The 50,622-nt window shown below is 51.6% G+C and carries 36 protein-coding genes; all 36 read left to right on the top strand.

The genetic code is table 11. From position 1 onward, the window contains the following. Window positions 1-653, top strand: a 653-nt coding sequence (locus tag FHT67_RS29745) for an NADH-quinone oxidoreductase subunit C (RefSeq protein WP_243867409.1), incomplete at its 5' end; no start/stop codon positions are given. A gap of 7 nt (window positions 654-660) precedes the next feature. Continuing rightward, window positions 661-1,761 carry an NADH-quinone oxidoreductase subunit D gene (locus FHT67_RS22230; protein ID WP_132308788.1) on the top strand — a complete coding sequence of 367 codons (1,101 nt, stop codon included), beginning with the start codon at window positions 661-663 and terminating at the stop codon, window positions 1,759-1,761. Then, the gene (gene nuoH, locus FHT67_RS22225; RefSeq protein ID WP_132308790.1) at window positions 1,761-2,774 is read left to right on the top strand and encodes an NADH-quinone oxidoreductase subunit NuoH; all 1,014 of its coding nucleotides are present in this window, start codon (window positions 1,761-1,763) and stop codon (window positions 2,772-2,774) included. The genes FHT67_RS22230 and nuoH overlap by 1 nt, the downstream gene beginning before the upstream one ends. A gap of 37 nt (window positions 2,775-2,811) precedes the next feature. After that, on the top strand, window positions 2,812-3,261 hold the full coding sequence (nuoI, locus tag FHT67_RS22220; protein ID WP_132308792.1) for an NADH-quinone oxidoreductase subunit NuoI: 450 nt from the start codon (window positions 2,812-2,814) through the stop codon (window positions 3,259-3,261). A gap of 1 nt (window position 3,262) precedes the next feature. Continuing rightward, on the top strand, window positions 3,263-3,778 hold the full coding sequence (locus FHT67_RS22215; protein WP_167201373.1) for an NADH-quinone oxidoreductase subunit J: 516 nt from the start codon (window positions 3,263-3,265) through the stop codon (window positions 3,776-3,778). Between the two features lies 1 nt (window position 3,779). Beyond that, window positions 3,780-4,082: an NADH-quinone oxidoreductase subunit NuoK gene (gene nuoK / locus FHT67_RS22210; RefSeq protein WP_132308796.1), complete on the top strand. Its 303-nt coding sequence runs from the start codon at window positions 3,780-3,782 to the stop codon at window positions 4,080-4,082. A gap of 8 nt (window positions 4,083-4,090) precedes the next feature. Beyond that, window positions 4,091-5,968: an NADH-quinone oxidoreductase subunit L gene (gene nuoL / locus FHT67_RS22205; protein ID WP_167201372.1), complete on the top strand. Its 1,878-nt coding sequence runs from the start codon at window positions 4,091-4,093 to the stop codon at window positions 5,966-5,968. After that, entirely contained in the window at window positions 5,969-7,600 is a 1,632-nt protein-coding gene (locus tag FHT67_RS22200; RefSeq protein ID WP_167201371.1) for a complex I subunit 4 family protein, read from the top strand. A gap of 3 nt (window positions 7,601-7,603) precedes the next feature. Next, a complete protein-coding gene (locus tag FHT67_RS22195) occupies window positions 7,604-9,169 on the top strand; it encodes an NADH-quinone oxidoreductase subunit N (protein WP_167201370.1) in 1,566 nt (521 codons plus the stop codon). A gap of 827 nt (window positions 9,170-9,996) precedes the next feature. Further along, window positions 9,997-12,876 carry a S8 family serine peptidase gene (locus tag FHT67_RS22190; protein WP_167201369.1) on the top strand — a complete coding sequence of 960 codons (2,880 nt, stop codon included), beginning with the start codon at window positions 9,997-9,999 and terminating at the stop codon, window positions 12,874-12,876. Between the two features lie 43 nt (window positions 12,877-12,919). After that, window positions 12,920-13,183: a DUF1146 domain-containing protein gene (locus FHT67_RS22185; protein WP_132308806.1), complete on the top strand. Its 264-nt coding sequence runs from the start codon at window positions 12,920-12,922 to the stop codon at window positions 13,181-13,183. Window positions 13,184-13,497: 314 nt separating this feature from the next. Beyond that, on the top strand, window positions 13,498-14,868 hold the full coding sequence (gene murA, locus FHT67_RS22180; RefSeq protein ID WP_132308808.1) for a UDP-N-acetylglucosamine 1-carboxyvinyltransferase: 1,371 nt from the start codon (window positions 13,498-13,500) through the stop codon (window positions 14,866-14,868). A gap of 184 nt (window positions 14,869-15,052) precedes the next feature. After that, window positions 15,053-16,750, top strand: coding sequence for an efflux RND transporter periplasmic adaptor subunit (locus FHT67_RS22175; protein ID WP_167201368.1), 1,698 nt, complete (start codon window positions 15,053-15,055; stop codon window positions 16,748-16,750). Continuing rightward, window positions 16,747-17,502, top strand: coding sequence for an ABC transporter ATP-binding protein (locus FHT67_RS22170; protein ID WP_132308812.1), 756 nt, complete (start codon window positions 16,747-16,749; stop codon window positions 17,500-17,502). Before FHT67_RS22175 ends, FHT67_RS22170 begins: the two co-directional genes overlap by 4 nt. After that, the gene (locus FHT67_RS22165) at window positions 17,444-18,634 is read left to right on the top strand and encodes an ABC transporter permease (RefSeq protein ID WP_132308814.1); all 1,191 of its coding nucleotides are present in this window, start codon (window positions 17,444-17,446) and stop codon (window positions 18,632-18,634) included. The genes FHT67_RS22170 and FHT67_RS22165 overlap by 59 nt, the downstream gene beginning before the upstream one ends. A gap of 138 nt (window positions 18,635-18,772) precedes the next feature. Beyond that, window positions 18,773-19,924, top strand: coding sequence for a stage II sporulation protein D (spoIID, locus tag FHT67_RS22160; RefSeq protein WP_167201367.1), 1,152 nt, complete (start codon window positions 18,773-18,775; stop codon window positions 19,922-19,924). Window positions 19,925-19,996: 72 nt separating this feature from the next. Next, window positions 19,997-20,746, top strand: a complete 750-nt coding sequence (locus FHT67_RS22155) for a M23 family metallopeptidase (RefSeq protein WP_132308818.1) — start codon at window positions 19,997-19,999, stop codon at window positions 20,744-20,746. Window positions 20,747-20,902: 156 nt separating this feature from the next. After that, window positions 20,903-21,190, top strand: a complete 288-nt coding sequence (gene spoIIID, locus FHT67_RS22150; protein ID WP_015847336.1) for a sporulation transcriptional regulator SpoIIID — start codon at window positions 20,903-20,905, stop codon at window positions 21,188-21,190. A 138-nt stretch (window positions 21,191-21,328) separates the two neighbouring features. Further along, window positions 21,329-22,330, top strand: coding sequence for a rod shape-determining protein MreB (gene mreB / locus FHT67_RS22145; RefSeq protein ID WP_132308820.1), 1,002 nt, complete (start codon window positions 21,329-21,331; stop codon window positions 22,328-22,330). 166 nt (window positions 22,331-22,496) lie between these two features. Next, a complete protein-coding gene (locus FHT67_RS22140; protein ID WP_132308822.1) occupies window positions 22,497-23,363 on the top strand; it encodes a flagellar hook-basal body protein in 867 nt (288 codons plus the stop codon). A gap of 86 nt (window positions 23,364-23,449) precedes the next feature. Beyond that, on the top strand, window positions 23,450-24,277 hold the full coding sequence (locus FHT67_RS22135) for a flagellar hook-basal body protein (RefSeq protein WP_167201366.1): 828 nt from the start codon (window positions 23,450-23,452) through the stop codon (window positions 24,275-24,277). A gap of 13 nt (window positions 24,278-24,290) precedes the next feature. Continuing rightward, entirely contained in the window at window positions 24,291-24,587 is a 297-nt protein-coding gene (locus FHT67_RS22130; RefSeq protein ID WP_132308826.1) for a DNA-directed RNA polymerase subunit beta, read from the top strand. A gap of 179 nt (window positions 24,588-24,766) precedes the next feature. Further along, window positions 24,767-25,309, top strand: coding sequence for a CDP-alcohol phosphatidyltransferase family protein (locus FHT67_RS22125; RefSeq protein WP_207918158.1), 543 nt, complete (start codon window positions 24,767-24,769; stop codon window positions 25,307-25,309). A gap of 169 nt (window positions 25,310-25,478) precedes the next feature. Beyond that, window positions 25,479-25,907: a 3-hydroxyacyl-ACP dehydratase FabZ gene (gene fabZ, locus FHT67_RS22120; RefSeq protein ID WP_015847330.1), complete on the top strand. Its 429-nt coding sequence runs from the start codon at window positions 25,479-25,481 to the stop codon at window positions 25,905-25,907. Between the two features lie 129 nt (window positions 25,908-26,036). Next, entirely contained in the window at window positions 26,037-27,749 is a 1,713-nt protein-coding gene (locus FHT67_RS22115; RefSeq protein WP_279591586.1) for a phospho-sugar mutase, read from the top strand. Window positions 27,750-27,816: 67 nt separating this feature from the next. Next, window positions 27,817-29,919, top strand: coding sequence for a DUF5693 family protein (locus FHT67_RS22110; protein WP_132308832.1), 2,103 nt, complete (start codon window positions 27,817-27,819; stop codon window positions 29,917-29,919). Further along, entirely contained in the window at window positions 29,883-31,037 is a 1,155-nt protein-coding gene (gene csaB, locus FHT67_RS22105) for a polysaccharide pyruvyl transferase CsaB (protein WP_167201365.1), read from the top strand. The genes FHT67_RS22110 and csaB overlap by 37 nt, the downstream gene beginning before the upstream one ends. A 58-nt stretch (window positions 31,038-31,095) precedes the next feature. Then, a complete protein-coding gene (locus FHT67_RS22100; protein WP_167201583.1) occupies window positions 31,096-31,806 on the top strand; it encodes a WecB/TagA/CpsF family glycosyltransferase in 711 nt (236 codons plus the stop codon). A 105-nt stretch (window positions 31,807-31,911) separates the two neighbouring features. Next, entirely contained in the window at window positions 31,912-33,048 is a 1,137-nt protein-coding gene (locus FHT67_RS22095; RefSeq protein WP_132308836.1) for a glycosyltransferase family 4 protein, read from the top strand. Between the two features lie 438 nt (window positions 33,049-33,486). After that, on the top strand, window positions 33,487-37,605 hold the full coding sequence (locus FHT67_RS22090) for an S-layer homology domain-containing protein (RefSeq protein WP_167201364.1): 4,119 nt from the start codon (window positions 33,487-33,489) through the stop codon (window positions 37,603-37,605). A 505-nt stretch (window positions 37,606-38,110) separates the two neighbouring features. Continuing rightward, window positions 38,111-40,708, top strand: coding sequence for an S-layer homology domain-containing protein (locus FHT67_RS22085; protein WP_167201363.1), 2,598 nt, complete (start codon window positions 38,111-38,113; stop codon window positions 40,706-40,708). Window positions 40,709-41,053: 345 nt separating this feature from the next. After that, window positions 41,054-42,988, top strand: a complete 1,935-nt coding sequence (locus FHT67_RS22080) for a hypothetical protein (protein WP_208403443.1) — start codon at window positions 41,054-41,056, stop codon at window positions 42,986-42,988. A 110-nt stretch (window positions 42,989-43,098) separates the two neighbouring features. Continuing rightward, window positions 43,099-43,596, top strand: a complete 498-nt coding sequence (locus FHT67_RS22075; protein ID WP_167201361.1) for a hypothetical protein — start codon at window positions 43,099-43,101, stop codon at window positions 43,594-43,596. 114 nt (window positions 43,597-43,710) lie between these two features. Continuing rightward, entirely contained in the window at window positions 43,711-43,986 is a 276-nt protein-coding gene (locus FHT67_RS22070; protein WP_167201360.1) for an alpha/beta-type small acid-soluble spore protein, read from the top strand. 270 nt (window positions 43,987-44,256) lie between these two features. Continuing rightward, entirely contained in the window at window positions 44,257-45,465 is a 1,209-nt protein-coding gene (gene metK, locus FHT67_RS22065; protein ID WP_015847319.1) for a methionine adenosyltransferase, read from the top strand. A 178-nt stretch (window positions 45,466-45,643) separates the two neighbouring features. Beyond that, window positions 45,644-50,074, top strand: a complete 4,431-nt coding sequence (locus tag FHT67_RS22060; RefSeq protein WP_167201359.1) for an Ig-like domain-containing protein — start codon at window positions 45,644-45,646, stop codon at window positions 50,072-50,074. Window positions 50,075-50,622: the final 548 nt, after the last annotated feature.

Genomic DNA, 50,622 nt, shown 5'->3' with positions numbered 1-50,622 from the left:
CGGAAGCCGCGAATGCGGGCGGAGCGGCGCCGGAGGGCGCGGCGGATGCGGAGCGGGAAGCGAAGCTGAAGGCGGCGGCGGAAGCCCGCGCGGTGAGAGCGGCGGCGAAGGAAGCCGCGAATGCGGGCGGAGCAGCGCCGGATACGGCTGAGCCGGCGCCACCGCCGGAGCCGTCGCCGAAGCAGCCGGAGCTGGATGCGGCAGCGAGACTGATTCGCAGCCTCGTGCATGAAGAGGCGCTGGAGGATGCTTATATTAACGAGATGAGCCGGCATATGCCGACGATTATCGTGAAGAATGAGCATTGGGCTGCGACGGCCGAGCTGCTGAAGCGGCATGAAGAGCTTCATTTTACCTATTTGCGGAATGTCTCCGGCGTCGATTACGAGACGCATCTGGAGGTTGTCTATCACCTGGTTCATCTCGAAAGCCGGCGCGAGCTGGCGGTAAAGGTGAAGGCGGACCGCAGCGACCCTGCCATCGCTTCGGTGACGCCCGTCTGGGCCACCGCGAATTGGAACGAACGCGAAATCTATGATCTGTTAGGAGTAACATTCCCGGGCCATCCAGATCTGCGCCGCATTATGATGTCCGACGACTGGGTCGGCCATCCGCTGCGCAAAGATTATGAGCCGCTCGATTCGGAGGTGTAGCTGCAGCGTGATTCGTACCGAAGAACTTCTATTAAATGTCGGTCCCCAGCATCCCAGCACGCATGGCGTATTCCGTATCGTTGTCAAACTCGACGGCGAAGTCATCACGGAAGCAACCCCGGTAATGGGGTATTTGCACCGCGGTACCGAGAAGCTGGCCGAGCAATTGAATTATACGCAAATTATTCCTTATACCGACCGGATGGATTATGTGTCTGCTATGACCAATAACTATGTGCTGGTTCATGCCGTCGAGACGATGATGGGGCTTGAAGTCCCGGAGCGCGCGGAGTTTATGCGACTTATTGTCATGGAGCTGCAGCGGGTTGCGAGCCACCTTGTCTGGTGGGGCACTTATCTGCTCGACATCGGGGCGATGAGCCCGTTCCTGTACGCCTTCCGTGATCGCGAGATCATTATTAATTTATTTAATGAACTGTGCGGAGCCCGTTTGACTTACAATTATATGAGGGTTGGCGGAGTGAAATGGGATGCGCCGCCGGGCTGGCTGGATAAAGTGCGGGATTTCATTCCGTACATGCACGGCAAGCTGCGGGAATACGACAAGCTGGTAAGCGGCAACGAGATTTTCCTCGCCCGGATCAAAGGCATTGGACGATATGACGCGGAAACGGCGATCGACTATGGTCTGTCCGGCGCCAACCTGCGCTGTACCGGCGTAGACTGGGATTTGCGCAAAGCGGAGCCGTACAGTTTGTATAACCGCTTCGAATTCGATGTGCCGCTTGGCAAAAACGGAGATTGCTACGATCGTTACGTCATCCGGCTGGAGGAGATTAAGCAGAGCCTCCGCATTCTCGAGCAAGCGCTTGAGCAAATGCCGTCCGGCGGAGAGACGATGGGCAAGGTACCCCGCGTTATCCGTCCTCCGGCGGGAGAAGTGTATGTCCGTATTGAATCACCCCGCGGGGAGATCGGCTGTCATATCGTCTCGAAAGGAAAAGCAGAGCCTTACCGCCTGAAGTTCCGGCGGCCGTCCTTTGTGAATCTGCAGATTTTGCCCAAGCTGCTGGTGGGAGAGACGATGACGAACCTGATTACGATCCTCGGCGGCGTCGACATTGTAGTCGGGGAGGTTGATTGCTGATGGGTGCATGGCTGCATGACTCGATGACCTGGGGCAATGCGGTTATTATTTTTCTATGGGGCGCGGTGTTTCTGTTCGTTGTGCTGGGCTTTGTTACCTACGCGATTTATTTCGAACGGAAGGTTATCGGGTGGATGCAGCTTCGGATCGGCCCGAACCGGGTTGGTCCGCTAGGCCTTCTGCAGACGGTGGCCGATATATTCAAGCTTCTCATTAAGGAAGACACGATTCCGCGCAAAGCCGACCGCCTCCTGTTTATTCTTGCCCCCATACTTTGCTACGTGCCGGCTTTTACGGTGCTCGCGGTCATCCCTTATACGGAAAAGCTATATTTTGCCGATCTGAACGTCGGCTTGCTCTATTACGCCGCCTTATCGGGCATCTCGACCCTGGCCATTGTGCTTGGGGGCTGGGCTTCGAACAATAAATACGCGCTTCTTGGCGGCATGCGCTCGGCAGCGCAAATGATCAGCTACGAGGTTCCGCTCGTGATCTCCGTCGTTGGCGTCATCCTGCTCAGCGGCAGTCTTAATCTGAGGGATATCGTGGCGGCGCAGTCCGGCGGGTGGTTCTGGGACTGGAACTTCATTCCGCAAATTATCGGCTTTGTTGTGTTCATGATTGCGGCGGTATCCGAGCTGAACCGTACGCCGTTTGACCTCCCCGAGGCCGAGTCGGAGCTTGTAGCCGGCTATCATGTGGAATACAGCGGCTTCCGTTTTGCGTTCTTTATGCTGTCGGAGTATGTCTACGTCTATGCGATTGCGGCTTTGACGACCGTGCTGTTCCTCGGCGGGTGGCACGCGCCGGCGCCGTTTCTTGATTTTGTGCCGGGAATCATCTGGTTCCTGCTCAAATTCGCGTTTATCGTGTTCTTCTTATTCTGGATCCGGGCGAGCTTCCCGCGTATCCGGGTTGATCAGCTGATGGGGCTGGGCTGGAAGGTGCTGCTGCCGGTATCGCTGCTGAACGTATTTCTGACGGCGGGTTATCTGGAGCTGTTCGTAAAATAAAGGGTTGCTTCGCAATTCTTTTTAGGAGGATCTAGCCATGAATGGACTTGTGCAAGGGCTTGGCGTGACGCTCAAATCAATGGTATCGAAAAAAGTGACGACTTCTTATCCCGACGAGCCGATTCTTATGCCGGACCGGTTTCGCGGCATTCAGCATTTTATTCCGGACCTCTGTATCGTCTGCAACCAGTGCGCAAGAATCTGTCCGACCGACTGCATCACGCTGACGGGCAAGCCGAACCCCGATCCGGCCAAAAAGGGCAAGGTCATCGACACGTTTGACATCAATTTCGAAATATGCATCTTATGCGATTTATGCACCGAGGTTTGCCCGACGGAAGCGATTGTGATGACCAATCATTTCGAGCTGTCCGCGTACAGCCGGGATGATCTGTTCAAGGATGTCGAGTGGCTGACCGACAATAACACGCTGGTCCGTCAGGATAACAACAACATCGGAGCTCCTGCGAAAGGAGGCGCCAAATAAGTTGTTCAACATTGATTTTAATGGCGAGTTCGCCGCTTTTTTTATCTTCTCGGCGATTATGATCATCGGAGCCGTCCTTATGGTCAGCCTTCAGAAGGTCGTGCATATGGTCATCTCCATGGCTGCTGTGTTTTTGGGCCTGGCCGGCATGTTTGTCCTGCTGGACGCGGAGTTCGTGGCTTTTGTCCATGTGCTGATCTATGCGGGGGCCGTGTCCATTCTGATGATATTCGGCATTATGATGACCAATCATCAGAATAAACAGGCCGATCCGGTCAAGCCTCTCCATGAGACGCTTGCCGCTATAGCTGCGCTTTGCTTGTTCGGGATCCTGTTCTATGCCATACGGACGACGGATTTTCCCGATGCCCAGCCGCTGCAGGCGGCGGGGGATAATACGTCGAGCATTGGCCAGCTGCTGTATACGGGATACGTCGTGCCGTTCGAGCTGTTGTCCGTGCTGCTGACGGTTGCCTTTATCGGGGCGATTGCTATTGCGAAAAAGGGGGCGGATTAACATGCTTCCATCCTATCTGACGATGGCTGCGATCCTGTTTTGCATCGGGCTGTACGGAGCCCTGGTGAAACGGAATGCCGTAATTGTTCTGTTATCGATTGAACTTATGCTGAATGCGGTCAATTTGAATTTGGTCGCGTTCTCCAAATACGGGGTTGTTCCGTCCCTAACCGGCCAAGTATTCGCTTTGTTCACTATTACGGTGGCGGCAGCGGAGGCTGCCGTTGGGGTGGCGGTGCTGATCGCCCTGTTCCGCGCGAGAGGTACCGTTCACGTGGATGAATTCGACGAGATGAAGAGGTGATGTGACCCGTGGATCAATTAACGAAAGCAGCGTGGCTCATTCCGCTCTTCCCGTTTGCCGCCTTTCTTCTGCTGACGGCCCTCGGCAGGAGCTACCGGATTGCGGGCGTGCTGATCGGTTCGATTGGCTCGCTTGCGTCGCTGGTCATGTCCCTGCTTGTTTTTATCGAGAGACTAGGGCCAGACGCGGTTGATTACAGCGGCGACAGCTACAAATGGATTGGTCTTGGCGAGTATACGCTCAAGATCGGTTTCGAAATCACGAATCTGAATGCTCTTATGCTGGTTATCGTGACGGTAGTCAGCTTCCTCGTAAACGTGTATTCGGCCGGCTATATGAAAAAGGATGAACGGATCACCGTCTTCTACGGCTATGTCGCGCTCTTTACCTTTGCGATGCTGGGGCTGGTGCTGTCCGACAATATGCTGGTTTTCTATATGTTCTGGGAGCTTGTTGGCGTCTGCTCCTTCCTGCTGGTTGGCTTCTGGTATGCGAAGCCGGCAGCCCGGGCAGCGGCGAAAAAAGCGTTTATCGTGACCAGAATCGGCGACGCGGGGCTGCTGCTTGGCATTATCGTGCTGTTCTGGTATATGCCGGGCCATGCGCTTGATTTCAGCAGTATACATAACGTGTTTACCGAAGGGCAGTCCGGCACGATTACGATGACCATAACAACCTCGATTGCTCTGCTTCTGTTCATGGGGGTTATCGGCAAGTCAGGCCAATTCCCGCTGCATGTGTGGCTTCCGGACGCGATGGAGGGGCCAACGCCGATCAGCGCCTTGATCCATGCGGCGACGATGGTGGCGGCCGGCGTATTTCTCCTCGCGAGAACGTTTGATATCTTCGAGGCTTCCGCGGCCGCGATGCATACGGTCGCTTACTTCGGAGGATTTACGGCGATCTTCGCCGCAACCGTAGCGCTCGCGCAAAACGACATTAAACGGATTCTAGCCTACTCAACCATCAGCCAGCTCGGCTACATGGTTATGGCGATGGGGCTTGGCTCGATGACGGGCGGTATTTTCCACCTGTTCACGCATGCTTTCTTCAAGGCGCTATTGTTCCTCGCGGCCGGCAGCGTGATTCATGCGGTACATACCCAGAACATACACGAGATGGGCGGCCTTGGCTCCAAAATGCGAATCACGGCATGGACCTTTGCGATTGGGGCGTTGTCCTTATCCGGCATCCCGCCGTTCTCGGGCTTCTGGTCCAAGGATGCGATTCTGGCATCCGCGCTCGACGAAAATCCGTTCCTGTTTGCCGTCGGGCTGGCGGCGGCCTTTTGTACGGCTCTCTATATGTCGCGGTTATACTTTATCGTTTTTATGGGCAAATCCCGTCATCAGCAGCAGGCCGAGGTAAAGGAATCCTCAAAGGTAATGACGATACCGCTGGTGGTGCTGGCCGTTATTTCGATTGGAGCGGGCTTTATCGACACGCCTTGGAACGGTTGGCTGGGCAGCTGGCTGACGGACGGGGCGGAGGAGGCTCATGCAAGCGGCGCTGCGATTGTTGCTTCCATAGCCGTCGGGGTACTTGGCATTTATGTAGGCTGGCTCATGTACGGGAAAGGCAGCATCGAGCGCGGCGCGACAGCATCCAAAATGCCGTGGCTCGTTAATCTGCTGAAGCGGCAATATTACGTTAACGAATTTTACAACGCCGTCATTGTCAAATCGGTACGCGCCTTGGGAAAAGGCTTGAATGCTTTTGACGAATACGTGGTCGGCGGCGCAGTCCGGCTGGTTGGTTTTACCGCCGGAGCGGGCGGACGGGCGCTGACCAGGCTGAACAACGGCCAGACGCAAACGTACGGCTTGACCGCCGTTATTGGTCTTATCATAATTATCGCCGCAATTGTTGGAAGGAGGTTTTGGTAAATGGCGGACCTGACCGATCTTCCGATTCTATCGATTATTCTCGCAGCCCCGCTTATCGGGCTTCTGGTTGTTCTTCTGCTGCCGAAGCACCGTAACCGGTGGCTGCAAACCGCAGCTATCGTGTTCACGTTGATCCCGCTGCTGCTGTCGCTTCTGTTATATGCCGATTACGACAAGCATCAGGGCGGCAACAACTTTGAGGAGACGGCTGCATGGGTAGAGGTTCCGTTAAACAAAGAGACGCAAGCCTCGAACGGGGTAACGAGCTATACGCTTTCGTTCCAGTATGACGTGGGCATCGACGGGTTGTCCTTGCCGCTTGTTATTCTTACGGCGCTGATCACGGCGATGGCGGCTTTTGCTTCCGTTCATGTAAAAAAGCGATGGAAGGCGTTCTATGCCTGGTTCCTGCTCCTGGAGACGGGCGTGCTTGGCGTATTTATGGCGCGGGATTTATTCCTGTTCTTTATTTTCTTCGAAATTACGCTTATCGCGATGTACTTCCTGATCGGCATCTGGGGTTACTTCAACCGGGAGCGGGCCGCGAATCAATTCGTTATCTATAACGGCCTTGGATCGGCTATCATGCTTATTGCCTTTATTCTTCTCGTTAATACGGCCGGCTTTCATATCGATCAAGATACGTCATCCTTTATTTACAGTGGCAGTTACGCGGATATTCTCCGCAATTTGTCCGATCCTTCGGCATGGGTGAACCTTGCTCCGGATCAGGCGGGCGGGATGAACCCGTTCCATATGTCGGCTTCGATGCACACGGTTATTTTCCTCCTGCTGGTGGTGGCGTTTGGCATCAAGCTCCCGATTCTGCCGTTCCACACCTGGATGCTCAAGGTTCACAGCGAGGCGCATCCGGCAATCGTCATGATTCACTCCGGCGTACTGCTCAAGATGGGGGCATACGGACTTATCCGGTTCGGCATTGTGCTATTCCCCGAGCAGGCGAAGGATTGGGCGGTCGTGCTGGCTTCTCTTGGTCTCGCCAATCTCCTGTACGGGGCGCTTGTCGCTTTCCGGCAGACGGATTTCAAGCTGGTTCTGGCGTATTCCTCGATCAGCCATATGGGGATCGTTCTGCTAGGCCTTGCGGCTTTTAACGAGATTGGCCTGCAGGGGGCGATGTTCCAGCTTGTCTCGCATGGATTGATCTCAGCGCTCCTCTTCCTGATTGTCGGCAGCCTATACGAGAGAACGAAGACGACAACCTTATCCGAGCTTGGCGGGCTGGCACGGTCGATGCCGTTTATCTCGGGTATCCTGTTAGCCGGAGGTCTTGCCTCCTTGGGCCTGCCGGGTCTGTCGGGCTTTGTAGGCGAGTTCCTGTCGCTGCTTGGGCTGTTCGACAGCCAGCCTTGGATTGCCGGCTTCTCGGTCATCGGCGTTATTCTGACCGCCGTATATATCCTGAGGGCTGTGCTCAAAACAACCTTTGGCCCTATTGAAGAGCGGTATCTCGCGGTCAAAGACGCAAGGTTGATCGAAGCCCTGCCGATGATTGTGCTGCTGGCGTTTATCCTGCTGCTGGGCTGTTATCCGTCCGTGCTGACGGATACGTTCCAATACAGCGTTGACGGTCTGTTCAAGCCGTTATTTTCGTTAAGGATGGGGGGATAAGCGATGACCGAATTTATACCGCTGACATGGCAGGATACGCTGTATCTCGCTCCGGAGCTTATCCTTGCGGCAATGTTCCTTATCCTTATCGTAACGGACTTGATTCTTCCAGGTCGGACGAACCGCGCGGTTATCGGCTGGTTGTCCTTGGCGGGCTTGCTGCTGTCGCTTGCAGCCGTCATCTGGCGGGTGATCGATATGAATCCGTCCGGCGTATCGGCTGCGGAGGCAGCGGAAGCCGGTCAGGCCATATCGCTTCTCGGAGCCAGCTATCGGGTAGATGATTTCGGCAATCTGTTAAAGATTGTTTTTCTGATCGGAACGTCATTGGTGGTACTGTTGGGACTTGGCGCCACGCAAAGGGACGACGCGGTAACGGACAAAGCCGAATTCTACTATTTGCTGCTTCCCGCGGCGGCTGGGGCCATGATTATGGCCTCCTCCGGCAATCTCGTGACCTTGTACATAGGGCTTGAGCTGCTCAGCATTACGACTTATGTGCTTGTCGGCTTGCGGAAGCGTTCGTCGCTATCGGCCGAGGCAGCTTTCAAGTACGTGGTTACGGGCGGAATCGCCTCGGCCTTTGTCCTGTTCGGGATGTCCTATCTTTACGGCGTGACCGGCTCGGTAAGCCTGGCGGATTTCCCGACGGCGCTGCCGCAGGCCTTCGCGGATTATAAGGCGTTGGTCTACGTCGGGTTCTTCTTCCTGATTGCGGGCTTCGGAATCAAAATCGCAGCCGCTCCGTTCCATGTCTGGGCAGCGGATGTGTATCAAGGGGCGCCTACGCCGGTTTCGGCTTTCCTGGCGGTTATTGCGAAGGGTGCAGCGCTTGCGGCGGTATTCCGCTTCTTGTACAGCAGCGCGTTCTTCCTCTCGGGCGGTCCCGGGAAGCAAGCGGGTGACGATGTCTTCTTCGCCCTGCTGGTCATTGCCGCTGCCGCGATGATAGCCGGCACGTTCTCCGCTCTCCGGCAAAAGCAGGTGAAACGGCTGCTGGCCTTATCCGGCGTAGCGAATGCCGGGTACTTGCTTGTTCCGATTGCGATTTCGGTGACGATCATCCACAGCAATAACTTTTCGGAGTTTGTGTTTTATCTGGTAGCTTACCTGCTCATGAACGTAGGGGCATTTGCCGTTGTAACGGTTATCGCGAGCGCTGCGGGGCATGAAGAGCTGAAAGGCTTCTCGGGCCTCTATTACCGGGCGCCGTGGACAGCCGCGGCTATGCTGATCTTTATTCTGTCGCTGTCGGGCTTGCCGGTGACGGCCGGATTTTTCGGCAAGCTGTTCATCCTGCTCGGAGCGGCCAGCGTAAAGGCTTACTGGCTGGTTGCCATCATGGCGGTCAGCACCGTCGTTTCCTACTACTTCTACTTCGGAATTATCCGCCAGATGTTCATGCGGTCGAACGGCGAGGAAGAGGAGCCGGTTCATGTGCCGGCCGTCACGGGAGTCGTCATCTGGATCTGCGCGGCTGCAACGGTTGCCCTTGGCGTATTGCCGGGTCCGTTGATGAAATGGATAGACGCAGTGTTTACGATTCAGGCGGATTTGTTTGTGAAATAGCAATGAGGGGCCCAGCGGCTGGAGTGCCGCTGGGCTTTTTTTGCGTTGAGCTGTTGCTCCGCAGCTGGCGGTTATGAAACTGGGCTCTTCGCTTATGAAGCGGCATGCTCGAGTGGAATAAGACCCTACGGGTCTTTTATCGAGCTGGCAGATGGGGAGTTGAGAGAGATAAGACCTTGGCCGAGCCTTATCTCAAAGGCAAGGCCCCAAGGGACCTATCTCAAAGGGACAAGGTCCCCAAAGGACTTTAAGAGGCAGGGGGCGGAGCAGCTTAGTAGGGAGTTAAGGTCCCTTGGCGGAAGAGGCGGGAATGATGCGGAAAGGCGTGGGCTAGAGGGATTAAGGTCCCTGAGGGACCTTAAGAGGCAAGAAGCAGCTAGTTAGTTGAGGGTTAAGGTCCCTCAGGGACCTTAAGTAAAGCTGGAGAGGCGGGAATGATGCGGAAAGGCGTGGGGTTGGAGGGTTAAGGTCCCTCAGGGACCTTAAGTGAAGTTGAAGAGGCGGAAATGGTGCAGGAAGGCGTGGGGTTGTAGGGGTTAAGGTCCCTCAGGGACCTTAAGTAGAATAGAGTAAGAGGTAATGTGGCGGTTCGCCGAAAATGCGAGTTTAAGAGTGGAACGCCGAGATCATGCTTGCCGAGGAATGAATCATTTTATCAGTCTCTTTACAGGTAATTATCTTTTGCTAGAGACAGGAGAACGGGGACCGGAAATCGAATGGTACTAGAAGATAAATAGAGACTATTAAACGGTCAATAGAGAAACGTGTGGCAAGAGCATGCGTATAATTTGAGACGGAGACAAATATACCGATAAAGGCAGAAACAGATGAGAAGAGATGCTCTCGGCAGCGTATTGAAAAGATCCCTCCCCGCGCTTCTCCTCGCGGGGATTCTCGCCTGCGGGGCGGCAATGCCCGCCGCCCCTGCAGGCCTTGCCCCGGCTGGGGCCGCTGCGGCGGGCAAAGCCGCCGCCGGCGCCCCCGCCGGGGCAAAAGAGGAGCCGCAAAGCTGGCTCCTCAAATGGCGCGAACCCGCGCAGGCGCATGAGCTGCGCGGGACGCGTGTGCTCCGCCGCCAGAGCAGCGAGGCGGCGGAGGTCTGGCTCGTCCAGCCCGCGGACAGCGGGGCGGACGCCAGCGACTGGACCGCCCGGCTGCTAAGCGAGCCGGGCGTGGAATACGTGCACCCGAATGAGCGGGTGCACGTCCTCGCCGCGGAGTCTGCCGCGGCGGATGATCCTGAAATCGGCAAGCAGACCTACCTGAAACAGATCGGCGCGCCGGAAGCCTGGAAAACCGTGCGGACGCAGACCGATCTGACGATTGCGATTGTCGATACGGGGATCGATCTGGATCACCCGGACCTGAAGAGAAATCTGGTGCCGGGCACCAACTTTGTGCAACCGAACAAACCGCCGGATGACGATAACGGCCACGGAACCGCGGTGGCTGGCGTTATCGCGGCAGCGGGCAATAACGGCTTAGGGATAAGCGGCATTCTATGGGGTGCCAAGCTGATGCCGATTAAAGCGCTTGACTCCCAGGGAGACGGCACGGAACGCGATCTCGGGGAGGGCATCCTATACGCGGTCCGCAACGGTGCCCGGATTGTTGTCATGTCGGTCGGCCTTAACCGTTACTCGCCTTATATGCTGGACATCGTCAATTACGCCGAAAGCAAAGGCGTGCTGCTTGTCGCAGCCGCCGGCAACGACGGGTTGACCCACGGAGATAAAGCGCAGGTCAAATACCCCGCTGCTTATCCGACCGTCCTTGGCGTCAGCGGAGTGAAGCCGGACAATACGCCGGATCCCCGTTCGAATCCCGGACCAGAAATTGATCTTGCGGCATCCTGGAATGTATATACAACCGCAATAGGAGGACGCTATAAAAGAGAAGAAGGGACGTCCATGGCGGCACCGCAGGTTGCGGCAGCGGCTGCATTGGTCTGGGCCCGTTATCCTTCGCTTGAGCCCTACCAGGTCAGGGAGCTTCTCCGCCAGTCCGCCAAGGATATCGGTGCGTCAGGCCTGGACGACAAATCCGGCTACGGTCTGCTGCAGGTGGATAAAGCCGTTACGATGACGGCGAAGTCCGATCGTTTCGAGCCCAACGGCACCCGCGCTAGCGCCAGGCCGCTGCCGGCAGGCAAACAAGCAACGGCCCTGCTCTCCGGCGGCAGCGATCTGGACTGGTATACGTTCGACGCTCCCTATGACGGCATCGTTACGCTGGATTTCGAAGAGCTGACCCCAGGCGGCAGCGCAACGCCGGCTGTCCGTTTATCGCATTACGCCGGCGACGCGCTGAAGGCTTCCGCGGAGACCAAGCTGGGAAGCCGCGTGGTTGATTTTGCGGTGAAGAAAGGCAAGCAAGCCTTTCTGATTCAATATATGAACAAGGATATGGACCTGAAGCTGCCTTATCTGTTGACGGCAGCCTTCCGCATGGCCCCGGACAGCTACGAGCCTAACGACAAGCCGTACGAGGCGTCAACGCTTCAGCCGCGCAGCCAGAGCATCACCGGCTCCTTCGATCAGCTTGCCGACAGGGACTGGTATGCGGTGACCTTTACGCAAGGCGGCACGCTTAGTCTCCGGGTGACGACCAATACCGTGCGTATTGATCCCGAGCTTGCGGTTCAGCAGGCGGGCCAAGCGCTAATGTCTTACGACGACGAGCGGGAAGGCGAAGCCGAGCAGTCTCCCGTCCTGACCGTATCGCCGGGCAAATATTATATACGGGTGCACAATGCGATATCTTCCGAAGCGAGTCCCACCGTCGGGACCTATACGCTGAAGATGGACTACGTTCCGAAATACGCGGATCCTAATGAGCCGAACGACAAGTATTACGAGGCGCTGATGACGACCTCCGGCACGGAATACGTCGGGGTAATCGGCAGCGCAAGCGATGCGGACTGGTTCCAGATCCGCCTTGCGTCAACAAGCGTCGTAGACTTGAATTTGTTTAGCGTTCCGGCAGGCAAAATGATGAAGCTGGAAGCATACGATAAGAAGCAGAAGCTGGTCTTTACTCAATTGACCGGACGAAGCGGATCGCTTCAAGCCGCGAATAAGGTTATGCAGCCTGGCGTTTACTACATAAAACTAACGGCCAACGGCGCTTTCGACAAGCAGTATTACCGATTCAAGGTTAAGTTCGATCCGCTCGTGGCCGGCTTCCGGGATATCGCCGGCCATTGGTCGAGGGACGCCGTCGTGGAGATGAGCGAGCTCGGCATCGTAAGCGGCACCGGTCCTTACACTTTCGAACCAAACCGCCCGATTTCCCGAGCGGAAGCGGTGGCGATGGCGATCAAAGCCTATAAACCGGTCGTATACGGCATGCCTTCCGATGTCCGCTTCAAGGATCTGAATTACGATCATTGGGCTTACGGGGCAATCGCCAGAGCGGTTCAGAAGGGATGGATCAAAGGTTTCCCGGACGGAACCTTCCGTCCTGACCAGCCGGTAACAAGAGCCGAGATGGTGATGATTATCGGTTACGCGGATCAGGTAAAGCCCGTTGCGCCGCTGAGCAATCCGTTTAAGGATGTCTGGCGCGATCATTGGGCCGCGCCGATGCTGAACGCACTGAAGCTGAAGGGGGTTATCAGCGGAACGGAGGATAACGTATACGAGCCGGGCAAAAAAGCAAGCCGGGCGGAGTTTACAACGATTTTATACCGGGTATATAGACAATAACCATCGATCAGACATATTGATGTAGAAGGGGAATTAAAACCAGATGGGTATCGATCAAATGGTGAACGATGCGCAAACCGCAACCGGGACCATCGCGTTATTTTCAATCGTCGTTAATTTATTCAGTATTGTATTCGTTTGGTATATCCTGCAGGAGATCAAGCTGGACGTATTTTTTAAGTTCCCGCGAAGTCCGAAGGCAAGGATGTTTCAGGTTGTCATGGCGGTCGTTATCGGTCATGGCTTCGCCGGTTTTATACTCGATTATTGGAACTGGACGAAGCTCCTGCGGTATTTTGTCGAATAACAACGATCAAAAAAGACAACAATGGATACTACAGGACGGTATGAAAATGACACGAGACTACGAACAACTGTATATAAAGCCCCGGATTCGGATTGAAATGCTGCCCGCACGGCAACGGAGGGTGGTGCTTTCGACTCGGCACTAGCGGTTTTTTTAGTGCTTTTTGACGATCTTTCTGGTAATAATTTACCGCTTGTCGATTTGTGTAAATGAATGATAAGATGAAGGTTGGATAAAGCATGGAATTGTCATTTTCTTATACTAAAAATGGAACTAATGTTTGGAGAAATTCAGTTCGCGGAGGGAACTATAAGATGACCAAAATTATCGTCCGCGGAGGCCAGCGTCTATCGGGAACGGTCCGTGTCAGCGGTGCAAAAAATGCAGTACTTCCCATTTTGGCGGCCTCGTTATTAGCGGCGGAAGGAGACAGCGTCATCTGTGACGTTCCCCTCCTCGACGATGTAATGACCATTCAGAAAGTATTAGCTTCGTTAGGCGCAAAAATTACTTACAACAATGAGACGATGCAGATTTCTGCGGGGACGATTTCCTCCTTCGAGGCTCCATACGAGTTTGTTCGCAAGATGCGCGCATCCTTCCTCGTTATGGGTCCGCTGCTCGCCAGAATCGGCAAGGTTCGTATTTCGCTTCCGGGCGGCTGCGCGATTGGTACAAGACCAATTGACCAGCACCTGAAGGGCTTCGAAGCAATGGGAGCGGAGATTACGCTTGGACACGGCTTCATTGAAGCAAGTACTAAGACGCGTCTTAAAGGTGCGAAGATCTATCTGGATGTAGCCAGCGTCGGGGCAACGGAAAATATTATGATGGCCGCCGCTTTGGCGGAAGGCACAACAACGATCGAGAACGCGGCGAAGGAGCCCGAAATCGTTGATCTTGCCAATTATTTGAATGCCATGGGTGCCAAGGTTCGCGGTGCAGGTACGGGCGAGATCCGGATCGAAGGCGTTGACTGCATGCATGGCGTAACACATAACGTTATTCCCGACCGTGTGGAAGCAGGCACGTATATGATTGCTGCTGCAATCACGGGCGGAGACGTATTCGTGGAAAACGCGATTGGCGACCATTTGACGCCGGTCATCTCGAAGCTTCAGGAGATGGGCGTCGAAGTTACGGAATCGGATAACGGCATTCGTGTCCGTGCCCCTAAATCGCTCAAATCGGTGGATGTGAAAACATTGCCGCATCCGGGTTTCCCGACCGACATGCAGTCCCAGATGATGGCGCTCTTGCTTGTGTCGGAAGGAACCTCGGTTGTAACGGAGACGGTATTCGAGAACCGCTTCATGCATGTGGAGGAGTTCAAGAAGATGAGCGCGCAAATCAAGGTCGAGGGCCGTTCGGCATTCGTGACCGGAAACGTACCGCTCGTTGGCGCTAAAGTGTGCGCAACCGATCTTCGCGCCGGCGCTGCTCTGATCTGTGCGGGGCTTCGCGCAGACGGAGAGACGGAAGTATCCGGCATTTACCACGTAGACCGCGGATACGTAGACATTACAGGCAAGCTCGCCGCTCTTGGCGCGGATATCAGACGGGTTGAGCCTGAGGTTTCGGTTGCTGCCGTAGCCGCTGCTCCAGCGCCTGCCGCCGAGCTTGAGCCGGTTACCTCCTACAAGCGCGAGGCTGCTGTCTTGAAAGTACAGCCGACCTGGGCATAAAGGATAAGAATAGTAAAAAAGCTGTTTCCTCGCTAAGGAAGCAGCTTTTTTTGTGCATGTGTTCACTTTCACGATTAGCTCTATCAGCCTATGCCGATGTGCCGTTAGGCTTGTTCATGCTCCGTTCATTTTCCCGTGATATATTCGTCGGTAGATATGACCGATGGAGGGTGGAGTACAGTCAATGAAGAAGTGGACATTATGGCTTGGTATCATCATTATTCTTGCTGCCGCCGGCGGGGGCGCGTATTACTACTATTACATGCGCGACGATAAGGCAACAACCGAGACGCCGCTAGCGGTTACGGCAAGAGCAATCAAAGGCGATATTAAAACCTCGATTAGCGGTACGGGCTCGGTAGAGGCCAACTCGAGAGAGACGGTGACCGCAGGCAAGAGCGGCACCATCGCAACTCTTTCCTTCAAAGAAGGGGACAAAGTGAAGAAAGGGCAAGTGCTTGCCACTTTCGAGGACAACGATAATTACGATGATCAGATCGAATCGATCAACAAAAATATTACGAAAACGAAGGACCAGATCGCGGACAAGCAGGAAGAATACAAAGAAGCGATCGGTACCGAAAACGAGGAGCAGACGACAAAGTCCATCAAGGACGAGATTGATGATCTTCAATCCACGATTGATGACTATAACGACCAGCTTCAGGATATCTACGAAGATCAGGCGAAGGAAGTAAAACAGGTTATCGCTCCGATTGACGGCGAGGTGACAACCAGCGATATCAGCGTAGGCGACGAAGTGCAGTCCAACACCACGATCGCGGAGATAGTAGACTATACGCATCTTGAGTTTGTAACAAGCATTGACGAGCTTGATATTCCGCAGGTCAAGCTGAAACAAACTGCTCAAATTACGCTTAGCGCAATTACGGATCGTACCCTGGAGGCAACGGTATCGGAAATTGCGAAAGAGGGCACGTCTTCCAACGGGTCGGCATCCTACAGCGTAAGCTTGCTTCTGAATGACATTGACGGCGTTATGGTTGGTATGTCCGGCCAAGCGGATATCGTAACGGAGCAAAGCGCGGATGCCGTGCTAGTGCCGGTTAATGCGGTAGTTGAATTCGGCGGCAAATCCTATGTCCGCGTTCCTGGTACGGGAAGCGGAACAGGAACAGGCGCAGCGGGTTCGGGTACGGCGCCGAGCGGAACAACCGGACAGCAAGGCCAGCGCAGCCAAGGTGCGCAAGGCGCAACAAGCAATGAAGCGGCGGCTGCCGGCGGCTGGCAGGGCAGGGGCGGAGCTGGCGGCAACGGCGTAGGCAGCGGCAGATTCCAAGGCGCCGGCGGCGGAGCCGCAACGGCCGAAGGCGGTCAAGGCACGGGGCGCAACATTGCGGCTGCAGACGGCGGCAATCAGAGCGGAACGGGAACGACTCCGGGAGGAGCGGCTTCAGGCGGAGGTGCTGCACCTGGAGGAGCGGCGCAAGGGACTGCTCCGGGCAGCAATGCTCAAGGAGGCACCGGCGCAGCCGGAGGCAGAGGAGGCAGCAAGCAGGGCGGAAGTGGCGCCTCGAATGGCCAAGGCGGAAGAAACGGCATGGCGAGCCAATTGAGGGAAAGCATTACGCTTGGCGGCCAATTGAAGGAAGTAACGGTGGGGATCAGCAACGAAACTTACGTCGAAATCAAATCCGGTCTCGCCGAAGGCGATCAGGTGCTTATTCCGGTCGCAACGGGCGCCCAAGGAATGGGCTCGTCTGCAACTCAGCAGCAACAGCAGCAGTTCGGCGGTTTCGGAGGCGGCTTTGGCGGCAGCTTCCCGGCAGGCGGCTTTGGCGGAGGCGGCTTCGGAGGCGGAGGCGGAAACGTAAGAACCTCGACGCGGGGAGCAACTGGCGGCGGCGGTGGTACGCGATGACCGGGCAATCCTCCTTAATTGAAATGAATGAGATCGTCAAGTATTACAAGATGGCCGGAGAGAAAATGACGGTCCTTCACAATATCTCGCTGACGGTTAACCATGGCGATTTTCTGGCCATTGTTGGCCCGTCCGGCTCGGGCAAGTCGACGCTGATGAATATCATCGGCTGTCTGGACGTACCGAATGAAGGAAGCTACAAGCTCGACGGCATGGAGGTGCGCGGACAAAGCGACAATAGGCTGACGGAGATGCGGAACAAAAAAATCGGGTTTATCTTTCAGGGGTATCATCTGCTGCCCAGGCTGACGGCACTCGAGAATTGCGAGCTTCCGCTCATCTACCGGGGGTTGTCGGCGAAGGAAAGACGCAGCCGTGCGATGGAAGCGCTGGAGCGCGTTGGACTTGGCGAGAGAATGGGTCACCGCCAGAACGAGCTGTCCGGCGGTCAGCAGCAGCGCGTAGCGATTGCGCGCGCGCTCGCTACCAATCCGCCGCTCCTGCTGGCGGACGAGCCGACGGGCGCGCTGGATTCCAAGACGGGCATGGAAGTGCTCGGCATGATGGAGGAGCTTAACCGTGCCGGACAGACCATTGTGTTGATTACGCATGACATGGAGGTCGCTCAGCGTGCGAGCCGTACGGTAATCATCCGGGATGGGGTGCTGACGGAGCAGAAAAGGAGGGACAGCCATGAAGATATCGCAGGGCCTCATAATGGCGGTCAAAAGCGTCTTATCGAACAAGCTTAGAACCATCCTTTCCATGCTCGGCATTCTGATTGGGGTTGCGACCGTTATTGCGCTTGTGGCCATGGGCAGGGCTTCATCCAACGAAGTGGCAAGCCAGGTGTCGACGCTTGGCAGCCCGGATTCGCTCTCGGTTACGATTACGGGACGCGGCACGGTCACCTCGTTATCTGTGGACGAGGCGCTCAAGCTTGGCGATTTGAATAACGTCAGCGGGGTTGCTCCTATTACAAGCACAACCGGCTATGCCAAATACGGCCGGACTCAAGTGTCCGTAAGCGTGGAGGGCATTACGCCGGAATACGAGGAAGTCAAAGACTTCAGCGTGCAGGACGGCCGGTACATTGCGGCTCCCGACATCAATAACAAGACGAAGGTAGCTCTTATCGGTACGCAGACCGCCCAGGATTTGTTCGAGGATGAGAGAGTGGATCCGGAGGATGCGGTGGGGCGCAAGATTACGATTAACGGCTATATCTTCACGATTGTAGGCCTGCTGGAATCCAAGGGCGACTCGCTGACAGGTTCCAATGACGAGAAGATTCTTATTCCGATCTCGACGGCCCAGAAAATTTTTCAGGTGAGCGGCGTAACCACGATTAATATGAAGGTTACGGACACCAAGCAAATGAGTTCGGTTGTGAGCGAGGTAGAGGCCAGCCTGTACGAGAAGTTTCGCGGCAACGAGAATGCCTACCGGGTTCTTAACCAGGAAGAAGCGATGAAGACGCTGAACTCCGTTAATGAAACGATGAACCGGCAGTTGATTTACGTGGCGGCCATCTCGCTTGTCGTCGGCGGAATCGGGATTATGAATATTATGCTTGTCTCCGTAACCGAGCGTACCCGGGAGATTGGCATACGGAAATCTCTCGGAGCGAAGAAGAGAGATATCTTATTCCAGTTTCTCGTAGAAGCTGTCGTCATAAGCGGTCTCGGCGGACTTCTTGGTATCCTTATCGGCAATATAGCCTCTTATATCATAGGCCAGGTGATGAAAACGCCAACGGAGGTGCCGATGAATACGATGCTTATGTCCTTTGGCTTCTCGGCCTTCGTAGGTGTCGTGTTCGGTTATCTGCCGGCCAACAAGGCAGCAAGTCTGCGCCCTGTAGATGCGCTTCGCCATGATTAAAAACAATAGAATATACGTCGTGCTTGAACGAGAACCGCGGGTTCTATCCTATTAATCAGGCTCATAGAATAAATCCATCAAGGCCGGCTTTAAGAGAGTCCACTCTCTTAAAGCGGCTTATAGGCGGAGAGGAGATCTATGAGATACGTAATAGGCAGACCGAAACGGGCGATCAGGCGTCCCGGCAGCAAATGGCTGACTGTTGCATGCTGGGCAGCCTTCGGAATCGGAATCGCGATGAGTATGTCCGTATGGCTTGCGACTTCCGCATACCGGAACGCCGAAGCAAGCCGTACCGTACTTGACCGGTTCCAGGGAGAGAGCAGCGGCGTAACGTCTAGCAATAAGGCGTCTGCCGACGGGTTCGGGCAGGCGCCTTTGCCGTCACCGTCCGAAAAGCCGGCAACGGAAGCAGGCACCAAGGAAACGTATATTACGGTCTATTTAACAAAGGAGCAACGTACGGAGCGGGTTACGCTGGAAACTTACGTCAGGGGCGTGGTTGCAGGGGAAATGCCTGCCGATTTTGACCTCGAGGCGTTGAAGGCCCAGGCCATCGCCGCACGTACTTATATAGTGAGAAGGCTTGAGCTGGAGGATCACAGCGGCATGCCGGCGACGGGCGCGGCTTCCCGCGCGGATGTCACCGACACGATTGACCATCAAATCTATATTTCGCTCGATAAGCTGCGGGGTCTCTGGCCAAAGGATGAGCAGGAGTCGAGAATGGCGAAGCTGAATAAGGCGGTAACCGAGACTCGCGGGGAAGTGATCACCTATGAAGGCGAACCGATTCAGGCGGTATTTTTCTCCACGAGCAACGGGTATACGGAAAACTCGGGGCAATATTTTCGGGAAGAGCTTCCCTATCTTCGAAGCGTGGCAAGTCCTTGGGACAAACAAATTTCGCCCCGTTATCAGGAGACGGTAAAGCTTCAACTCTCTGATTTTTATGCAAGACTAGGGCTCGCGAGCAAGAAGAAGCCGTCTATACGAATATTGGACAAGACAGCGGGCAACCGGATCGCCGATATTCTGATAGACGGCAAGACGTATACCGGTCGGGAAGTGCGGGAAAAGCTTGGAATTGCCTCCTCAGAGTTTACGTGGAAGCTGGAAGGGGACGAGATTGCGATAACGACCTTCGGCTACGGGCATGGCGTAGGCATGAGCCAGTGGGGAGCCAACGGCATGGCCGAGGAAGGGAAAAGCGCGGAGCAGATCGTAACCTACTATTATACGGGGACGAAAGTCGAACAAGCTTCGAAGCTTGCGGCGAAATTTCAATAATCTCAAAAAATAGCAACCCCTCACGTATAAAGCTAGTTGTTCTGGCAACAATGGCTAGTGAGGTGATATCAAATGAATGAAAATCAAAACAAACCTAAGCAAGAATCTCCTAAAAACGTACTAGGAGAAGTATCTGCCGCTAAGTCTAGCAATGGCTTTAAAAAACTGCTGTCGAAGAAATGGGTAACCCCGGCAGCGTTCATGGCAGCCGCGGCAATCATCGTAGCCTTAATGTGGATCTACCAGGGTTCGGACAACACCAAGGAAACTTCAGCCACGACTTCCGAGCAAACAGAGACCGCTGTAGGCAATGAAGCCGCGAAGCCGGATGACCAAGCGCTCCAAGCGGAAAGAAAAGGCGAGAAACTGGAATGGCCGGTAGCAAACAAAGACAATCTGGATGAAGTGCTCCCTTACTATGATGTAAACGCAACGAGCGACGAGAAAGCGAAAGCCGTTATCCAAATCGGCGATAACACGCTGGCTCCTCACACCGGCGTTGACTTTGCGGATCCAAGCGATCAACCGTTCGACGTACTCGCTGCTCTCTCCGGTAAAGTAACCCGCGTTGAGAAGCATCCTACAAACGGCAACGTTGTAGAGATCAGCCACGGCGACGGTCTCGTAACGATTTACCAAAGCCTTAGCGACATCCAGGTGGCTGTAGGCGACGACGTGAAGCAAGGAACGAAGATCGCTGTGGCAGGCCGCAATGATCTCGAGAAGGATCTCGGCGTTCACCTTCACTTCAGCGTGCAGGAGAACGGCAAGTCGGTTAACCCGGCTTCCATCGTAGGCCAATCGCTTACGGAAGAAAAATAAGACTAAAGTCTCACGGGCAGGGGTGGAAACCCCTGCCTGTTTCGTTTTTTTATGAAAATTTTAGGCCAAACACGTCACTAAGGCTTGACCATAAAGAATATATACCCGTACCCCTCATATACTGTACCAAACTATCTCGAGTAGGGAGGCGGGAACGTGCATGATTACATCAAAGAACGAACCATTAAAATAGGTCGCTGCATTGTTGAAACCAAACATACGGTGCGTACGATCGCTAAAGAGTTCGGCGTTTCCAAGAGTACGGTCCACAAGGATTTGACCGAGCGTTTGCCGGAAATCAACCCCGACCTGGCGGACCAGGTGAAGCACATTCTCGAGTACCACAAGTCGATCCGTCATTTGAGGGGAGGAGAAGCCACAAAGATTAAATACAAGAAGACCAGCACGAAGAAACGGGAAGTTATCGCGGCTGGCAAAAGCTAAACAATTTTCGAGTTTTTGTGCGCATAAATAAGAGGAATTTTGTGGTTTTTGGCGAATAATGTACATCAGTATGTCCTATGTCGTGGGAACTATTCGTGAACGGGATGATTACATTATTCGTTGGAGGGCTATAGCCTTATGCTTAGCAAGGATATCGGTATTGACCTGGGTACGGCAAACGTATCCATTCATGTGAAAGGGAAGGGCGTTGTTCTCGACGAGCCTTCGGTAGTCGCGATTGAAAGCGATTCGAAACGGGTGCTCGCCGTTGGCGAGGAAGCGCACCGCATGGTTGGGCGTACGCCCGGCAACATCGTTGCCATCCGTCCGCTTCGCGACGGCGTAATTGCCGATTTCGAAATTACAGAAATTATGCTTAAGGCTTTTATCGACCGCGTTGAAGGCCGCAAATGGTTCAGCCGTCCGCGTATTCTGATCTGCGCTCCCACCAATATTACGTCGGTAGAGCAGAAAGCGATTCGCGAAGCGGCTGAACGGAGCGGCGCGAAGGAAGTATTTCTGGAGGAAGAGCCAAAGGCTGCCGCTATCGGGGCTGGGATGGACATATTCCAGCCTAGCGGCAACATGGTTGTAGACATTGGCGGCGGTACGACCGACGTGGCGGTTCTGTCGATGGGCGACGTGGTGACCTCATCCTCGATCAAAGTTGCGGGGGACAAGTTCGATGCCGCGATTATGAAATACATCAAGGATAAGTACCGTCTTCTGATCGGTGAGCGGACAAGCGAGGATATTAAGATCAAGATCGGTACGGTGTACGAGGAAGGACGGCATGACGAGATCGACATTCGCGGACGCGATATGGTGTCCGGTCTGCCGCTGACGATTACCATTCGTTCCGCGGAAGTGCGCGAAGCGCTGTGGGATCCGGTAATGTCCATTGTTGCCGCGGCAAAAATGGTGCTGGAGCGTACGCCGCCCGAATTGTCGGCCGATATTATCGACCGCGGCGTCATTCTGACCGGCGGCGGCGCGCTGCTGGACGGGCTGGATGCTCTGCTTGCGGACGAGCTTAAGGTTCCTGTTCTTATCGCGGAGGACCCGATGCATTGCGTCGTGAAGGGGACAGGCATTCTTCTTGATAATTTGGACAAGCTCGGCAAAAAAAGCCGGGCCTAATTTTGTGCGGGTAGGGCGCTGTGGGGGGCGTGCCGAAGCATAAATGAGTCGAAGGTCACAGAGAGGATCTATAACGGCGGCTCTGCGCGAAGCCGATATTATATATGAAGAGTTACGACTTTTTGAGAGCACGGCTTCGCAAGCGGACCGGCCGGGGAGGCGCCACATGTTAAGAGGTCTTTATACGGCTGCGGCGGGTATGACCGCGCAGCAGCGCAGACACGATACGATAACGAATAATATTACCAATATCAATACGCCGGGTTATAAGCAGACCTATGCGGTAACCCGTTCTTTTCCGGAGATGCTCCTGTCGCTGACCGGGGTGGACCAGAAAGACGAGAAACAGATCGGCAAGGTCAGCACCGGCGTATTTGCTGAAGAAAGCCTTGCGATTCACTTGCAGGGAGACCTGACGCAGACGGGCAAGTCGTCGGATTTTGCCCTTGTGTCCAATATCGATGTGCCGGGAATGGCTTTTGATGCCTCGGGCAAATACGTATCGCCGGACGGCGAAGTCACGTTCCAGCCTCAAGCGTTTTTTACGCTGCAGGACAAGAACGGCGAGATCCGCTATACGCGCGGAGGCTCCTTTACCTTGACCTCGGACGGCTTCCTGGTAGCCGGTGACGGATCGAATGTGCTCGGGACGGACGGCAACCCGATTCAGTTCCCTCCCGGCGTCAGTCTTGACGGCCTTACCTTGACGGGGGACCAGCGTTTCGTTGACGCGAAGACGGGAGCGGATTCGGGAAGACGGCTATTGCTGACCCGGATCGACAATCCCAACGAGCTGGCTCGCGAAGGAGACGGCAAATTCCGTCTGGCCGGCGATGCCCAGGATGCCCGCCCCGTTGCCGCGGGTGAACGCGTTGAGGTGCGGCAGGGTTACGTCGAGCGCTCCAACGTTGATGCCGCGCAATCCTCGGTAGACTTGATGGCCGCGCTGCGCGCTTACGAGGCGAACCAGAAGGTTATCCAGTTCTATGACGAAAGCTTGGATAAAGCGGTGAATCAGGTAGGCCGGGTATAACTCAGGCATACGAAGTGAGAATTACCACAAGCAGTTTTCAATGTTAAGCATTCTGTGTGGCAATTCTTTTTAGGAGGCATAACGAATTGAACAGCTCGATGATTAATGCCAGCGTATCGATGAATGCCCTGCAGCAAAAATTGGACATGTTGGCGGATAATATTGCGAATGTGAATACGGTAGGCTATAAACGTAAGGAAGCTACTTTCGAGGATTTGCTGAATAATACGAGGATGCAGCCGGACGCGTTCAATCAGCCCGGAAGACTGACTTCCCTCAACTTCAATCAAGGCTGGGGCTCCAGGCTTGCGATGATACAGCCGAACTTGCAGCAGGGAACGATCAAAACGACGGAAAAGGATACCGACCTTGCGATTGAAGGCGACGCTTTGTTCGAGGTTGCGGTTAACGCAAGCGGGGACCGCGCTTATACCCGTAACGGCTCGCTGCAGTTGACGGTTGCGGCAAACGGTGATACGATTTTGGCAACGCCGGAGGGATATCCGGTTGTTGCGAATACGCCGGCGGGCGAGGGACCCCTTGTCGTGCCAAGCGGTTATCATCTTCGGGTTAATCCGGACGGTACCGCGGAAGGCGTGGCTACTGACGGAAGCACGATTGAGCTTGGCTCCATCAAGCTTGTTCAAGCAACCCGTCCCGCGGCCTTAACGCTGGTTGCGGACAATTTGTACGAAATAGCCGACGGCATCAACGTGGCAGACGTACTGCAGAACGTAACGCCAAACGGCGAGAATGGCATAGCGCTTCGTCAAGGCGCCCTAGAGCAATCGAATGTTAATCTGGGTGACGAGATGACGGAGCTTATTAATGTGCAGCGTGCTTACCAGATGGCCGCAAGAGCTTTAACGTCCAGCGACACCATGATGGGGTTAGCCAACAGCCTGCGCAAATAGATAGGGTGAGAGTATGACGGATGAACGGGCGGTTCTGACGCGGAGCGCGCCGAAAAATCAGGAGAAGCCGCCAGTTGAGGAGAAAAGCAAAGCGGTGGGCGGCGACCAATCCGAGAAAAAGCAGCGTTCCACAGGTGCGCGGATCACATTTTGGATTTTGCGCAAAAGCATTGTGCCGGTCATCATGGTCATTATGCTCATCACCGGTCTGTATGTCGGGTATGCGGTTGTAGGCAAGCAGCCGGGCAGCGATGTATTCCATTGGGAGACCTGGCAGCATATGTACGATCTGGTTTTCTCCGATACGTAGAACATGAATATTTATTAATGAAGGGCTGTTTCCGGAAGTCATTGTGTTATGGTGACTGGGAGCAGCTTTTTTTGGTTTCCCGCGGACGGTTGGTGCTGTTTTCATTTTCATATGGTAGTTGTATAATGATTGGGAACCTTGCATGGAAGAAACGGATAAAGGTAGAGGGGCGTGCGCGTTTGAATCTGCCGAATTTTTTAACGTCGCTGCGTTTTGCAATGATCCCTGTGTATGTCGCGATATTCGCGCAGGGACACATGATTTACGCCTTTCTGGTTGTCGTGGCAGCAGGCCTCACGGATATACTCGACGGGTATATTGCCCGGCGCACAGGGCAGGTAACGACAGTCGGCCAAATGCTCGATCCGCTCGCAGACAAGCTGATGTTCGTTTCCGTCATCTTATCGCTACTCCTTGCCGACCACATTTCGTGGGCAGCGGCAGCAGCGATCTTTTTGCGCGATTTGGGAATGATAGCCGGAGGCATGGTATTTCACTTTAAAGGGAAAAAGACCGTGCCGGCGAATTGGATGGGCAAACTGACAACGGTGTTGTTTTATATCGGCATCATGTTTGTATTTCTAGAAGCACCGTTTGCAGCAATGTACTTGTGGGCAGTTATTGCCTTCTCGTTCCTTACGGCGATCGTGTACATCATTTTGTTCCAGGCGCTGAACAAGCCGGGCTCGGGTCCGAACAAGACCATCGGGCCGGAGCAATAGGGAGCAGGCAGCAGGCACACAAAGAGGCTTGGCCCGTGGATTATCGATATCCGCCAGCCAAGCCCCCTTATCTTAACCTTCACAACCTGCAGTTTGATGAAGGGTACTACTAGTTTTCGTAATGTAAACGTATTTTATACCTGTTAAACCGTGAAAGGAGCGAATATTCATGCTCGACATTAACCAAATTCAAGAAATCATTCCTCACCGTCCACCGTTTCTGCTCGTGGACCGCATTACGGAGGTAGAGCCGGGCGTCCGCGCCGTAGGCATCAAGAACGTAACGATGAACGAACCTCATTTCGTGGGACATTTCCCCGGATATCCGGTTATGCCGGGCGTACTGATTGTTGAGGCTCTTGCGCAAGTAGGCTCCGTTGCCATGTTGATGGTTGAAGCAAACCGCGGCAAGCTTGGCTTCTTCGCCGGCATTGACGGTTTCCGTTTCCGCGGTCAGGTGAAGCCGGGCGACACGCTTGAGCTGGAAGTGGAAATCACTCGCCTTAAAGGGCCGATCGGCAAAGGGAAAGCGACAGCGAAAGTGGACGGCCAAGTGGTTGCGGAAGGCGAGCTTATGTTTGCCTTGTCGGAGCGCTAAAACATAGCGGAAACCGAATTTTTTCTGGTGATAAAACCTACCTCTAAACGCGGTCGCTCATCTTGAAAGGGCCTCGATAGAGGTTTTCTCATAAAGAACTTTCTAATTAAAAAGGAGTGAAGCTGTTTAATGAATCAAAATGAAAAAGCAATGGAACGCTATCAGGCTTGGTTGAACGACGCGATAATCGATGAGGCTACGAAGGAAGAGCTTCGCGGTATCGAAGGACAAGAAAAGGAGATTACGGACCGCTTCTACCGCGATCTGGAATTTGGGACAGGCGGCCTCCGCGGCGTCATGGGCGCGGGCACCAACCGTCTGAACGCTTATACCGTAGGCAAAGCTACGCAAGGCCTCGCGAACTGGCTGCTCTCCCTTACGGAAGGACAACCTTCCGCGGTAATCGCTCACGATTCGCGCAACAACTCGCCCGAGTTTGCGCTTGATTCCGCTCTCGTCCTTGCCGCTAACGGCGTAAAAACCTATCTGTTCCCGTCGCTTCGTCCAACGCCTCAGCTCTCCTATGCGGTACGCGCGTTAGGTTGCTCCACGGGTATCGTCATCACGGCGAGCCACAACCCGCCGGAATATAACGGCTATAAAGCATACGGCGCGGACGGCTGCCAGCTGATCCCCGAAGACGCCGAGCAAGTTATCGCTTCGATCGGCCGGGTGACCGGTTTTGATCAAGTGAAAAGAATGAGCCGCGAGGACGCGGAAGCGCAAGGCCTTCTCGTATGGCTTGACTCGCAAGCAGACGAGCAATACACGGATACCGTTGTTGCGCAAAGCTTGAACAAAGAGCTGCTGCAAAGCGGCCTTGGCGAGAAATTCAAAGTCGTCTTTACGCCGCTTCATGGTTCGGGCAACCTGCCTGTCCGCGAGGTGCTGCGCAAAGCGGGCTTCAGCAATGTTCATATCGTAACCGAGCAGGAGCAGCCTGACGGTTATTTCAGCACGGTCAAATCGCCGAATCCGGAAGAACGCGAAGCGTTTACGCTTGCAATCAAGCTTGCCCAAGAGATTGACGCGGACATTATTATGGGTACGGATCCCGATGCCGACCGCATGGGTGCGGTTGTCAAAAACAATAATGGCGAATATGTCGTCCTGACAGGCAATCAGTCGGGCGCCCTGATGATCGAATATGTGCTCAGTCAATTGAAGGAGCGCGGCCAGCTGCCGGCTAACGGCGTCGTAATCAAGACGATCGTTACCAGCGAGATGGGGGCCGATATCGCTCGTTCCTACGGCGCTGCCGTAGAGAATACGTTGACTGGCTTCAAATATATTGGCGAGAAAATGACTTCTTACGAGCAAACGGGCGAGCATGCTTTCCTGTTCGGCTATGAAGAAAGCTACGGTTATTTGACTGGCGACTATGCCCGCGACAAGGATGCGGTTGTTGCTTCGTTATTGATTTGCGAAGCGGCGGCATACTATAGCAGTCAAGGAAAAACGTTGTACGACGTTCTACTCGAGCTGTACGCCAAGCATGGCTTCTACCTCGAGGGCCTGGAGTCGCGTACGCTGAAGGGTCTTGACGGCGTGCAGCAAATTGCCGGCATTATGAATGACTGGCGCAACAATCCGCCTGCCGATATCAACGGGGTGAAGGTGGAGAAGGTGCTTGATTACCTCGGCGGACTTGACGGTCTTCGTCCGGAGAACGTACTGAAATACATGCTCGCCGACGGATCGTGGTTCTGCCTGCGTCCATCCGGCACGGAGCCTAAGATTAAAGTGTACTTCGCCGTTCGCGGAGAGTCCACGGAGCATGCGGCCGAGCTGCTTGGCAAGCTCCGCGGCGCCGTCATGGAGCGCGTAGACAGCAAAGCGTAATCCGCGCGCCGGGTTATGACTGATCAGATAGGGATTACATTCGCAAGTGATTGAACGGAGGATTATTGTGCTTCAACGTTGGCAGCAATGGAACCGCAAAGCGATACTCTGGCTGTGGGTTATTGCAATTATTGGCGTGATCGCCGCAATGCCGATCGGTATGAATCGAATGAATATGGAAGCATCCTCGAAGTCCGTGGAATACGTATTCGATTATCGCGATCTGGTTGAAATCTCGGAATACCAGACGCGGCCGCAGCAGTTTATCGACGAGCAGCTTGAGAAAATGAAAGGCGCCGGCATTACGACAATGTCCCTGTACGAAAGCTCCCTGAAGGAGCTTTCCCAGGCCGGACGCCTGAAGTATTACAGCTCGAAGGATATCGCTCTGCTTCAAAGCAAGCTGGAGCCGGTAGGGCAGAACTTTACTTACATTCTGTTCAGCGGCCCGGAAGAAGAAGAAAAGATTGGACCGATCATCCGTCAGGCGATGGATCATGCCGGTGCCACATACCGCCCTTGGTCCTTTGACGGCCGCAACGGCCTTGTTGTTGAACTGCCGCTGCAATCCGTGCAGCTGCAGCCGATGGATTTTGACCCGATGACGCTTCAAACCCTGCATGACAAGGGCTTTCACATTCTGGCCCGTTTCTCGGACCGCGTGCTGCCTTACGATGAGGCCGCAACGGATGCGCAGCTGGCCCGTCTGAAGGAAGTCGGCGTAACGCGCGTATTATTTGACGGTGCTACGGTGAAGGGCTATAAGGATCAACCTGTGCTCCACAGCCTCAATTCGTTCGCTGAATTGCTTAACAAATACGGCATGGGAATCGCAACGATCGAGAACTTGAAAAAACCTCAATCCGGCATAAATAAATTAGCATATATTACAAATTATAATATCGTGCGCTTGTATTCCCTGTCGGCTGAAGACGCTATCGGCAAATCGCCGGAGGTGCTTACCGACCGCTTCCTGCTTGCCGCGAAGGACCGCAACATTCGGATGTTCTTCCTGAATGCCGGCGTGCAGACAAGCCTGGAGAAATCGGCCGTCGTAAGCGGTCTTGATAATCTCTACATCACGATGAAAGGCAAAGACGGCCTGGTGCAGCGTTTGACCGATGCCGGCTTCTCGCCGAATCTGGCGCAGCCGTTTGACGTGAAGCATCCGTCTTATATCAAGCCGCTTAAGATGGTCGTAGCCGCTGGCGCGGTCGCTCTAATCGCGCTGTTGATTAACGTATTTATCCCGGGCACGCTGATTCCGCTTTATTTGATCGGTCTCGTGGGCGCGGCTGGCCTGTTCCAGATTAACAGTCCGCTTGCCGAGCAGGCGCTGGCGCTTGGAGCGGGCATCAGTGCCCCGACCCTTGCGCTAGTGTGGGTCATGAATCGCGTCTATGCCCGTACCGAGGGCAGTCTCCGCACGGTGGGCGGAGCTGCCTGGAATGGACGAGCCGGCGCTTCCGGCGAAGGCAAATGGGTGTTCGAGGGGCTGACAGCCCGCCGCCGCCTTGGCCTCGCGGTCACCTGGTTTATCGTAACCGCGCTGATCTCGCTGATGGCGGTACCGTTTGTATTCGGTCTTTTGAACAATATTACGTATAGCATGGTGCTGCAGCAGTTCCGCGGCGTCAGCCTGCTTCATTTGGCGCCTATCGGCTTAACGGCGATCTACGTGCTGCTCTATACCGGCAACTCTCCGGTACGCCGCATCCGCAAGTTTGCCAATATGCCGATTACGGTGTTTATGGTCGTTGCTCTCGTGGTAATTGCCGTAGTAGGCATGTATTACCTGTCGCGTACGGGCAACGAGGGCTCGGCTTCGTCGCTGGAGCTGACGTTCCGCAACTGGCTGGAGCAGACGTTCGGCGTTCGTCCGCGGAGCAAGGAATTCCTCTTGGCGCATCCGCTGCTCCTGGCAGGCCTGTTCTTGGCGCTTCGTTACCGCGCAGCGTGGGTGTTCATTATTGTAGGCTCGATCGGGCAGCTATCGATGGTCGATACGTTCGCTCACATTCATACGCCGCTGTACATTTCGATTATCCGCGTCTTCCTCGGTCTTGGTCTTGGGGCGATTATCGGGCTGATCTTGATCGGCGTGTGGCAAGTGGTGGAAGGGGTATGGCGTAAATGGTCACCGGGACTGATAAAAAAACTTTCCGAGTAGTGATCTCCGGCTATTACGGTTTTCGCAACAGCGGCGATGAGGCGGTCCTCCGCTCCATCCTGCTGGCGTTAGCCGAGCAGGGCGAGGCTAACGGTATTCGCATTCAGCCGGTCGTGCTGTCGGCCGACCCGGCTTGGACAAGCCGCATGTACGGCGTGGAAGCCGTCCGGAGGATGCATCCGAAGGACGTGCTGAACGCGCTCCGTGCAAGCGACGGGCTGATCAGCGGCGGCGGAAGCCTGCTGCAGGATGCCACAAGCGCCAAGACGATTCCGTATTACACCGGAATCATCAAGCTTGCCCAATGGCTTGGCAAGCCGACGTTTATTTATTCGCAAGGGATCGGGCCGGTAAACCGTCGCTGGATGGATCCGCTTATCCGCTCGAGCATGCGGAAAAGCGCTTATGTGTCGGTGCGGGACGCCGAATCCGCCGAGCTATTGAAGCGGATTGGCGTTGCGCCTGGCCGGATCGAGGTTGTACCCGATCCGGTGATGGGGCTGCCGCTGCCGGCTGGCGCGGCAGCGGGGCGGGCGCAAGCCGCCGATGATGCGGCGGCTGTGCCCGTGCTGGGCGTGTCCTTGCGGCATTGGCGCAAGGACGGCGCCGATCTTGGCCGCGCGGCAGACGCGCTGGCCGAGCTTGCCAGCCGCCGCCCGGTGCGGCTGCGGTTCCTTCCGTTCCATACGCCGGACGATGCGGAAGCATCGAAGCTGGTTATGGAACGGCTCAGCGGCAGGCTCGCCGAAGGAAGCTCGGCGGAGCTGGCCGCCCCTGGCGACGACCCCCAGCAAATGCTGCTGGAGGTGAGCCGCTGCGACGCGCTTTTCGGCATGCGCCTGCACGCGCTCATCTACGCGGCGAACCAGATGGTTCCGATGCTTGGCTTATCGTACGATCCGAAGATCGATCAGTTCCTTCACCGTCTTGGTCTAACGGCGGTCGGCACGACCGAACAGCTTGATCCGGCTGCCTTCGCGGACAGCGCCCAGCGGCTGCTGGACGACGCAAACGGCTGGAAAGAGCAGCATCGCGAAGCGATCGAACGATTAAGACAACAATCGCAGCAACCGGCGCAACAAATCGCGCAGTTATTGCGTCATACCATATCGAGGTGATTTTCACTTGTCGAAACAAGTCCCAACGGTGCCGATTTACGGAATTCCATTCTCCAAGATGAGCATGGACGAGACGGTCAGTTATCTAACAGAAGCAATTGAGCAGAAGCGCCAGACGCATGTCATTACGGCTAATCCGATTATGGTAATGTCGGCTGTTGAAAGCCAGGATTACTACAAGATGATGAGAAAAGCCGAGCTTATCGTACCGGACGGTGCGGGAGTCGTATGGGCGGCCAATTATGTGGGTACCCCGGTGACAGAGCGCGTAACGGGCTTTGACCTGTTGCATCGTCTTATGCAAGAAGGCGAAAAACGGAAATGGACAGCTTATTTGCTTGGCACATCGCAGGAAATTATTGAAGCGGCGGCCGAGAAGCTGCAGCTGCAATATCCGCAGGTTCGCATCGTAGGCTGCCGCAACGGCTACTTTGGCCCTGATCAGGACGCGGAAGTAATCGAAGCGGTTCGGCAGGCAGCACCGGATTTACTGTTTGTGGCACGGGGCGCGGAAACGCAGGAGCCTTGGATTGCCAAATATAAGAAGCAGCTTGGAGTCCCGCTTATTATGGGAGTTGGAGGAAGCTTCGATATTATTGCAGGCAAGCTGAAAAGAGCGCCATTGCTGTTCCAGAAGCTGCGTTTGGAGTGGTTTTACCGGTTATTACAGGAGCCGAAAAGGCTGCCAAGAATGATGGTATTGCCGAAATTCGTCGTGAAAGTGGTTCGCGATAAAGAAAACGTCAAGAAACCACGCCCTACTACGTAATAACCTCCCAAAACCGTTGAAAATACGTGAAAACGGGATTTGGAGTTTCTTCTTCTGTCGGAGTATAATTCACTTCGGTAGAAAGAAAAAGGGGAGCTGCACAATATGCCAGCAGGCTTACTGTACACACTAGGATTTATCATATCTCTAATAATAGCTCTAGTTATGACACCGCTAGTTAAAAAATTCGCTTTCAAGGTTGGAGCGATCGATAAACCGAATCACCGCAAGGTACATACGCGGATTATGCCCCGTATGGGCGGTCTCGGGATCTATCTTGCATTCGCAGTCGGATTTCTCATTCTGATGCCGTTTATTCCGGACGGATTGCTGAACCACGAGGGAGAGAATCTGATCCGCGCCGTTCTGGTTGGCGGTACGATGATTATCCTCATCGGCGCGTTTGACGACCGTTTCGAGCTGTCGGCCAAGGTGAAGCTGGTTGCCCAAATCGCTGCGGCTTGCGTAGTCGTGTTCGGCTTTGGCGTCAAGATCGACCTGCTGAACGTACCCTTTGGCGCAACGATGCAGCCAATCGAAGCATGGGTATCCATTCCGATTACGATTTTCTGGATTGTGGGCGTTACGAACGCAATCAACCTGATCGACGGTCTGGACGGGCTGGCAGGAGGAGTCTCCGCCATTGCGATCGGTACCATCCTCGTGATGGCGATCATCATGGGCAACGTGCCGATTATCCTGCTCAGCGTTCTGCTCTTGGGCGGTATCGTTGGATTCCTGTACTTCAACTTCCATCCGGCCAAAATCTTTATGGGCGACTCCGGCTCCTTGTTCCTGGGCTTCTGCCTGGCGATGCTGTCGATGACGAGCTTCAAGCAGATTACGATCGTATCGTTCGTAACTCCGCTGCTTATCATCGGTGTACCGCTGTCCGATACGTTCTTCGCGATCATTCGTCGCCTTGTGAACAAGCGTCCGATCTTTGCGCCGGACAAAGGACATCTGCATCATTGTCTGCAAGAGCTTGGTTTCAGCCATCGCAAGACTGTGCTTATCATCTGGAGCGTGGCTGCGGTGTTCGGCGGATTTGCGGTTCTGCAATCGACCGTTGTGCAATCATCCTCCGCGAATTGGATTACGTTTATCGTGATCTGTCTGGTCATCTTCAGCCTTCAGATTGGCGCGGAGCTTATCGGGATCGTGGACAAAACGCGCCGTCCGCTTATCAACTTCTTAAACCGCATGTTCCGTCCGAAGGTAGATGCGAGAAGCTCGAAATAATCGTTATTTTATTACATGTGTGCAAAAAGGTTGTTCCAAGCGGCAAACGAAAGTTTGCTGCTGGGACAACCTTTTATTTTTGCGTTTTAGTGGATTAGGCCCTGCTCGGGTCTTAAGCACATCAATTCTCCTCAGCTTCCGCTCAATAAAGCCCTCGCAGGGTCTTATCTATTTACGAAGAATTTAGCCTAGTGATTGATAATCATTAAAATTTCTTTATAATTCCAATCTGCCAAATGAACTAACATTTTAGGGCCAGGGGACCGATAACAACAGTACAGAACTATTCTTCAACCGAAGACAGTGAGGGAGGAAATAAATCGGAACATACAGCTTACTTACAATCGGCCTCTAATTGCAATGTCAACCAGTTGGAACCGTCGATCGTTCAATTATTCATTAACGCTAACAGCCATTACATAAAGGAGGATCATCGTTTTGAAAAAGCTATTATCCCTTGTGCTGTCACTGGCGCTTCTAATTACGCTGCTGCCGCCGTTTAGTACACCGCACAAAGCATCCGCCGCGGGAACGTATTTCCTGTTTCCGAATGAGCAGTACACGTCAGGCAGTGCAAGGATCACTACGGACCAGCGCGTAACCCTGAAAGGTACCATCAACAATGTCGTGGGTAACTCGATCAGCTACAGCGTTTACAACGTGTCGGTTAGCGGCGGCAAAGAGACCGTCGTCAATTCGATCGAGAATCAGACGGCCAATATTGCTTTAAGCGGAAACAATATCTCCGTTAATAACGTGGAATTGTATCCGGGCCTTAATAAGCTGACGTTTAAAGGCATCTACGGCACTTCCACCGTCAGCGAATCGATTTATATTGAATATCGCAACAGCCCAATGCTTTACGACTTGACGGCAACGATTCGCGGTACAAGCTATCCGATTTTGGAGGATCAGACTACGGTTCTGCAATCGGCTTTGTCCGACGGCAAGACAAGCGAAGATATCTCCATCAGCGGTAAAGCGCCAAACGCAACCAAAGTTTCGGTTTCCGTAAACGGCAAGAGCTACGAATATAACGTATCCGATGCGGGAGATTACAAGTTTGTTGCCTCTCCGTTAAACATCAAGACAGGCAAAAATATAGTAACGATCCGCGTGTACAATAACAGCCAGGTTGTAGAAACAACAAGGGAGATTGCGTTCTATAACGGTTCTTCGACCTTCTACGATATGTCGGTATCGGATGGCACAACCTCTATTGATCTGGATAAAACATCGGATCTGTCTGTTGGTGCCAATAAGAATCTTACCCTTTCGGGTAAAGCGATTATTCCTGTAAAATATGCGAATAACGCTTATACTCCGGATGTATCGGACTTTGCCAATCTCGCAAGCCGCTTTCTGTTTTTGCCGCAGTGGTCGGGCGGCCAGAACTATCAGCCTATAGCGACAGACATTAAAGCTGTAAGCCCGGATCAGAATTCCATTACGCAGACGACGAAATATATTACAGTCTCGTTCAGTTTTGCTATTGGCAATACATCCTCTACCGGTTTATCGTACGAAACGCCTTACCGGTTCAAAATGCAGGGCTATAACGTGGTGGACGATGAATCCCAACAGTCCCCAACCTATACATTGACGCTTCATAACAGCAATCTTCCATACATCTATGACGTCAATTACTTAACCGGCTATACCGCAGGCATGAAAGGCGATCTTACCAAGCTTCAGGTACTGGAAGGCACCGACATTGAAAATGCGAATATTTATTCCCTTCCGATGGGCGTTGAAGTATTGGTTGGCAACTACACTTCGCTTGGCAGCAATTATAATAATATCGTAACGTTGGTAGACAGTGCGGGTCAGCCATTGCAAGCTTCTGCCGGTATCACCTTCAGCCAAGATACGGTGAACCAAATCGTTTATCGTAATGTCAACGGCGTTTCCGTGCCATTCCTGCGTTTGTTTATGGAAGTATCGAAGCTGCCGACTGCAGGTACCCAGCTGTTGAATTTCAAAGTAGCCGGCAACACTGCGCTTAAATCGGCAACGATCAAGCTGCTGTACGGTCCGTTCGTGAAATACGACAGCTTGTACAACGGCATGCAAATTAATTACGACACTACCATGAAGGTTAACGAAGGCATTGACTACATCTTCGATCAGCTTAGTAATTTTGCTGGTCAATTCATGAATATAGCCAATGAGGACGAGATCGTTTATGCTGGCGATTCTAAACCGCAAACCGTTTTCTTCTATATTAATAACGTAGAAGTTCCGCTCGAGCAAAATGGTTCTGCAACAAAGACTAAGTTCAAACTTGCTGTAAAAAAAGACGCAAACGGCGTAGACACAATAAAAGCAACAGCCTTTGGCGTTTTGAACAAAACAGGTGAAAACACCTTTAAAATCGTTTACAAGACATCCAAGAACAACTATGAAAACACAGTAAAAATCAATATCGTTCCAACCAATCTGCCATCTATTCCGGCAGCAAATACGGACGGCGTATATCCGTACAGCGTGAATTTGCAAGAGCCTCTTGCTAACGATCCTAACTTTACGAATGTATCGAATATCTTCTCGACAAAAGAAGCCCGCATGAACGTATACGGTACGTTCGATTTTGTTGATCTTGGCGATGATACCTTAGAAATCGCGAATAAAATGGCAGAACTAAAGGATCCCGATGGAAATCCGCTTACTAATGACAGCGTGCTGACTAACTACATTCTAAAAGTAAGCTCTCCAAACTTTGCTAAGGATGTTGTATGGGATTTAACCAAGGAATTTACTCCAACCTCTAATGGCAAACCGGTGGGAACGGCTATTAACCCGAATGCAACTGTAGCCGGCATTAAAGTGTATTACGATGTGACCAATCAGTATTTCTATTTCATCATGGAAGATCAAGAAATTCCTGAAGACGGCAGTGCGCAGGTCTATACGTTCACCGTATTTAACAGCGGCGAAGCAGGTCCGCGCGCGACTTACCGACTTGAGGTTGACCCAGTGGCTATTCCGTATACCGTGCTTGCACCAGTTACGGAAGAGCGTAATCTGAACTCGAACTTTGTTGACGTCATTATTGCTTCCCCGGGAGCGGATTCGATGACGATTAACAAGCTTGCGGCCAAGAAGGTTACTTATCTTGATTACAGCCAAGATCCGGTTACTCCGGTGCCGATCGAAGCATACAAGGTTCGTGTAACAGGCTTAAAAGCCAATAAAGAGACAGCTATTCCGATTGTTATTACCCGCGGCAAGGATAAAATCACGGATTCCTTAACCGTTAATTATGAACCGGCGAATATTCCCGGCGCACAGTATACGGAAACGATGGCAAGCTCCCATAAAGTATTTGACGGCAGCCTGGCATTAACTTTCCCGAAAAACACCAAGCTTGTTCGTCCTTCTTACAACTCGACAAGCAACAATTCAAGCCAGATCTACAGCGGCAACCAGCTTCTGTTCGGTATTGCGAATCCTACGGATGGCGTAATCAACCGTTATGAATTCAGAAGTCAGCCTGCAGACTATTGGTCTGAAAATGCAGTTGGTTCGTATTACTTGAGCGAGTTTTTCTCGGATCGTTTCATTAAAGTAAGCTCGCTCTTCTGGATCGACGGAGGCCTGGCGGATGACGATGCTACCAAAGCCTATGATCCGGTAACAAGCGGTCAGGACCCTTATCCATACGCAATGGTTCAAGGGGACCCAACCCAACAATTCTTCAAGCGTTTCAGCAGTGGTAGAGAAGTTGTTCCATCCCTATCGGGTACACTGACGTTGTCCTATGATCCTAATATCTCGCAAGGCGCCGGAACCGTTGTAACGGTATTCCGTTACGATCCATACGAGAATGTGTGGGAGAACATGGGTGGTACAGTAGACGAGAAGAAACACACCATTAAGGTACCGTTCCAGAAGTTTGGCTACTATGTAGTAGGCAAACTGACGTATGGCTTTAATGATATCAACGACCATTCATATGCACGTAATGCAATGGAGGCTATTTTCGCTAAAGGCGTTATGAACGCAGAAGATCCTACAGGCATCTTTGGTGCAGACCAATACGTATCCCGAGGCGAATTCGCGCGTATGATCGTTAAAGCGCTGAGCATTCCTTTGAATTATGAAGGACCAAAGCATTTTATCGATGTGCCGGTTGATCCGATCTTGAATATTGACGCCCTCTATGATTACCGTTATATTGAGACAGCTGCTAGAGCGGGTATCATACGAGGCACTCAGCCCGTAACCTTTGAACCGGATACGAAGTTGACGCGCCAAGACGCATCGGTTATTCTAGCAAAAGCGCTTAATCTGAAGCTGGAGACAAACGCAGCAAAAGCCAAAGCCGCACTGGATAAAGCGTTTAAGGATTCCGCGAACGCCGATTACTATGCGGTACCATCGATTCTTGCGATTCAGAAAAAGGGCTTTATCCAAGGCTCTATGATTAATCCTAACGATAAGAAAGCCGGCTATGTGTTTGAACCTAGAGCAAGACTGCTGCGCAGCGACGCATCCATCTTAATCGCCAAAGTTATGGCGAGCAACAAAACATTGCCTGCAATTTACGCGAATTAATGGGGTAGAGCAGCTCGGCTCTCGGCCGATCTGCTCTATTTATTTTATTGCTATTAATTTCTAAAGTAAGTTTATCCATGGAAAATGTTTTGCAATGACGAGATTGATAGGCCAAGCTATACTAAGTACATACCTAGGGAAGGGTAGCAATACATAAACAACCGAATCGAAAAAAAACTCAGAACTTTTTTTGAACTGAGCGCAACTTTTTGAGCTACTGTGCGTTTAATTACATGACATTGCAAAAACGAGGCATGTAGTACCTTGGGACTACTATTATTCCTGTAAGTGGAATGATTTCTCAACTTCCTCTTTACGCTGTGAGTAGCCCATTGTATAATGTTAAAGTGGTAGGTCTTCTCTAGTATTATATTTATATTGTTTTTTCGTAGGTTTACGAGTTTCTGCGACATGTTCTTACATAGGGTTGAAGCATGGAAGCAGACATCATTTATATTATTTTATTAATTTATGCTCTTAACTCGGGGAAGGGGGTGAATCGGCTATGAGAAAAACGAGCAATTCATTTTCTAAACAAAACTCTCAACAACCGAAGGTATTTAGAGGAGGAGAAAAAAAGGTTATGAAGAAAAGTTTACTTTCGCTGGCACTCGCTGGCTCCATGCTTTCCGCTTTGGCAGTTCCTGCATTTGCAGCTACTCCATCTGACGTAGTTGGCAAACCAGTACAATCCGCTGTAGAGCGTCTGTCCGCTCTGGGCATTCTGCAAGGTTATGCAGACGGCACTTTCAAGCCAGATAACTCGATCACTCGTGCAGAACTGGCTAAAATCATCGTTGTTGCAACTGGCAACGAAAGTGCAGCGCAACTGATGGCTAACACAGCTCCAACGTTCAAAGACGTTAAAGCTGGTGCTTGGTACACTGGTTACATTAACGTTGCTGCAACTAAAGGCTTCATTCAGGGTTATAACGGTAAATTCCGTCCGAACGACACAGTTAAATTTGAGGAAGCAACTGCAATCTTGGTTCGCGCTCTGGGGTACCAAGACAAGTATCTGTCCGGTTCGTGGCCTTACAACGTGTTGCTGCAAGCTAACGAACTCGGTATCTTCGATGGCGTTGACATTGCAAAAGGCGCTAACGCTAACCGTGGCACAGTTGCTGAGCTTACTGATAACACTCTTGGTCAGCACATTGTAAATTACAACACTGACAAATTGGCATACGATGTTACTTCCGCAACTTTGATTGAAAAAGTTGGTTATAACGAGTCTGCTGTAGTTACAGCTGCTGCTTTTGATGCCAACGGCAAACTTACTCTTAACACTGGTGCTAAAACACTGGATAAAAACTTCTTCATCACAGACGGCAAAAAACTGGCTGATCTCCTTGGCCATACTGTGAAAGTGCTTTACACTAAAGACAAAACTAAAGTTCTTGCTCTTACTGATGCACAAGAAGCAACTCGCGTTGTAACAGTAACTGCGAATGCTGCAGTTTCTGGTGTTAAAGCTAACAGCACGTTCAAATTGAATGGTGTTACTTACGCAACTGCAGCAGGTACGACAGCTGCGCCATTCAATGTTTATGACAACACTGATGCTGTACAAACTGCTACTTACGACATTAAAAATGGTGCATCCGTACAATTGTTCCTGAATGCTGATGGCACTCAAGTTCAAGCGGTTGTTGTTGATAACTGGGATGCTAACCAAGTTGTTAAGTCCATCACTAACTACACTAGCTACAGCAAAATCCTGACTCAAGCTAATAAAACTTTCAAAGTTGACTCCACAACATCCGTAATTCTTGACGGCAAAGTAGCTAAAATTGCTGACCTGAAAGAAAACGATGCTATCAATGTGGTTGAATCCACTAAGACTGGTGTAGCAACTAAAGTTGAAGCAACTCGTAAAGTTGTTACAGGTAAGCTGGAAGCTGTAGGTAAAGATGGATCTGACACTACTTACAAAGTAGCAGGAACAACTTACCTCTACAAAGGTTTGACTACTGCAGCTGACGTAACTAAAGTTGGAACTGAGTACACTTACGTACTGAACAAAGACAACCAAGTGGTATACGCTTATACTGCATCTGCAGTTGACAACAGCCAATATGCTGTTATCTACGATGTAGATGACAACGGTGGCAAACTGTACAGCGTTATCTCTAACGGTGTAGTTGTTAATGACAACATTAAAGTAGTTTACTACGCATTGAACGACAAACAAGTTCACACAGTATACACTACTCACCTTGAGAATTTCGATGATGCTACTAAAGCTGGTGTTGATTACAACTATTTGGATGGTGCATTGGTTAAACTTGCGTTTAATTCCAATGACTCCTTGATCGACCTGAGCGCTGGACTTGACAGCACACCAATCAAAGGTGTAGCAGTTACTTCTGTATCGTCTTCTCTGTTGACTGCAGGATCTAACTATATTCTTGACGGTAACACTACTTACCTGAAAGTTGCTTTGAATGGCACTAATACAACTGTAACAGCTGCAACAGCTGCAGACGTTACAACTGGCACTCAAGTTGCAGTTAAAGCAACTGCTGGTAAAGCTAACTATGTAATCATTACATCTGTTGGCAGCACAGCTACACTTCCAACTGTTCAAGGTCTGTACCAAGGTCTGTCTAAAGTAGAAACAAGCGCTACATCTGCTTCTTATGGCGTGAAAATCAAAAAAGACGGCGAAACTAAGACGTATGCTGTTTCTAAAGATGTATACACATACTTCGAAACTGCAGCCCTGAAGACTAATGATATCGTACAACTCGTAGATAACCTTACTACAGAATCTGTGTATGACGGCCTTCCAGCTGCTGGTAAAGAGTTGTTCGTGAAACAAAACGCATATGCAACAACACTTGATGCTGTTGATACAGATGCAAAAACATTCACGATTAATACTAACGTGAAGTTTGTAGAGACTTCCAACACAAGATACTACTTGGTAGATGGCGATACTATCTCTGATGCTGGTATCACTGATGTTCTTGATGCAAAAGACGGCTTTGGTACTACTGAAGGTAAATACCAAATCGTTGTTCAAGACACAGGTACTGATTACGGTACTTACAACGAAGCAGGCGTAGTTCTGATCGTTAAACAACACCCTGCTAGCTAATTTTATTAAACTAGAAAGCTGAGAGCTTAAGCTCTCAGCTTTCTTTTTGTTTCTATAGGACATGTTCACATGCAGTTCATATACATTCGATATAGTTACGGATATAGGCGGAGTAAACATTTTTGAGATGTGCCGAAACTTATGGGATTCCATTCTCGTCTATTAAAGTAAATCTAATTATACGGAGTGAATGTGACAATGCGGAAAAGCTTTAAACGATCGACTATGCTTGTATCCCTCCTCGTCGCCTTTGTAATGCTTCTCAGTGCGATACCGGTGTCTTTCGCTGCATCAAGTTCATCTGTCAATAAGAAGATGTACGTAACGAAAAATTCGTATGTACAGTTGACGGATGCCAGCATAGTTCCAAGTGCGAATGGGGCTACTGCAAGCTTCACCTTTGAATTTTATAATGGTGATAGCTCAGCTATTAATCTTGTAGACTATTGGGCACGTTTGAAATCGACAAGCGGAACCAAATATACGCTAACTTTGTTAGACAAGGCAAACAAGAAAACGATCAGCCCGAAGGCTAGCACGACCCTCACTTTTTATAGTGCGGTTGGCTCGATGGTTACACTTGATCAGCTGATTCTGAATTTCGTGAAGTTCGATTTCTCGGTCTCCGGTTATGAGAAAACCATTGGATCATTTACATTCCCTGCCGGCTATAATAATGATATTAAGCTAGGTGGATACAAAACTGTTAAAATTAGCAGTTCTAATGTAAACATGCGCGTTGATCAAAATACCGTTTCGAAAACAACGGACTACTATAATGTAAACTTATCTTTTGTCGCACGTAATACTAGCCAATTCGGGGTTGCGATTCCGGAATATAATTACTACTTAAAAACATCTAGCGGTCTGTACAAGCTGAAGTTGAAAAATACTTCAGACTCCAATTTGACATTAGAACCAGCTGTACTTAACTCCATTCGATTGACAGGTTCGATTCCTAACACAGTATCCACTTCGGGATGGAAGCTAGTTATTACACAAAAGGTAGGAACAGACAGCAGCCAAGTCGAATTACCTGTAGCTTCGTTTATGGTTCCATTCTCACTGGATACAACTCCTGGAACTGCTAAGCAGACTTTCACGGATGAAAAAGGCACATATGAGGTAGAATTACAATCCGTTCAACGTATGCCTTGGGGGAATGACGACAATGTCATTGCGAAACTATCGGTTAAAAACAAAGAGTCTGTCTATCTGCCACTACCGGAACTGACAGGTACAATCGTACTTGATGAGAACATTACGATTAACGGACAGACAGTTAAGAATACAGGTGATATTGGATTAGCACCTGGCGCTTCTACAACAATTACATTTATCGGTAAATTACCGAATGCTTATAACTGGAAAAAGTTTGAACTTCAGCTCAATGAAAAGTCGGGTACTGAGGATGTTCAAGTTGCTGAAGTAACAAAATCTGCAATTACACCAATCTATTCAGTTTCTGCAGGCAGTGTTTACACACAAAAATCTATTGGATCTGAAATGAGCGCTAAAGTTACAGATGTTCGAACGTACAAAGGTGATCTCACCGATACTTATGCAGTATTCATGGATGTAACAAATAATCAGACACGCAGCAAAGTGATGCCTCAATGGACGGGATACTTTAAATCTGCTGCCGGTAACTATTATGAAGCAACTATTCAGAAGACGGCTACTTCTGTAACACCGGGCAACAAGGAACAGATTATTGTTTACACTCAACTTCCAAGTAATGTGAGTCGCGAAGGTTTGCAGTTGCTGCTTGGGGAAGCAATTGATTCCAATGGTCTCATTAAAGGTGCAACCGGCACTCCAACTGGTTACATCCGCGGTGTATTATTCGGATTACCTACAGAGAATTCAGATCTGACAAATAGTCATGCACTAAAAGTAGGACCTTACAATATTGATTTCAATTACTTCAATGTATATGCAAATGGTGAAACAGTGTACTTTACGGTTGGAAGTAAGGTACAACGTGATTATAGTTATGATGGGTTTACACAATCCAAACTAACTATGGAACTAGAGTATGAGCCGGCGAGTGATGTGTTATGGTCGCAAACCATTAATCTAGAGGGCAAAGCAGAGAATAGCTTAACCTGGAAAATTGGCGACAACTACAATGCTTTCAATAAGCAAATGGCTGAAAATAAATACTGGCCAACCTACACTCTGAATGTTTATGAAACGGTTAATGGCAGCAAGAAAAAGCTGTTTTCGAAAGATATCAGATTCTCAGAGTTCATCAACTGGCTTGACGGCCAACATTAATAGTTCAGAAATAACTGGTTAATCCCATTCAAATCTAGTATCTTAATAGAAGATACTAGATTTGTTTGCGTAATTTTGCGTAATTGCGTTAAGAAAGGAGCTTGTCGAAATTGAAGAAGTATGCACTACGGATTGTACTCGCTGTTGTTCTTGTAGGAGCAGGCATTATTGCTGGGGTGAACTGGCCGACAACCCTTGAGGCGGAATCAAATGCGGCTGTGCCGGGTTCTGCCGATGATCCGGTTGTAACCAAGAGCTATGTGGATGAACAGATTGCCAAAGCTGGTGGTTCTAACGGAGGCGGAACAACGCAGCCGGAAACCGGCGGTGCAAGCGCGAAGCTTGACGTTGTATCTGTCCCTAACGGAAAAATCCTCATTGCGAACGAAGGTACGGAGGTTGTCGTGCGTTCAGGTAAAGCCGTTGTATATAGTACGGACGCAAATGGTATTGCGGATTTGACGGATGGCAAAGATTTAACGAACGGCAAAACCATCACGGCTAACCATCATATTTTGTTCCCGCGCGCAGGACGTGGTATTACTACTGCTCCTACATATAAAGGTTCGTTAACTGTATTAGTACGCGGCAGCTATGTTATTCAATAAGCTTGGATGTTATAGAACATTTTACCCGTACAGTAAATAAGTTATACGCTTCAAACCGCCCGGAAGGACACACAATAAAGCCACGTTCCTAATTTAAATGGAGGTGTTCTTATTATGGGTCGTCGTTCTTCCAACAGAGTGGTTGTACCGGAGTGTAAGGAAGCGCTGAATCAAATGAAGTATGAGCTTGCAGCGGAGCTTGGCTTATTTGCTTCTCATGGTGTAAGCGTTGGTGCTGACACAGAGTTTGCGGACGAGCTTGGCGGAGTAAGCGGCGGTACTCGCATTCAATGGCGGGAAGTAACAAGCCGCGATGTTGGTTCGATCGGTGGCAGCATTACGCAGCGTCTGGTTGCCCAAGCCGAAAAAGTGTTAAACGGCTACGCTTAAATTCTAAGCATTATAAGTTTCTTCTAATAAATACAGCTTAGAATTCTCCGGTTTGAAACGCGTTCTGCCGGTTAAGGCCGGCGAAGACGTTTCGACCTTGAGCGGAATCTTATATTGTATCAAAAATTGGTATCCGTTGACACCAAGCGACATTTTCGGTATTATACTGTTTTAGAGAGTTGTCTAACAACCTTTTCCTACGGGAAAAGGTTCATTTTTTGTGTAGGATGTCTGCACTTATTTCATACTAGCTGTAGGAGGTTGATACGGATGTCTGTAAAAGGTCGTCACTTGTTTACATCGGAATCGGTTACAGAAGGCCACCCGGATAAGATTTGTGACCAAATCTCGGATGCTGTTCTGGACGCGTTTCTGGAAGCGGACCCTTACGCTCGCGTAGCTTGCGAAGTTTCGGTTGCAACTGGTCTTGTACTTGTTATTGGAGAAATCAGCTCCCGTGCTGATTATGTCGATATTTCCGCTATTGCTCGCCGTACAATTAAAGAAATTGGTTATACGCGTGCAAAATACGGTTTTGACTCCAGCACTTGCGCGGTGTTGACATCGCTGAATGAACAATCCGCGGATATTGCTCAAGGCGTTAACGCTGCGCTTGAGAGCCGCGACGGTAAAGACGTTCAAAAGGAAAACGAAGATATCGGTGCCGGCGACCAAGGCCTGATGTTTGGTTTTGCTACGAACGAAACTCCTGAGCTGATGCCTTTGCCAATCGCATTGTCGCATCGCATTGCTCGCCGCCTGTCTGAAGTTCGTAAGAACGACACGCTGGGCTACCTGCGTCCGGACGGTAAAACGCAAGTTACAATCGAGTACGTGGACGGTAAACCGGTTCGCGTAGACACAATCGTCGTATCGACTCAACACGCTGAAGAAATCTCGCTGGAGCAAATCCAAAAGGATATCCTTGAGCATGTTATTAAGCCGGTTGTTCCTGTTGAATGGCTGGATGAGCAAACGAAATACTTCATTAACCCTACAGGCCGTTTCGTAATCGGTGGTCCTCAAGGCGATGCTGGTCTGACTGGCCGCAAAATCATCGTTGATACTTACGGCGGTTATGCACGTCATGGCGGCGGCGCATTCTCCGGTAAGGATCCAACGAAGGTTGACCGTTCCGCAGCTTATGCGGCTCGCTATGTAGCTAAGAACATCGTTGCTGCAGGTCTGGCTGACAAATGCGAAATCCAATTGGCTTATGCCATTGGCGTAGCGCAACCAGTATCGATCAACGTTGACACTTACGGCACTGGCAAAGTATCAGAAGAGCTTCTGGTTGACGTGATCAAAAAGAACTTTGATCTTCGCCCAGCAGGCATTATCAAAATGCTTGACCTTCGCCGTCCAATCTACGCTCAAACCGCTGCTTACGGTCACTTCGGCCGTACGGATGTGGATCTCCCTTGGGAGCGCGTGGACAAAGCAGAAAACCTTAAAGCAGACGCACTTGCTGCGAAATAATTGCTTTCATAACAAAGCCTTGAATCTTCGGATTCGGGGCTTTTTTGTTTTGATCTTTCTGGAAAGTGCAACCTTTTCGCTCCGGTTATCGACTAATACCTAGTTAGCCTAAATTTTTCAAGTTGATTTGCCGACAAATAGGGTACAAGTGTATTTAGCTGGGGAGTGATTGCGGGAAATGTTAGTACGAAGCCGATTAAGTTTCATGATAGCTGTCTTATTAGTGCTCCAACTCGTTCTTACGGGTTGGTCAGAGAACACTCGCGTAGCACAAGCTGCATCAAGCGGACCTATCGTTGCAGGCATGAGTCCGGCGGATAATGCAATTGGGGTCACGCCTGCAAGCGATTTGACGCTGACTTTTGATGAGGCCGTTACGAAAGGCGCCGATTCGGCGGTTATATCCATTTATAACTACAATACAAGCGATATTGTCGAGAGCATTCCGATGTCTTCTTACAAAATTAGACTCGATGCGACAGGCCGAACAGCTACCATTAATCCGGATGCAATCTTAAATGTAAATACGGATTATTACGTATTGATCGATTACGGCGCTTTTGCCAACATATCTAACGGTGCTTATTATGCCGGCATTTCCAGTGCGACGACATGGAACTTTAGAACGGCAGCCGTTGTGGATACCGCTGGCCCAACGATTGTTGTGAAATCGCCGGATGCGGGCGCAACGAAAGTGGCTGTGGACAGTAAAGTGATCCTTCAGTTTAGTGAACCTGTCTATGCCGCAAGCGGCAGCGTGACATTAAGCAGCCTGACCGATACGAAAAATATTCCGGTAACCTCAAGCATGGTGCAAGGCAGCGGTACAAGCACGATTACAATTACGCCAAATACTCCGCTGGACTCCAATACCGACTATTCGGTTACGATTCCGAGAACGGCTTTCCAAGATGGCGCAGGCAATGTGATGGAGACGGGTGGCGCTTCGTATGTCAATTGGAGCTTCCGTACGGATCTGGCGCCTCTTACTATCGTCACGGCTACGCCGGCAAATTATGCGACTTCCGTATCCGTCTTAACGGATAAGCTGACCATGACGTTCGACCACAATATTGCGGCCGGAACCGAAAAGTTTATTGAAATCAGAGACGTGAAGAACAACACGACTTTTGCCAGAATCAAGACTAGCTCATCGCAAGTGGCGATTACGGGAACGACAGCAACCGTTACTTTGCCGGCAAGTCCTAGATTTAACGCTAATACCTCATACTATGTGTTAGTGGATGCGGGAGCTTTTATCGAGACGGACTCGGGCTCTAATTATCCATTCCCGGGAATTGCTAATGCTGCGGCGTGGAATTTTACAACCGGGTATGGCAATGATACGACCAAGCCGGCTCTTAAGAGCCTCACGCCAACAGCTGGCGGTATTCTGACCGCTACAACAGGCAAGCTTGTATTAACGTTTACGGAGCCTGTCTTTCAGGACAGCGGTACAATCGAGATCCGTACGGTAACGAGCGGCACCTTGTTCCGCTCCATTCCGGTTACTTCCGGCCGGGTATCCGGCGGCGGTACGGACACGATTACCATTGATGCAACAAGCGCATACGGCGGCGAAGCGGCAAAAGCTTTTGTGAATAATACCTCTTACTATGTAACTTTCGGAAGCCGCGCTTTTAAGGATGGAGTAGGGTTGTATTATGACGGGTTAACGAGCTCATCCAGTTGGAGGTTTACGGTTACGCAGGATAATGTGAAGCCGACTCTGGCCGCTACTTCACCAGCCAACAGTTCAACCTCGGCTGATCCCAATGGGACTTTGTCCGCAACGTTTAGCGAAGCCGTACAATCGGGCAGCGGACAGATCTGGATTCAATGCGTGAGCAGCACCAGCAGTCAATGCGCGACACCGTCGGTAGGAACCTCGGTATCCGTAGATCCGCTGAACAACAAGAAGCTTATTATTACACCAAACCAGGCTCTTCAGGCAGGAACGGCTTATTACGTCGTTATTGACCCGGATGCGGTAACCGATCTGGCCGGCAATACGTTTAACGGCATTCAGAACGAATACCAATGGGCATTCAAGACGCTTGGCGGGGATACAACGCCTCCGGCGATTTCGAAGCTGGAAGCCAACGGATCAACGATCGTTATGACTTATAACGAAGACTTGATGGAGAACTCGATTCCTACGGCCGGTAGCTTCTATATCACAGTTGATGGCGCATACCGCTCCGTTATCGGCGTTTCGGTATCCGGACCAAAGGTTACGTTAAAATTGTCCAGCAACATCGTAGACGGGCAGCAAGTGAAGCTGTCGTATTCCAAGCCTTCGGTTGCAACGCTGGGCATTCGGGATCTTTCGGGCAACCAGGCGCTTAGCCTGGCTTCCCAGACGGTAACGACCGCCGTGGACACAACCCAGCCGCAGCTGACGGGAGGGACCGCTGCAGGCGGGATCGTAACCTTGATCTTCTCGAAAAATCTGGCTTCGGTCAGCAGCTATGCTTATTCACAATTCAGCGTTTATGTTGGGGGTAATTACTACACGCCAACATCCGTGTACAGTACGGCAAATAAAGTTATCCTAGCTGTGAATACTTCAATTGATTCAAGTTCGAGCGTTCGAGTATCCTACAGTGCCGGTTCTTACCCGCTGCAGGATGCTGCAGGCAATAAAGTAAGCAATTTCAGCAACATTTCATTATCCAGCACGGTGGATACCTCGCTGCCAACGGTGCAAACCATTGACGCTTACGGTTCTTCCATCATCATTACTTATAATAAAACGCTGGATTCGACCAGAAGACCGTCAACCAGCCAGTACAGCGTACTTGTGAACAACTCGCTGCGCAGCGTAACGCAGGTAACCGTCTCCGGTCCACAGGTCCTTCTTACGGTAAGCCCGGATATTACAACCGGTTCGACCGTTAAAGTGTCCTATTCCAAGTTATACACAGCCTTATCAGACTTGTCGGGCAATGAAGCGGCAGCATTTACGAATGCGACGGCTTCGATAGGAAACGGTTCGTCTACGGATACCGGTTTATACGGGGCGGTGGTCAAAGGAACCAAATTGACCTTGTCCTTCTGGAAAACGCTCAATTCTTCCTATGCGCCATCCTCCGCCTACTTCTCGGTGAAGGTTAATAATTCGGCGGACCCGGCCACTAACGTAACCATTAGCGGCAATAGCGTTGTACTGACCCTTGCCCAAGCACCTGGCGTTGGCGATGCGGTAACCGTTACTTATTACGCCACTTCTACTAACAGCTTGCGCACGTCAGACGGCACGGTGATCAACAGCTTTACAAATGTGACGGTAGCCAATCAGACAACGCTAATTGATTCGCTGCCTGGCGGTTATGAAGAAGCTAGCGGTGGAGGCATCGGATTAACGACTTCGATGGCCACGCAAACATCGGATATTTCGCCTGCAGGCTATACGACTACCCGTTATACAATCCAAGCCGATAAGCTGTCTACCGCTTTTTCGGCGGCCAGAAGCGCGGGAATCAGCAATGCGCGGGTTGTTTTTGAGGTGCCAAGTTCCGAGAGAGCGGCGGTTGTAGCCGTTCCGTTAACGGTATTGGAGACGGCTTACCGTTCAAGTAACGGATCGTCTTTTGTCGTACAGTACGGAACAAGCTCCTATGAGATTCCGCTTAGCGCGCTGGCTTTCAAGAGTATGGCGTCCCTGATGGGATCGAGCTCAACAACTGGCAACCTTTTGATTAAAATTGAAAAGGGCTCTAACTCGAATACCAGTGGTTTAACTTCGGCTATCAGTAAAGCGGGGGCATCCCTCTTGTCGACGCCAATTACGTTCGAGACCTCGGTAGTGAACGGGACGACCGAAAAGAATCTTTCGGAATTTGGCGGCTATGTCAAACGGAGCTTTGAGTCGTTAGTAGCTGCAAATTCGAGCAACAGCGCGGTTGTGTGGCTGGACCCGCAAACCGGCAAGCTATCGTACGTGCCAACCACATTCTCTACGGAGAACGGCACGAATATGGTAACGTTCAAGCGGAAGGGCAACAGCTCTTATGCTCTGGTCAGCGGTTCATCGAGGTTTACCGATATCGGCTCGCATTGGGCGGGTTCAACGATCAAGATGATGTCGAACAAATTCATTATCGAAGGTCGTTCGGGATCCACAACGAAGTTTGATCCGCAAAGCTCCATTACCCGCGCGGAATTCGCGGCGTATATTGTTCGCGGTCTCGGATTGTCCGGAAGCCGGAGCGATGCTTCGAAGTACAGGGATGTAACAGGGGGAACCGTTACAGCGGCTTATATCGGCGCTGCGTCCAAAGCAGGCATCGTAACGGGCAACACGGACGGTACGTTTAAGCCGAACAGCCCGATAACTCGCCAGGAGATGGCGGTTATGATGTCCCGTGCCACAAAGGCTGCTGCGGTGACAATCACTCTGCCACAGTCGGAAACGACTTACCTGTCCAAATTCAGCGACCGGACGAAAGTAGCGTCCTGGGCGAAAAGCGACCTGGCTAAAGCCGTATATATGGGCGTTATCACCGGCCAGACCGAAACCACCTTCGGCCCAACCAAAAACGCTACTCGCGCCGAAGCGATCGTTATGATCAAACGATTGCTCGAGTATGTAGATTTGCTAGGATGATTTAAATTTTGAGCCCCGTCGCAGCGATATTCTCGCAGCGGCGGGGCTATTTCTGTTTTCTGGGCCGGTGGGGATTATGGTGTGATAAGACCCTGCGAGGGTCTTATTAATCGGGATGGCTGACGGAAGCGAGAAAATGGTGGGGTTGCAGCGTGATAAGACCCTGCAAGGATCTTATTGGTAGTAAATGTAGCTAGTTTGAAGTCGATAAGACCCTGTCAGGGTCTTATTAACGGGGAGATGGCTGACGGAAGCGAGGAAATGGTGGGGATGTAACGTGATAAGACCCTGCGAGGGTCTTATTGGCAGTGAAAGTAGCTAGTTTGGAGTGGATAAGACCCTGTCAGGGTCTTATTTACCGGGATTGCTGACGGAAGCCAGAAAATGGTGGGGTTGCAGCGTGATAAGACCCTGCGAGGGTCTTATTGGCAGTGAAAGTAGCTAGTTTGGAGGGGATAAGACCCTGTCAGGGTCTTATTTACCGGGATTGCTGACGGAAGCCAGAAAATGGTGGGGTTGCAGCGTGATAAGACCCTGCGAGGGTCTTA

Origin of the sequence: Paenibacillus sp. BK720 (genome assembly GCF_011761545.1) — a bacterium.
Lineage (GTDB): Bacteria > Bacillota > Bacilli > Paenibacillales > Paenibacillaceae > Pristimantibacillus.
This window is presented reverse-complemented; position numbering and strand designations above follow the sequence as displayed.

What these genes read in the sequence shown, in the direction of transcription:
- FHT67_RS22115 (WP_279591586.1), top strand. Translation starts at nt 26,037, where the DNA reads ATGAATCAAAATGAAAAAGCAATGGAACGCTATCAGGCTTGGTTGAAC.
- FHT67_RS22130 (WP_132308826.1), top strand. Translation starts at nt 24,291, where the DNA reads ATGACGGATGAACGGGCGGTTCTGACGCGGAGCGCGCCGAAAAATCAG.
- fabZ (WP_015847330.1), top strand. Translation starts at nt 25,479, where the DNA reads ATGCTCGACATTAACCAAATTCAAGAAATCATTCCTCACCGTCCACCG.
- nuoI (WP_132308792.1), top strand. Translation starts at nt 2,812, where the DNA reads ATGAATGGACTTGTGCAAGGGCTTGGCGTGACGCTCAAATCAATGGTA.
- FHT67_RS22140 (WP_132308822.1), top strand. Translation starts at nt 22,497, where the DNA reads ATGTTAAGAGGTCTTTATACGGCTGCGGCGGGTATGACCGCGCAGCAG.
- nuoH (WP_132308790.1), top strand. Translation starts at nt 1,761, where the DNA reads ATGGGTGCATGGCTGCATGACTCGATGACCTGGGGCAATGCGGTTATT.
- spoIID (WP_167201367.1), top strand. Translation starts at nt 18,773, where the DNA reads ATGAGATACGTAATAGGCAGACCGAAACGGGCGATCAGGCGTCCCGGC.
- FHT67_RS22185 (WP_132308806.1), top strand. Translation starts at nt 12,920, where the DNA reads ATGGGTATCGATCAAATGGTGAACGATGCGCAAACCGCAACCGGGACC.
- FHT67_RS22165 (WP_132308814.1), top strand. Translation starts at nt 17,444, where the DNA reads ATGAAGATATCGCAGGGCCTCATAATGGCGGTCAAAAGCGTCTTATCG.
- FHT67_RS22200 (WP_167201371.1), top strand. Translation starts at nt 5,969, where the DNA reads ATGGCGGACCTGACCGATCTTCCGATTCTATCGATTATTCTCGCAGCC.
- FHT67_RS22190 (WP_167201369.1), top strand. Translation starts at nt 9,997, where the DNA reads ATGAGAAGAGATGCTCTCGGCAGCGTATTGAAAAGATCCCTCCCCGCG.
- FHT67_RS22175 (WP_167201368.1), top strand. Translation starts at nt 15,053, where the DNA reads ATGAAGAAGTGGACATTATGGCTTGGTATCATCATTATTCTTGCTGCC.
- nuoK (WP_132308796.1), top strand. Translation starts at nt 3,780, where the DNA reads ATGCTTCCATCCTATCTGACGATGGCTGCGATCCTGTTTTGCATCGGG.
- mreB (WP_132308820.1), top strand. Translation starts at nt 21,329, where the DNA reads ATGCTTAGCAAGGATATCGGTATTGACCTGGGTACGGCAAACGTATCC.
- metK (WP_015847319.1), top strand. Translation starts at nt 44,257, where the DNA reads ATGTCTGTAAAAGGTCGTCACTTGTTTACATCGGAATCGGTTACAGAA.
- FHT67_RS22170 (WP_132308812.1), top strand. Translation starts at nt 16,747, where the DNA reads ATGACCGGGCAATCCTCCTTAATTGAAATGAATGAGATCGTCAAGTAT.
- FHT67_RS22070 (WP_167201360.1), top strand. Translation starts at nt 43,711, where the DNA reads ATGGGTCGTCGTTCTTCCAACAGAGTGGTTGTACCGGAGTGTAAGGAA.
- murA (WP_132308808.1), top strand. Translation starts at nt 13,498, where the DNA reads ATGACCAAAATTATCGTCCGCGGAGGCCAGCGTCTATCGGGAACGGTC.
- csaB (WP_167201365.1), top strand. Translation starts at nt 29,883, where the DNA reads ATGGTCACCGGGACTGATAAAAAAACTTTCCGAGTAGTGATCTCCGGC.
- FHT67_RS22060 (WP_167201359.1), top strand. Translation starts at nt 45,644, where the DNA reads ATGTTAGTACGAAGCCGATTAAGTTTCATGATAGCTGTCTTATTAGTG.
- FHT67_RS22095 (WP_132308836.1), top strand. Translation starts at nt 31,912, where the DNA reads ATGCCAGCAGGCTTACTGTACACACTAGGATTTATCATATCTCTAATA.
- FHT67_RS22100 (WP_167201583.1), top strand. Translation starts at nt 31,096, where the DNA reads ATGAGCATGGACGAGACGGTCAGTTATCTAACAGAAGCAATTGAGCAG.
- FHT67_RS22155 (WP_132308818.1), top strand. Translation starts at nt 19,997, where the DNA reads ATGAATGAAAATCAAAACAAACCTAAGCAAGAATCTCCTAAAAACGTA.
- FHT67_RS22195 (WP_167201370.1), top strand. Translation starts at nt 7,604, where the DNA reads ATGACCGAATTTATACCGCTGACATGGCAGGATACGCTGTATCTCGCT.
- FHT67_RS22085 (WP_167201363.1), top strand. Translation starts at nt 38,111, where the DNA reads ATGAGAAAAACGAGCAATTCATTTTCTAAACAAAACTCTCAACAACCG.